This is a genomic window from Alsobacter soli (genome assembly GCF_003004785.1).
GTDB lineage: Bacteria > Pseudomonadota > Alphaproteobacteria > Rhizobiales > Beijerinckiaceae > Alsobacter > Alsobacter soli.
In genome coordinates this window covers 1-57006 of the sequence record NZ_PVZS01000009.1, presented here as the reverse complement: position 1 = coordinate 57006, position 57006 = coordinate 1, and the positions used below count along the sequence as shown (strand labels likewise).

General features: G+C 69.2%; 49 protein-coding genes and 2 other RNA genes (1 of these 51 only partly in view). 13 read left to right on the top strand and 38 right to left on the bottom strand.

The features are described from left to right. The 3 genes in view from SLNSH_RS09825 to SLNSH_RS09815 are tightly spaced (at most 19 nt apart) and all read right to left on the bottom strand, a layout consistent with a single transcriptional unit that may run on beyond the window. Positions 1-259, bottom strand: partial view of a dihydrofolate reductase gene (locus SLNSH_RS09825; protein WP_106336808.1) — the 5' portion only. It extends 257 nt beyond the left edge of the window; 259 of the gene's 516 nt are visible here — the first part of the coding sequence; its start codon is at positions 257-259; its stop codon lies beyond the left edge, outside the window. Positions 260-264: 5 nt separating this feature from the next. Continuing rightward, positions 265-750 (bottom strand): GNAT family N-acetyltransferase, encoded by a 486-nt coding sequence (locus SLNSH_RS09820; protein ID WP_106336568.1) that lies wholly within the window; start codon positions 748-750, stop codon positions 265-267. Between the two features lie 19 nt (positions 751-769). Next, positions 770-1564: a thymidylate synthase gene (locus tag SLNSH_RS09815; RefSeq protein ID WP_106336566.1), complete on the bottom strand. Its 795-nt coding sequence runs from the start codon at positions 1562-1564 to the stop codon at positions 770-772. A gap of 118 nt (positions 1565-1682) precedes the next feature. On the opposite strand from SLNSH_RS09815, the gene ssrA reads away from it, so the two are divergent. The 4 genes from ssrA (at position 1683) to SLNSH_RS09795 (ending at position 3076) form a co-directional block, all read left to right on the top strand. Next, positions 1683-2049, top strand: a transfer-messenger RNA (tmRNA) gene (gene ssrA, locus SLNSH_RS09810). Between the two features lie 26 nt (positions 2050-2075). Then, positions 2076-2615, top strand: coding sequence for an SspB family protein (locus SLNSH_RS09805; protein WP_106336564.1), 540 nt, complete (start codon positions 2076-2078; stop codon positions 2613-2615). Between the two features lie 12 nt (positions 2616-2627). Further along, complete coding sequence (locus SLNSH_RS09800) at positions 2628-2837, top strand: DUF4169 family protein (RefSeq protein WP_106336563.1); 210 nt, start codon at positions 2628-2630, stop codon at positions 2835-2837. Further along, a complete protein-coding gene (locus SLNSH_RS09795) occupies positions 2834-3076 on the top strand; it encodes a ribbon-helix-helix domain-containing protein (protein WP_106336561.1) in 243 nt (80 codons plus the stop codon). Before SLNSH_RS09800 ends, SLNSH_RS09795 begins: the two co-directional genes overlap by 4 nt. Here SLNSH_RS09795 and SLNSH_RS09790 read toward each other — a convergent pair. Continuing rightward, positions 3063-6746: an AsmA family protein gene (locus tag SLNSH_RS09790; RefSeq protein WP_106336559.1), complete on the bottom strand. Its 3684-nt coding sequence runs from the start codon at positions 6744-6746 to the stop codon at positions 3063-3065. The two genes, SLNSH_RS09795 and SLNSH_RS09790, sit on opposite strands and share 14 nt — an antisense overlap. Before the next feature lie 111 nt (positions 6747-6857). Next, positions 6858-8288: an FAD-binding oxidoreductase gene (locus SLNSH_RS09785; protein WP_106336806.1), complete on the bottom strand. Its 1431-nt coding sequence runs from the start codon at positions 8286-8288 to the stop codon at positions 6858-6860. A 143-nt stretch (positions 8289-8431) separates the two neighbouring features. Here SLNSH_RS09785 and SLNSH_RS09780 point away from each other — a divergent pair, with 143 nt between their 5' ends. Beyond that, the gene (locus tag SLNSH_RS09780; protein ID WP_106336557.1) at positions 8432-8962 is read left to right on the top strand and encodes a thioesterase family protein; all 531 of its coding nucleotides are present in this window, start codon (positions 8432-8434) and stop codon (positions 8960-8962) included. A gap of 3 nt (positions 8963-8965) precedes the next feature. Here the strand turns inward: SLNSH_RS09780 and SLNSH_RS09775 are convergent, their stop codons facing one another. After that, positions 8966-9598, bottom strand: coding sequence for a LysE family translocator (locus SLNSH_RS09775; RefSeq protein ID WP_158266732.1), 633 nt, complete (start codon positions 9596-9598; stop codon positions 8966-8968). 214 nt (positions 9599-9812) lie between these two features. On the opposite strand from SLNSH_RS09775, the gene SLNSH_RS09770 reads away from it, so the two are divergent. Further along, positions 9813-12182 (top strand): ATP-dependent helicase, encoded by a 2370-nt coding sequence (locus tag SLNSH_RS09770; protein WP_106336553.1) that lies wholly within the window; start codon positions 9813-9815, stop codon positions 12180-12182. A 4-nt stretch (positions 12183-12186) separates the two neighbouring features. Here the strand turns inward: SLNSH_RS09770 and SLNSH_RS09765 are convergent, their stop codons facing one another. Beyond that, a complete protein-coding gene (locus SLNSH_RS09765; protein ID WP_106336552.1) occupies positions 12187-13332 on the bottom strand; it encodes a YihY/virulence factor BrkB family protein in 1146 nt (381 codons plus the stop codon). A gap of 116 nt (positions 13333-13448) precedes the next feature. On the opposite strand from SLNSH_RS09765, the gene SLNSH_RS09760 reads away from it, so the two are divergent. Beyond that, positions 13449-14369, top strand: coding sequence for a 50S ribosomal protein L11 methyltransferase (locus tag SLNSH_RS09760; protein WP_106336550.1), 921 nt, complete (start codon positions 13449-13451; stop codon positions 14367-14369). Positions 14370-14438: 69 nt separating this feature from the next. Here SLNSH_RS09760 and SLNSH_RS09755 read toward each other — a convergent pair whose 3' ends face one another. Continuing rightward, on the bottom strand, positions 14439-14669 hold the full coding sequence (locus tag SLNSH_RS09755; protein ID WP_106336548.1) for a hypothetical protein: 231 nt from the start codon (positions 14667-14669) through the stop codon (positions 14439-14441). A 253-nt stretch (positions 14670-14922) separates the two neighbouring features. Here SLNSH_RS09755 and SLNSH_RS09750 point away from each other — a divergent pair, with 253 nt between their 5' ends. Next, complete coding sequence (locus SLNSH_RS09750) at positions 14923-16749, top strand: aminopeptidase P family protein (protein WP_106336546.1); 1827 nt, start codon at positions 14923-14925, stop codon at positions 16747-16749. Between the two features lie 51 nt (positions 16750-16800). Here SLNSH_RS09750 and SLNSH_RS09745 read toward each other — a convergent pair whose 3' ends face one another. From SLNSH_RS09745 to mraZ, 22 genes are all read right to left on the bottom strand, one after another. Continuing rightward, positions 16801-17103 (bottom strand): AzlD family protein, encoded by a 303-nt coding sequence (locus SLNSH_RS09745; protein ID WP_106336544.1) that lies wholly within the window; start codon positions 17101-17103, stop codon positions 16801-16803. Then, complete coding sequence (locus SLNSH_RS09740) at positions 17100-17801, bottom strand: AzlC family ABC transporter permease (RefSeq protein ID WP_106336543.1); 702 nt, start codon at positions 17799-17801, stop codon at positions 17100-17102. The genes SLNSH_RS09745 and SLNSH_RS09740 overlap by 4 nt, the downstream gene beginning before the upstream one ends. Before the next feature lie 109 nt (positions 17802-17910). Then, complete coding sequence (gene ligA, locus SLNSH_RS09735; protein WP_245422207.1) at positions 17911-20025, bottom strand: NAD-dependent DNA ligase LigA; 2115 nt, start codon at positions 20023-20025, stop codon at positions 17911-17913. An 8-nt stretch (positions 20026-20033) separates the two neighbouring features. Beyond that, a complete protein-coding gene (gene recN / locus SLNSH_RS09730) occupies positions 20034-21698 on the bottom strand; it encodes a DNA repair protein RecN (RefSeq protein ID WP_106336541.1) in 1665 nt (554 codons plus the stop codon). Positions 21699-21927: 229 nt separating this feature from the next. Beyond that, entirely contained in the window at positions 21928-22818 is an 891-nt protein-coding gene (locus SLNSH_RS09725) for an outer membrane protein assembly factor BamD (RefSeq protein WP_106336539.1), read from the bottom strand. A gap of 169 nt (positions 22819-22987) precedes the next feature. After that, positions 22988-23929 (bottom strand): UDP-3-O-acyl-N-acetylglucosamine deacetylase, encoded by a 942-nt coding sequence (gene lpxC / locus SLNSH_RS09720; protein ID WP_106336803.1) that lies wholly within the window; start codon positions 23927-23929, stop codon positions 22988-22990. A gap of 303 nt (positions 23930-24232) precedes the next feature. Beyond that, positions 24233-25981 carry a cell division protein FtsZ gene (gene ftsZ / locus SLNSH_RS09715; protein WP_106336537.1) on the bottom strand — a complete coding sequence of 583 codons (1749 nt, stop codon included), beginning with the start codon at positions 25979-25981 and terminating at the stop codon, positions 24233-24235. 92 nt (positions 25982-26073) lie between these two features. Continuing rightward, positions 26074-27396 (bottom strand): cell division protein FtsA, encoded by a 1323-nt coding sequence (gene ftsA, locus SLNSH_RS09710; RefSeq protein WP_245422205.1) that lies wholly within the window; start codon positions 27394-27396, stop codon positions 26074-26076. Next, positions 27393-28235, bottom strand: a complete 843-nt coding sequence (locus tag SLNSH_RS09705; RefSeq protein WP_158266731.1) for a cell division protein FtsQ/DivIB — start codon at positions 28233-28235, stop codon at positions 27393-27395. The genes ftsA and SLNSH_RS09705 overlap by 4 nt, the downstream gene beginning before the upstream one ends. 107 nt (positions 28236-28342) lie before the next feature. Beyond that, a complete protein-coding gene (locus SLNSH_RS09700) occupies positions 28343-29266 on the bottom strand; it encodes a D-alanine--D-alanine ligase (protein ID WP_106336534.1) in 924 nt (307 codons plus the stop codon). A gap of 179 nt (positions 29267-29445) precedes the next feature. Next, positions 29446-30363: a UDP-N-acetylmuramate dehydrogenase gene (murB, locus tag SLNSH_RS09695; protein WP_106336532.1), complete on the bottom strand. Its 918-nt coding sequence runs from the start codon at positions 30361-30363 to the stop codon at positions 29446-29448. Next, positions 30360-31772: a UDP-N-acetylmuramate--L-alanine ligase gene (gene murC, locus SLNSH_RS09690; protein WP_106336530.1), complete on the bottom strand. Its 1413-nt coding sequence runs from the start codon at positions 31770-31772 to the stop codon at positions 30360-30362. The genes murB and murC overlap by 4 nt, the downstream gene beginning before the upstream one ends. A 13-nt stretch (positions 31773-31785) precedes the next feature. Further along, positions 31786-32889, bottom strand: coding sequence for an undecaprenyldiphospho-muramoylpentapeptide beta-N-acetylglucosaminyltransferase (gene murG, locus SLNSH_RS09685; RefSeq protein WP_106336528.1), 1104 nt, complete (start codon positions 32887-32889; stop codon positions 31786-31788). Then, positions 32889-34043, bottom strand: coding sequence for a putative lipid II flippase FtsW (gene ftsW, locus SLNSH_RS09680; RefSeq protein WP_106336526.1), 1155 nt, complete (start codon positions 34041-34043; stop codon positions 32889-32891). The genes murG and ftsW overlap by 1 nt, the downstream gene beginning before the upstream one ends. Before the next feature lie 3 nt (positions 34044-34046). Continuing rightward, positions 34047-35447, bottom strand: coding sequence for a UDP-N-acetylmuramoyl-L-alanine--D-glutamate ligase (gene murD, locus SLNSH_RS09675; RefSeq protein WP_106336525.1), 1401 nt, complete (start codon positions 35445-35447; stop codon positions 34047-34049). A gap of 2 nt (positions 35448-35449) precedes the next feature. Then, positions 35450-36553 (bottom strand): phospho-N-acetylmuramoyl-pentapeptide-transferase, encoded by a 1104-nt coding sequence (gene mraY, locus SLNSH_RS09670; protein WP_106336523.1) that lies wholly within the window; start codon positions 36551-36553, stop codon positions 35450-35452. Between the two features lie 13 nt (positions 36554-36566). Next, positions 36567-37985 carry a UDP-N-acetylmuramoylalanyl-D-glutamyl-2,6-diaminopimelate--D-alanyl-D-alanine ligase gene (locus SLNSH_RS09665; protein ID WP_425352989.1) on the bottom strand — a complete coding sequence of 473 codons (1419 nt, stop codon included), beginning with the start codon at positions 37983-37985 and terminating at the stop codon, positions 36567-36569. Positions 37986-38006: 21 nt separating this feature from the next. Next, positions 38007-39446 carry a UDP-N-acetylmuramoyl-L-alanyl-D-glutamate--2,6-diaminopimelate ligase gene (locus SLNSH_RS09660; RefSeq protein ID WP_106336521.1) on the bottom strand — a complete coding sequence of 480 codons (1440 nt, stop codon included), beginning with the start codon at positions 39444-39446 and terminating at the stop codon, positions 38007-38009. After that, a complete protein-coding gene (locus tag SLNSH_RS09655) occupies positions 39446-41221 on the bottom strand; it encodes a peptidoglycan D,D-transpeptidase FtsI family protein (RefSeq protein ID WP_106336519.1) in 1776 nt (591 codons plus the stop codon). The genes SLNSH_RS09660 and SLNSH_RS09655 overlap by 1 nt, the downstream gene beginning before the upstream one ends. Positions 41222-41228: 7 nt before the next feature. Further along, positions 41229-41642 carry a cell division protein FtsL gene (gene ftsL, locus SLNSH_RS09650; protein ID WP_196240233.1) on the bottom strand — a complete coding sequence of 138 codons (414 nt, stop codon included), beginning with the start codon at positions 41640-41642 and terminating at the stop codon, positions 41229-41231. A gap of 1 nt (position 41643) precedes the next feature. After that, entirely contained in the window at positions 41644-42660 is a 1017-nt protein-coding gene (gene rsmH, locus SLNSH_RS25330) for a 16S rRNA (cytosine(1402)-N(4))-methyltransferase RsmH (RefSeq protein ID WP_245422203.1), read from the bottom strand. Beyond that, complete coding sequence (gene mraZ / locus SLNSH_RS25325; RefSeq protein ID WP_245422201.1) at positions 42657-43136, bottom strand: division/cell wall cluster transcriptional repressor MraZ; 480 nt, start codon at positions 43134-43136, stop codon at positions 42657-42659. Before mraZ ends, rsmH begins: the two co-directional genes overlap by 4 nt. Positions 43137-43541: 405 nt before the next feature. On the opposite strand from mraZ, the gene SLNSH_RS09640 reads away from it, so the two are divergent. Next, positions 43542-45542, top strand: a complete 2001-nt coding sequence (locus SLNSH_RS09640; RefSeq protein WP_146140237.1) for a methyl-accepting chemotaxis protein — start codon at positions 43542-43544, stop codon at positions 45540-45542. A gap of 37 nt (positions 45543-45579) precedes the next feature. Here the strand turns inward: SLNSH_RS09640 and rnpB are convergent. The 3 genes from rnpB to SLNSH_RS09625 all read right to left on the bottom strand — a co-directional run bounded on the left by rnpB (position 45580) and on the right by SLNSH_RS09625 (position 47804). Next, an RNA gene (rnpB, locus tag SLNSH_RS09635) (RNase P RNA component class A) lies at positions 45580-45969 on the bottom strand. Between the two features lie 60 nt (positions 45970-46029). Further along, a complete protein-coding gene (locus SLNSH_RS09630) occupies positions 46030-46755 on the bottom strand; it encodes a lytic transglycosylase domain-containing protein (protein WP_245422199.1) in 726 nt (241 codons plus the stop codon). A 236-nt stretch (positions 46756-46991) separates the two neighbouring features. Continuing rightward, positions 46992-47804 carry a lytic transglycosylase domain-containing protein gene (locus SLNSH_RS09625; protein WP_106336513.1) on the bottom strand — a complete coding sequence of 271 codons (813 nt, stop codon included), beginning with the start codon at positions 47802-47804 and terminating at the stop codon, positions 46992-46994. A 346-nt stretch (positions 47805-48150) separates the two neighbouring features. Here SLNSH_RS09625 and SLNSH_RS09620 point away from each other — a divergent pair, with 346 nt between their 5' ends. From SLNSH_RS09620 to SLNSH_RS09605, 4 genes are all read left to right on the top strand, one after another. Further along, the gene (locus SLNSH_RS09620) at positions 48151-48441 is read left to right on the top strand and encodes a glycine zipper domain-containing protein (RefSeq protein WP_106336512.1); all 291 of its coding nucleotides are present in this window, start codon (positions 48151-48153) and stop codon (positions 48439-48441) included. 74 nt (positions 48442-48515) lie between these two features. Next, positions 48516-49220: a TerB family tellurite resistance protein gene (locus SLNSH_RS09615; RefSeq protein ID WP_106336510.1), complete on the top strand. Its 705-nt coding sequence runs from the start codon at positions 48516-48518 to the stop codon at positions 49218-49220. Positions 49221-49232: 12 nt separating this feature from the next. Beyond that, positions 49233-50012, top strand: coding sequence for an N-acetylmuramoyl-L-alanine amidase (locus SLNSH_RS09610; protein WP_106336508.1), 780 nt, complete (start codon positions 49233-49235; stop codon positions 50010-50012). An 88-nt stretch (positions 50013-50100) separates the two neighbouring features. Then, positions 50101-50532: a DUF2852 domain-containing protein gene (locus tag SLNSH_RS09605; protein WP_158266730.1), complete on the top strand. Its 432-nt coding sequence runs from the start codon at positions 50101-50103 to the stop codon at positions 50530-50532. A 99-nt stretch (positions 50533-50631) separates the two neighbouring features. Here SLNSH_RS09605 and metF read toward each other — a convergent pair whose 3' ends face one another. From metF to ettA, 5 genes are all read right to left on the bottom strand, one after another. Next, positions 50632-51588, bottom strand: a complete 957-nt coding sequence (gene metF / locus SLNSH_RS09600) for a methylenetetrahydrofolate reductase [NAD(P)H] (protein WP_106336505.1) — start codon at positions 51586-51588, stop codon at positions 50632-50634. After that, a complete protein-coding gene (locus SLNSH_RS09595) occupies positions 51588-52613 on the bottom strand; it encodes an ArsR/SmtB family transcription factor (protein ID WP_106336503.1) in 1026 nt (341 codons plus the stop codon). Before SLNSH_RS09595 ends, metF begins: the two co-directional genes overlap by 1 nt. Before the next feature lie 90 nt (positions 52614-52703). Next, positions 52704-53414: a B3/B4 domain-containing protein gene (locus SLNSH_RS09590; RefSeq protein WP_106336502.1), complete on the bottom strand. Its 711-nt coding sequence runs from the start codon at positions 53412-53414 to the stop codon at positions 52704-52706. A 49-nt stretch (positions 53415-53463) separates the two neighbouring features. Beyond that, complete coding sequence (locus SLNSH_RS09585) at positions 53464-54942, bottom strand: AMP nucleosidase (RefSeq protein WP_106336796.1); 1479 nt, start codon at positions 54940-54942, stop codon at positions 53464-53466. 128 nt (positions 54943-55070) lie between these two features. Then, entirely contained in the window at positions 55071-56726 is a 1656-nt protein-coding gene (gene ettA, locus SLNSH_RS09580) for an energy-dependent translational throttle protein EttA (RefSeq protein WP_106336500.1), read from the bottom strand. Between the last annotated feature and the right edge of the window lie 280 nt (positions 56727-57006).

Here is a 57006-nt window from a genome sequence, read left to right as displayed (position 1 = left end):
CCAGCGCATCCTCCACGGCGTGCGCCACATGGACGCCCGCAACCTGAAACGACGGATCTCGCGTGAGCACGATCGTCTCCCGCCCGGGCAGCGGCTTGCCGATCGACAGGAAGGTCTTGCGGCCCATGATGATGGGCCGACCGATCGTGAGGGCCCGGAAGTGCCTCAGGTCGGACTTCAGCCGCCACACGAGCCCGTTGTCGCGACCGATGACGCCGTTGTCGGCGACCGCGACCACGCTGACGAGCGGCAGCGCCACGGCGCTCACCGGGCCTGGTCAGCCAGGCGCCACAGCGCCTCGCCGGTCACGCGGCATTTGATCCAGTCGTCGAGCGTTTCCGCGCCCTGGGCCTTGTAGAAGTCGATGGAGGGTTGGTTCCAGTCGAGCACGGACCACTCCAGCCGGGCCAGGTTCTCCGCCACGCAGCGCTTGGCGAGGTTCGCCAGCAGGGCCTTGCCCAGGCCATGGCCGCGCGCCTCCGGACGAACGAACAGGTCCTCCAGATAGATCCCGTGCCGGCCGCGGAACGTGGAGAAATTGTAGAACCAGAGCGCGAAGCCGACCGCCTGCCCATGCCATTCGGCGATGTCGCAGAACACGCGTGGCTCCTCGCCGAAAAGCGCCTGCTCGATGAGCTCCGGCGTGGCGTCAATCTCGTGCGCGAGCCGCTCGTATTCCCCGAGTTCGCGGATGAGCTGCATCACGAGCGGCGCGTCGCCGCGGCGGGCGGGGCGGATGTGCAGGGTCATGAAAGGTCCTGGAGAACGCCTAGACCGCCACCGGAGCCCGGATGGCGGGATGTGGATCGTAGCCCTCGATCGCAATATCGTCGTACGCGAAGTCGAAGAGGCTCTTCACGGCGGGATTGAGCTTGAGCCGCGGCAGCGGCCGCGGATCCCGCGAAAGCTGCAGCTTGGCCTGCTCTAGATGGTTCACGTACAGGTGCGCGTCCCCGAACGAGTGGATGAACTCTCCCGGCTGCAGCCCGGTGACGTGCGCCACCATGGCGGTGAGCAGGGCGTAGCTCGCGATGTTGAAGGGCACCCCCAGGAAGATGTCGGCAGAGCGCTGGTACAGCTGGCAGGAGAGCCGCCCCTCGGCCACATAGAACTGGAACAGGCAGTGGCATGGCGCCAGCGCCATCCGGTCGAGGTCGGCCGGGTTCCAGGCGGACACGATCAGCCTGCGCGAATCGGGGTTGCGGCGGATCTCGTCCAGCACCCACCGGATCTGGTCCACCGTGCCGCCGCCGGGCTTCTCCCAGCTGCGCCACTGCTTGCCATAGACGGGCCCGAGATCGCCCTTCTCGTCCGCCCACTCGTCCCAGATGCTGACGCCGTTCGCCTGGAGATAGGCGACGTTCGTGTCGCCGGCCAGGAACCACAGCAGCTCGTGGACGATGGACTTCAGGTGAAGCTTCTTGGTCGTGACGAGGGGAAAACCCTCGGCCAGGTCGAAGCGCATCTGGTGGCCGAACACGCTGATCGTGCCCGTCCCCGTGCGGTCCGACTTGCGGACGCCCTCGTCGAGCACGCGGCGGAGAAGGTCGTGATAGGCCTGCATGGGGGATCCTCTCTCGCGCGGACCTTAGAGCAGAAAACCGGGCAGGCCACCTCGCGAGCGGGCGCGGTCCACTGAAATCGGCGCCGATGCGGCCAGCGCTGCGCAAATCGATCCCCTCCCCCTTCCGTTCGGGGGCGCCACGCCCTATATTCGGTGCGTCGCTCGAAAGGGCGACTATGGCGATAAACGGTCATCGGAATAAGCCTTACGGACCCGGGGGCGGTACCCGGCGCCTCCACCAGAACCCAGAACCGGCTCTTATGGGGCTGGGCTCCGGCGGGGGCGAAATAGGATCGACGTGGGTGTAAAGGGTGCTCTTTCGCTCGGCATGGTACCGCCGTTATCGGGCTAAACTTATAGTTGCCAACGACAACTATGCTCCGGTTGCGGTGGCCGCGTAAGCGGTCTCTGACACCGAAACCAAGTCCTTGCGGGTAGCACCGTAGGGCGGGGCCCGGAGGCGCCTGGCAACAGAAGCCTCCACTTCTTCCCTCCTCGCTCCGGTTCAGGAATGCCGCAGGACCTCATTCGCTACGATCTCCTTGTGCAGGACGCGCTCAAGGGCGTGGTTCGCAAGGTTCTTGCCGACGCCGCGGCCCACGGGCTTCCTGGCGACCATCATTTCTACATCTCGTTCCGCACCGGTGACCCAGGCGTGCGCATCTCCAGCCGGCTTCGCGAGAAGTATCCGGAGGAGATGACCATCGTCCTCCAGCACCAGTTCTGGGATCTCTCCCTGACCGATCACTCCTTCGAGGTGGGTCTTTCCTTTTCGGGCATTCCCGAGCGGCTGCTCGTGCCCTTCGACGCCCTGACGGGCTTCTTCGACCCATCGGTGCAGTTCGGTCTCAAGTTCGAGTTGTCAGGAGCCGAAACGGCTGACAACGACGAAGCCGACGAAGAGGAAACGGAGGGCGAGAGCCCTGCTGCTCCCGCCGCCCTCCCGGCCCGCAAAAACGGGGAAGCCGCAGAAGCGAAGGCGGAAGAGGCTGGGGATGACAAGGGGAGCGCCCAGGTCGTCAGCCTCGACGCTTTTCGCAAGAAAACCTGATCCTCGGTCCCAATGACGGCCGACATCATCAACCTTCGCCGCGCCCGCAAGGCGAAGGGCCGTGCCGCGGCGGAGGCGCAGGCCTCAGAAAACCGCGTCCGCTTCGGCCGCACCAAGGCCGAGCGCCAGCGCCTCGAGGCCGAGGACGAACTGGCCGCCCGCCGGCTCGAGGGACACCGCCTTGGCCCCGTCTCCAAGCCGATCGGGGACGGCGAGGCGTGAGCGGCGGTCGGATTGTCAAGCGCTCCGTCCTGCTGGCCGGCCATCGGACAAGCGTGTCCATCGAGGAGCCGTTCTGGGACGCCCTGAAGGACATGGCTCGGGCGCGCGGGCTCAGCCTCAATTCATTGATCGCTCAGATCGACGCCGAGCGGCAGGATGCGAATCTCTCGTCCGCTATTCGGGTGGCCGTGCTGGCGCACTATCAAGACCGAGACCTGGCGGCCCTTAGGGCTGGCTAGGTCCAGCCGGCGCGTTTGGCTGTTGAGGGTTGGCCAGACTGGGCGACGATAGCCCGAGGATACGGGCCGCGTCGCTCGCTCCCGTATCGACGGGAGCGACGCCGGAAGCCTGGTCGCCCTCACGCCTGGCCTTCTCGGCCGCCCGCTCCTCCTCCAGCCGCTTGGCTTCCGCGGCCCTCCGGGCCTCCTCCACCTTCCGGGCGTCCTCCGCGGCCTTGGCCTCCTCGGCGGCCCTGGCAGCCTCAGCGTCCCGCTTTTCCCGTTCGATGCGCTCCCGGTCGGCCTTGAGGCGACGCATGAAGAACTGGCGCTCGCGCAAGTCAGACTCCGCGGCCTCGACCTTCTCCAACTCCCGGGCCACCGCGTGGGTGGTCAGCGTGTTCGCCAAAAGGGAAACGTCGATGTCGCGTGCGCCGGCCGCGCCCCGAGCCTTACGCCAAGTCACCGTCGCCTGCGGCGCCGGACCGGCCCACCCGGCCGGGGCCGGGGCGGACAAAGCCCCGCGTCCTTCAAACCTGCCGCTGCGGAGATCGTAAGTCGACGAAGCCTGGATGCTGGTTGGCCCCTCGATGGCCACCGGCCCAAACCGGACGACCCCATTGGAGAGCGTCACAGGAGCCGAGAGGGACGGAACCTGCAGCCCCGATCGATCCAGAGCCCCCGCAAGGGCCTCCGAAACCTTCTGCACGTCCGCGATCGAGCCTTCGGCGTCCAACGAAGCGGCAGCCCCCGGCAAGGCGCTCGGGTCGAGCCGGGGGATGACCAGCGAACGCACCCGGACATTGCCGCCCCCTGACAGATTGGCCACGAGGCTCGATACGCTTTCGCCTGCCGCCGCCCCGTCCAACTCGCCATCGATGGTTCCCGCCAGGTCGGATTGGGGCCACAGCGCCGGCGCGGAGACGCCCACTGCGGTCAGCTTGCCTGATAGGTTGGCGAGCCCACCCTGGCGCCGAATCTGGAACCCGCCCCCCAGTCGCCCGCCCATGAACGAGGCCTCCCCTCGCGAAATCTCGAGCGCCTCGGGCGTCCAGTTCAGGGTGAAGCTCGGGTTGTCGGCGGTCCATCCTTGTCCGAGATCCAGCCCCTTGGCCCTGATCGCCAGCGTGATCGGATAGGGAGGTGTCAGCACCGGGGCGAAGCGGCTTGATGACCAGAGCGAGGACGCGATGGGCGGCTGGGTCGGCCCGAGCGCAAGGCCCGCCAGGGCGGGCGCGACGACATGCTCCAGGTCGAGAGCGCCTTCGAGGGATGCTTTTTGCAGGTCGACGACCAGCCGGCCGCTGAACGGCTCGGCGCCGAAGCCGCCTTTCAGGTTTGAGAATGTCCAGCGCTCCTCGCCGGCGCTCAGGTCGGCGCTTGCCTGCAGCGGGACCCTGCTGAGGCCGTCCGGGCCTGGGAGGGCCAGGAGTTGCAGCAAGGGCGAGACATCGGCCGCGCTCACGCTGAAAGACCCGACCACGTCTGGATCCGCGGCGGATTGGCCGATGCTGCCCTGTCCGGATACGCTGGCGCCTGCGGCTGCGCCGGAGATCCGGAGGGTCGCCCCGTTGCCAAATCGGCCATCGACATCGACCGCGAGCCGTCCCGGGCCAAAGCCCGACAAAGGCAGCGCCTCGAACCCAAGCTGGCGCAGGAACGGCGCGCTTTCGAGCGAGTCCAGCTTCAGCGCCATCGCGACGTGGTCGCCTGTGGCCCCGCCGCCGAGCGTCGCCGAGGCTGAGACGCGCGACGCGGCGGCCGAACCCTGGACGCTGATCTCGGTCGGCCCAGCGTTGCCGGCGGCCCGGGTGGCGGAGAGCTTCAGTTTGAGCGGGCTGAGCGATGCGGCGCGGGCCGACAACATGCCGGGGAAACGCCCGGGAGCGATCTTCTTCAGCAGTTCCGCCAAGGGCTCGACCCGCCGCGCGTCGACCGTGGCGTCGAGCCGGCCGCCCTTCTCGCCCACCCGTCCGGACGCAGACAGCGAGGCGCCGCCCACATCGGCGATGTCGAGAGAGTCGATCACAAGCCCTTCGGCGGTTACGGACAGCTTCACACCGAGGCGGCCCGCGCCGACGGTGGGCCCCTTGTCCCTCCCCACCCGCACGTTGCGGGCGTTCAGGGTGATCGAGACATCCACGCCCTGCGCCGCCGCAGCCAGGGTGGAGACGTCGGGCGCCTGCTCGACGGCCAATCCGTCCGACGTGAGCTGCGCCTCGAACTTGCCCCGCTCGGCCAGTTCCGGCGGCGTGTAACGAACAGTGCCCTGGAGGGTGGACTTCTCCACCCGCAGCTTCAGGGACCGGGCGGCCATCACTGCGGACGAAAAGGAGACGTCCGCCTCCGCCGCCACGTCCTTGGCGTCGCCCAACCGGCCCGAACGTCCCGACCGCTCGGCCTCCGCCCATCCCATCAGCCGGGATGCGTCCTTTGCGGCCACGCGCACGTGTCCGTCAAAGCGTCCTCCCTGCGTGAAGGCGGCGCGGCCGCTCAGCTGGATCTCCCCTGCCCCCGGCAACGCCGCTTGGAATCGGTCGATGCCGAGCCCGGCGCCTTCCGCCGTGAGGTCGGCCTCCGCGTTGCTGGCGACGTCGCCTCCGAGCAGGACCGATCCGACCTTGAACGTCGCGGAGATGGGCAGCGGCGGCGAGAACCCCGCGTCCTCCATGCTGAACGCGTTGACCCAGGCCCCTAGCGCCTCGGAGGGCGACGGCGCCGGCCGACCCTGGAGCGTGAACGGCTTGTCCAGATCGATCTGCTTGCTCTCCAGCGCGAGGGACAGCCGCGGCTGCCCACCGAGCGCCAACGCGCCTGAACCGGCGAACTTGGCGGGGATGTCCTCGCCCCCGGCCTCAAGCTCGACCTGCGTGAGTTCCCCGCCCCGGCTCTGCAGCCGGGCGTTGGCAACGAAGGTCCAGGGCCGCAGGGAGAAGCCGTCCCGGTCCGGCCAGCGAACACGCCCGCCGGCCGTCAGCCGGCCGTCGAACAGCAGCGCGCCGGCATTGTCGGCCAGGATGCGCCCATCCGCCTCCGCACGCTGGTGGCCGTTGACCGCTTGGGCCATCAGCTTGAGGCGAACGCCCTGCGATTCCGGCGCGCCGGTCGCGACGCGCACGTCAAGCGGCGCGCCGCCGATGAGCGCGCGGCCATTGGCGCGCCAGGGACCGACAAGGGACTGGGCGTCAGCCTCGCCATCGATGTCCTCGATGGCCGCCAAGCGGTCGGAGGAGCGGTCGCGCAGCCTGACGGCCCCGTCCCGAACCACGAGGCGCTCGATGGCGACATTCCGGGCGCTCTGAAGCGAAGCCGCATAGGCCTGCAGGCCCTCGATCGAACCGTCCGCGGCGAGCGCGGCGTCAGCAACAGGCTTGTCCAGGAAGGCCTCGACGATCCGCACGTCGCCCCGGAGAAGCGGCATGACGGCGAGTTCCGCAGTGATGCGATCCGCATGCACCGTGGGGCCTTGCCCTCCCCGGTTCAAGGCGAGCGAGCGCACGTCGATGCGGGGCGAGGGCAAAAGGCGGACCTCGATAGGCCCTTCGATCGAGACCGGGACCCCGAGGGCCTGCATCAGGCGCTCCTCGATGCGTCCGCGTTGCGCCGCCCAGTCCACAAAGAACGGCCCGACCAGCGCCGCCGCGAGGGCGACGATCACCAGGATCGCCAAGCCGGTCAGAAAGTCACGCAAGGAAAGGGGTCTCGGCTCGCGGTTTCAGGCTTCACCTTATCCGACTCTGTGGCGCGAGGGTGACCAGCCCCGGAGCGGCCATGCAGAACGGTGCAGGGCGTGTCCGATTGATCACGATGGGATGATCTTGCCCGGGTTCATGATGTTCATGGGATCGAGCGCCAGCTTGACCGCCCGCATGGCGTCCAGCGTGGCCGCCGGATGCTCGAGCGGCAGGTACTTCATCTTCGCCTGCCCCACGCCGTGCTCGCCCGTGCAGGTTCCCTCCATGGCGAGGGCGCGTTCGACGATCCGCTCCACGAAGGCCTTCACCTTGGCGACTTCCGCCGGATCGTCGCCGTCGAAAAGCGGCAGCACATGGAAGTTGCCGTCGCCGACATGGCCCACGATGGGGGCGAGAAGGCCGGTCTCGGCGATGTCGCGCTGCGTTTCCTCCACGCACTCGGCGAGCCGCGAGATGGGCACGCACACGTCGGTCGACAGGCTCTTGGCGCCCGGGCGCAGCGCATGCGCCGCCCAATAGGCGTCGTGGCGCGCCTGCCACAGGCGGGTGCGATCTTCCGGCTTTGTCTCCCACTCGAACGCGCCGGCGCCGTACTCGGCCGCGATCTCCCCGAAGCGCTCCGCCTGCTCGCGCACGCCCTGGTCCGTGCCGTGGAACTCCACGAACAGCATCGGCTGCTCCGGAAGGCCGAGCTTGGAATAGAGGTTGATGGCGCGGATCTGCGCGGCGTCGGCGAGCTCGATGCGGGCCACCGGAATGCCCGACTGGATCGTCGCGATGGTGACGTCGCAGGCGGCTGCGATGCTCGGGAAGGAGCAAACGCCTGCCGAAATCGCCTCCGGGATGCCATGCAGCTTGAGGGTGAGCTCCGTGATGATCCCGAGCGTGCCTTCCGCCCCCACGAAGAGCCGCGTCAGGTCGTAGCCGGCCGACGACTTCTTCGCCCGGCGCGCAGTCTTGACCACCTCGCCGTTGGCCAGCACGGCGGTGAGCGACAGGACGTTGTCCTTCATGGTGCCGTACCGGACGGCGTTGGTTCCCGAGGCGCGCGTCGAGGCCATGCCCCCAAGCGAGGCGTCCGCGCCGGGATCGATGGGGAAGAACAGCCCCATGTCCCGCAGGTGCTCGTTCAGCATCTTGCGCGTGACGCCCGGCTCGATCACGCAGTCGAGGTCCTCCGCGTGCACCGCGATGATGCGCTTCATCAGGCTCGTGTCGATGCTGACGCCCCCAAAGGGCGCGTTCACGTGGCCTTCCAGCGACGTCCCGGTCCCGAACGGGACCATGGGGACGCGGTGCGCCGCGCACAGCTTCACGATCTTGACGACTTCGGCCGTGGTCTCGGGAAAGACCACCAGGTCCGGCGGCTGATTGGGCGTCCAGGTCAGCGTGTGGCCATGCTGCTCACGCACCGCCTGGCTGGTGACGACACGGTTTCCGAACTGCCGAAGCAGGCCGCCGGTCACGGCCTCGATTGCTTCCGGGGTCGGACGGGCGGGCCCCTGGGCCGCGTTGAGAGCATCCGTCCCCGCCTGCATGGTCATTGCGTCTTGCCTTTCCTGGCCTGTTTGGAGGATCATCCTACCCGGCTTGCCGGGCCCGGCAACCTGCCGCATGCGGTCGCATGCCGGCACGGACTGTGTTTTTGGACAGCTATTTTCGAACCGGCGGCGATTGTTTCATGGCCAGGACGCCCGAGAACACGGCCTTCTTCTTCGCCCCCTTCGTCTCCTCGACGATGCGGATCGAGCCTGCTTGGATCGACTACAACGGCCACCTCAACATGGCGTACTACAACGTGCTGTTTGACCGCGCGGTCGACGAGGCTTTCGCAGTCATCGGACTCGGCGAAGACTACGTCCGTGAGCGCAGGGCGTCCTTCTTCACCGCCGAGTGCCACGTCCTCTACAAACGTGAGCTCAAGCTCGAAGACCCGGTGCGGGTCACCCTCCAACTCATCGACTTCGACGAGAAGCGCCTGCACGTCTACATGGAGTTGCGGCACGCCACCGAGTTCTGGCTGTCGGCCTCTTCCGAGAACCTGATGCTGCACGTGGATCTGGCGGACCGGAAGGTGACCCCCTTCCCGCCCGATATCCTGGCCAGCATCGCCATCATGAAGGCGGCCCACTCCGGCCTGCCGCGGCCCGAGGCCCTCGGCCGCGTCATGGGCGTTCCGGCCAGGGCCAGGGCGTCCCAGGGCGTGCACTAAGCCTCAGGCGCGGGACGCGATGCTCCGTCCGGCGTCGGTCAGCGACTTCAGCCCGAACAGGATGAAGGTGACGCCCACCACCCGCGTGACCACGCGCCCGTGTTTCAGGAAGAAGCGCCGCACCAGCGGCAGCCCTGCCCAGAACAGGATCACCACGTAGCCGAGCAGGAACCCGAGCACGGCCGCGCCCATCAACCCCGGGGCCGTCGACCAGCCGATCTCGGACGCATACCCAACCGTGAGCGCGGTGAAGACGGCCAGGGACACCGGATATGCCTTGGGGTTCGTAACGCCGAACAGCAGCCCCGCCCGGATCGGACGCAAGCTGCCGATGGGCGCGCCGCCCCCGTCGCCGCGCGACAGCACAGCCTTCCCGCCGAGATAGACCAGGTAGAGCCCGCAGCCGACGCCCAGCGCCTCGAACAGCGCCGGCCCGATCTGGTTCACGCCCACGATGGCGGCGAGCGCCAGCCCGCCCCACAGCAGGTCGCCAGCCAGATGGCCGAACAGGAAGCGCGCGCCGGCCTGTCGCCCATGCTGGGCGGCCAGGGCGAACACGGCCAGAAAGGCCGGCCCAGGCGTGACCGCGTAGATGAAGCCGGCGATGACGGTCGCCCAAAAGAGCGAATGGGACATGAGGCGCATCCGAGTCGAAGACAGGCCGAACCGTGGACCCGAGCGCACGCGGGACGCAAGGCGCTTCCTGTGCAAAGCATCGACTTCGCCCCCCTTTCGCTCCAATTTGGGATAAGAACGAATCGGAACCAAAGCGCGCATATGCGGCTGGGAGCGGCGAAGGCGTTTCGCCCCGCTCCGGATACGCAGTCGCCGCCCGACGAAAGATCTTTTCGTGAGCAATCCTCTCAGCCTCGACGACGAGTACCAGCCGCGCCCGGGCGGCCTCGCCTCGCGCGCCCGCGCGGCCGTGTCCGGCGGCGCCCAGGCGAGCTACCTGCAGAACCTCAACCCAGAGCAGCGGCGAGCGATCGAGACCACCGAGGGTCCCGTGCTGGTGCTCGCCGGCGCCGGCACCGGCAAGACGCGCGTGCTGACCACGCGCATCGCCCACATCATCGCCTCCGGCCTCGCCTTCCCGTCCCAGATCCTGGCCGTGACCTTCACCAACAAGGCCGCGCGCGAAATGAAGGAGCGCATCGGCCACCTGCTCGGCGGCGTGGCCGAGGGCATGCCCTGGCTCGGCACGTTCCACAGCATCGGAACCAAGATCCTGCGCCGCCACGCCGAGCTGGTCGGCCTGCGCTCGGATTTCACCATCCTGGACACGGACGACCAGATCCGGCTGATGCGGCAGGTCATCCAGGCCGAGAACATCGACGAGAAGCGGTGGCCCGCGCGCGCCCTGGCCGCCTTCATCGACGGCTGGAAAAACCGCGGCCTCACGCCCGACAAGGTGCCCTCCGGCGAGTCCGCCGCCTTCGCCAACGGCCGGGGCGGCAAGCTCTACGCCGCATATCAGGAGCGGCTGAAGCAGCTCAACGCCGCCGATTTCGGCGACCTGCTGCTGGAGAACCTGCGCCTCTTCCGCGAGCACCCTGACGTGCTGCAGTCCTACCAGGACCGCTTCCGCTACATCCTGGTGGACGAGTACCAGGACACCAACGTCGCGCAGTACCTCTGGCTTCGCTTGCTGGCGCAGGGCCGCCGCAACGTGTCCTGCGTCGGCGACGACGACCAGTCCATCTACGGCTGGCGCGGCGCCGAGGTCGACAATATCCTCCGCTTCGAGCACGACTTCCCGGGCGCCGTGGTGGTCCGCCTGGAGCGCAACTATCGCTCCACGGGCCATATCCTGGCCGCCGCCTCCCACCTCGTGGCGCACAATGAGGGCCGCCTGGGCAAGACCCTCCACACCGAGGACGAGCCCGGCGACAAGGTGACCCTGACGGGCGCCTGGGACTCCGAGGAGGAGGCCCGCCTCATCGGGGAGGAGATCGAGGCCCTGCAGACCAAAGGCCACTCCCTGGCCCAGATGGCCGTGCTGGTGCGCATCTCCGCCCAGATGCGCGAGATCGAGGACCGGTTCGTCACCCTCGGCCTGCCCTACCGGGTGATCGGCGGTCCGCGCTTCTACGAGCGCCTCGAGATCCGCGACGCTCTCGCCTACCTGCGCTGCGTGGCCAACCCCACGGATGACCTTGCCTTCGAGCGCATCGTCAACACGCCGAAGCGCGGCCTTGGCGACGCCACGCTCGAGCAGATGCACGCCTTCGCCCGCAAGGCGCGCGTCCCGCTCATGCAAGCCGCCCGCATGCTGGTCGAAACCGACGAGCTCAAGCCCAAGCCGCGCACGGCCCTGCGCGACCTTACCACGGCCTTCGCCCGCTGGGCGGCCGAGGTCGAGCGCATGAAGCACAACGAGCTTGCCGAGCTTGTGCTGGAGGAGTCCGGCTACACGGAGATGTGGCAGAAGGACCGGACGGCCGAGGCCGCCGGCCGCCTGGAGAACCTGAAGGAGCTGGTCCGCTCCATGGAGGAGTTCCCCGACCTGGGCGCCTTCCTGGAGCACGTCTCGCTTGTGATGGAAGCTTCGGACAACGACAGCGCCGAGAAGGTGTCGATCATGACCCTCCATGGCGCCAAGGGCCTGGAGTTCGATACGGTGTTTCTTCCCGGCTGGGAGGAAGGCTTGTTCCCCAACCAGCGCGCCCTCGACGAAAGCGGCAAGGCTGGGCTCGAGGAGGAGCGCCGGCTGGCCTATGTGGGCATCACCCGCGCGCGCCGCCGCTGCAAGATCTACTTCGCCTCGAACCGCCGCATCCACGGCATGTGGCAGTCCACCATCCCGTCCCGCTTCATCGACGAGCTGCCCGAAAAGCACGTCGAGGTCACGGAGGCCCCAGCCCATTATGGCGGATATGGCGGCAGCCGCTTCGACCGCGTCCAGCCCTTCGGCTCCAGCTACGATACGCCCGGCTGGCAGCGCGCCCAGGCCCGCTCGCGCGAGAGCGGCGGCGGCTTCGGCGAAAGCCGCCAGAGCGCCTACGGCGGAGGAGGCGCAGGCCGCAAGGGCCCGCTGCTGATCGAGGGCGAACTCGTCGCCAAGTCGAGCGTGGGCAGCGCCTACGCGGCCGGGGACCGCGTGTTCCACATCAAGTTCGGCAACGGAACGGTGTCGGCCGTGGATGGCAATAAGCTGACCATCGACTTCGACAAGGCCGGCCGGAAGATGGTGCTCGACGGGTTCGTCCAGAAGGCCTGACGGCTCAGGTCTTCGCCTTTCCCACCGTGTCCGCCATGGTTGCGCCCCGCGTCCCGATGGGCGCGCCTTCCTTCTCGGTCGAGTCCCGCACCGTCTGGTGCTCGATCTCGGAATTCATTTCCGCGCCCACCAGGATGATGATCGCGGAGACCCACATCCAGATCATGAAGCCGATGACGGCCCCCAGGGACCCGTAGGTCTTGTCATAGTTCGCGAAGTGAGACGCGTAGAACGACAGGCCTGCCGATGCGATCAGCCAGACAACGGAAGCCAGCAAACTGCCCGGGGTGACCCAGCGCCATTGGGGCTCGGTCCTGCTCGGCCCGTATCGGTAGAGCACGGCCAGCGCGAACACGATGAGGCCCAGCATCACCACCCACGGCGCGATGGTGACGGCCCACCCGGCCAGCGGCCCCAGCGGCAGCACATGAAGGATGATCGGCACCGCAACGATGGCGGCAAGCGTGAGGGCGAGGAACACGAACCCGCCCAGGGTGAAGAGCAGCGATTGGGCGTTCAGCCAGAAGAACGAGCGCTTCTCCTTCTCGTTGTAGGCGACGTTGAGCGCGTCGAAGATCGCCTTCATGCCCGAGTTGGCGCTCCACAGTGACACCAGGATACCGATGGCGGTCGTGAAGCCCAGCGTGCTCGGGTCTTTTGAGGTCGCGCTCTTCAGCTGCTCCCCGATCACGTCCGCCGCTCCGTACGGCATGATGCTCTTGGCCTCGTCGAAATGCTGCTGGATGGTCTGCGGATCGGCGAAGAGGCCGTAGATGGCCACGAAGGCGGCGATTGCCGGGAAGAGCGCCAGCAGGGCGTAGTAGGTCACGCCGGCGGCCGTCGCGAGCACACGGTCGTCGTTGATCTGCTCGTAGGTGCGCCAGAGGATATCCTTCCAGCCCCTGGCCGGAATGTCCTCCGGGCTCTTCGCCCACCGGCCGCGGCCGGGTTCAGCAGCCTCCAGGAGGCTGCCGTGGCTGCGCTTGGGCTGCCCCCGCGGCGGCCCGGCTTCGCCATCCGGCCTGTCAGGATTGCGCTCGAGCAGCCCGGCGACGGCTCCCACCAGCGCCATGGTCACCATGCTCAGGGCTGCGGAGCGGAGCCGCGAGGGGCGGCGCTTGCGCGACGAACGGGCGGTGAACACGGACATGGGCGCGATCCTGGGCGGCCAAGAGCTTGGCCCGGGCCTTCCCAACGAAAGTTCACGAACGGCGGTTCCCGGCCGGTACCGCCGTGACACCGCCCACGGCCGCTGTATAAGGGCGCATGCTCGAAGGTCTGCCTCCCCACCGCCCCACGCACCTCGCCCGTCTCGTCGCCGACGAGCACACTGCGCGCCGCGTCGCCGACATCCTGGTCGAGAGTTTCGATCCGGCGGAGACGGCCGCCGCGGCGTTCGAGAACGAAAAGACGCTGCAGTGGGAGGTCGAGGTCTATTTCTCCGCGCCGCCCGACCAGGAGGGCCTGCGCGAACTGATCCAGTTGGCGGCCGGCGAGGACGCCGCGCGCCGGATCGTTTTTGAGACCATCGGGGAGAAGGACTGGGTCAAGGCCTCGCTCGAAGGCCTGAGCCTGGTGCGGGCCGGGCGCTTCACCGTGCACGGCTCCCATGACCGCGGTCGCGTCCCGCTGTCGACGATCGGGATCGAGATCGAGGCCGCCCTCGCCTTCGGCACCGGGCACCACGGCACCACGCGTGGCTGCCTGCTCATGCTGGAAGGCATCCTGAAGCAGCGTCGCCCCGTGAACGTCCTGGATGTCGGAACCGGCACCGGCGTGCTCGCCATCGCGGCGGCGCGGGCGCTGCATCAACCCGTGGCGGCGGGCGACATCGACCCTGTCGCGGTCGAGGCCGCACGCGACAACGCCCTGAACAACAAGGCCGGCGCCTATCTTCGCCCCGTGGTCGCCAAGGGGGTTGGCCACCCCGCGCTGATGCGCCGCCGCTTCTACGACCTGGTGTTCGCGAATATCCTGGCCCGCCCGCTGATGCGGCTGGCGCCCAGCATCGCCTCCGTCGCGGCGCCCGGCGCGGACATCGTGCTCTCAGGCCTGATCCCGCGTGACGTGCCGGGCGTGCTCGCGGCCTACCGCGCGCAGGGCCTGCACCTGGTGCGCCGCATGGAGTTGGAAGGCTGGGCCACGCTGCTCCTGCGCCCGGGCGGCGCGGGACCGCGCCGCCGCTGAGCCAGGTTCAAGAAAGTCGCCGCGGCGAAGCGAACCGAAGACCGCCTCGCTTTTCGCGGAGAAGGCGGTTCAGTCCTGCCGGATGAACGGCAGCAGTTCTTCCGTGGTCAGACCCACGTACTTCACGCCGACCAGCGGCCCGAAAGCCTGGTGCTTGCGCAACTCGCGCACCGCCTTGGCGCGACGCGCCTCGACGCCGGCTTCGGCAACCACGCGGAACAGTTCTGCGAAGGGATGGGATCCGCTCTTCCGGGTCGTCCGGGGGCCCACGAAGGGAAGCGGAAGGGAGATGGTGGCCATGGATGTGTCCTCACAGACGGATCGGGGAGAACCACACCTCGACGTTTCCAAGTTATTGGGATGAGTCTTTAGTCTATTTCGCACATGCGAGATACACGATCTTCCGCATGGCGTCCCATACCGGAATGCAGAGCGCGCACAATCGTTTCGCAAGGAATGCCGCAACGCACAATTTCTGACCCTTTCCGCCCGGCTTGACGGGCGCAGCGCCCTCGTGCACCGCTTGCGCTCAGGCAGACACACGGGTGCGAACATGGCGAGGGCGGTCTTCCAATCGTTCGAGGAAAGGGCGGATCCCGCCCATGGCGCGGCCCGCGCCGCCGCCCTCCGGGCTGAACTGGCCCGCCAGGGCCTCGACGGCTTCGTCATCCCGCGCACGGACGAACACCAGAACGAATACGTGGCTCCTTCTTCCGAGCGGCTCGCCTGGCTGACTGGGTTCACCGGCTCCTGGGGCCTCGCCATCGTGCTGCGGGACGCAGCCGCAATCTTCGTGGACGGCCGCTATACCGTGCAGGTTCGCGAACAGGTCGACACGGCCGTGTTCTCGCCGGAGCACTTGATCGACAACCCGCCCGAGGCCTGGCTTGAGAAGCACCTGCAGGCTGGCCAGAAGCTGGGATACGACCCGAACCTCCACACCCATGACGGCGTGAAGCGCCTCGAAAGGGCCTGCGCCGCCGCCGGCGCAAGCCTGGTCGCGGTGGACCGCAACCCCGTCGATGCGATCTGGAGCGACCGCCCCGCCACGCCGATGGCGGCCGTCGCGCTGCACCCGATGCAGTATGCAGGCGAGGCTTCCGCCTCCAAGCTCGACCGCATTCGCGCACGCTTGGGCGAACTCGGCGACGCCGCCCTCGTGATAACCGATCCCCACGCGGTGGCCTGGACCTTCAATATCCGCGGCGGCGACGTTTCCCACACCCCCCTGCCCCTCGGCTACGCGGTGGTGCCGCGGGAGGGACGCCCCAGCCTGTTCCTGGCCGGCGCCAAGCTCTCCAACGAGGTCCGCGCCGCCCTGGAGGACATGGCCGACGTGCGTGAGCCTGCCGAGCTCGGCAAGACCCTCGAGGGTCTTGGCGCCGCAAAGGCCAAGGTCCGCTTCGACCAGGCCACCGCTGCGCGCCGCCTTGTGGCCGCGCTGGAGCGCGCCGGAGGCTCACCGGACGTCGGCGCCTGCCCCGTCGCGCTCATGAAGGCCGCCAAGAACGCCGCCGAGATCGAGGGCTCCCGAGCCGCCCACCGGCGCGACGGCGCCGCCATGGCCAATTTCCTCGCCTGGTTCGCCCGCGAGGCGCCGAAGGGCGGCCTCACGGAAATCTCGGCCGTCGAGGCCCTGGAGGGCTTCCGCCGCGACACGGGCCAGCTTGCGGACGTGTCCTTCCCGTCCATCGCCGGGGCGGGGCCGAACTCCGCCATCCCGCACTACCGCGTGACCGAGAAGTCCAACCGCCCCATCGAGCCGGGGATCTTTCTCATCGACTCTGGCGCCCAGTACCGCGACGGCACCACGGACATCACCCGCACGGTCGCGGTGGGCGAGCCCACGGCCGAGATGAAGGACCGCTTCACCCGCGTGCTCAAGGGCCATATCGCCATCGACACGGCGGTTTTCCCGAAGGGAACGAGCGGCGCCCAGCTCGACGCCTTCGCGCGCCGCCCGCTCTGGGACGCGGGTCTCGACTTCGACCACGGCACCGGCCACGGCATTGGCAGCTACCTGTCCGTGCACGAGGGCCCGCAGCGCCTCTCCAAGATCGGGACCACGCCGCTCGAGCCCGGCATGATCCTGTCCAACGAACCGGGCTACTACAAGGGTGGCGCCTTCGGCATCCGGATCGAGAACCTGATCCTGGTGCAGAAGCGCGAGATCCCTGGGGCCGAGCGGGAGATGTACGGCTTCGAGACCCTGAGCTTCACCCCCATTGACCTCGCGCTGGTGGAGCCTGCCCTGCTCACCGACGCCGAGATCGCCTGGCTGAACGCCTATCACGCCAGGACGCGCGAGATCATCCGGCCTCTGGTGAGCGGCGAGACGGCCGCGTGGCTGGAGCAGGCCACACGCCCGATCGGGCGCTGAGCGACGGGAGTTCTTGCTGGCCTCATCCCGGCCGCCCGCGACGACGCGCGCCTAGAGGCCCAGCGCCCTTAGCGCTACGACGCTCGCCACGCCGACGGCCACCACCGCCAGCAACGGCAGCCGCGTGGCGGCGGCAGCCGTGACGACCGTCGCAAGCGTCTCCGCCGCCCCGGACGCAAGCATGGAAGGAGCGATCACGGCGATCAGCACCGCGGCCGGGATGGCGTCGAAGGCGGCCTTGGCGCGCCCTGCCAACTGCAGGCGCCCCACCAGGAACAGGCCAGCCACCCGCGTCGCGTAGGTGACGGCGGCCATGGCCAGGATCGCGGCCAGGGTGACGGCGTCGACCTTCACCGCGCCGCCTCCCCGTGCTGGTGGCCGCCCATGGCGTACGCCGCCGCGATGCCCGCGAGCGCGCCCGCCGCCACATGCCAGGGAGGACCGGCGGAAACGTACACGGCCGCAGACGCAAGAGCGCTGGCCGCGACCGTCACGGCCGTCGCACGCCCCTTCCAGAATCCCGCCACCAGCCCGATAAACAGCGCCGTGAACGCGAAGTCGGCGCCCAATCGCTTCGGATCGCCCATGAGGGAGCCGCCGAGGGCGCCGAGCGTAGTGCTCATGACCCAGTTAAGCCAGAACAGGATCGCCGTTCCCGCGAAATAGGCGACGGTGAGCGGCCTCTCGAGCGCGCGGCGCTCCGACATGGCCCAGTTCTCGTCCGCCATGACGTAGACGCTGAGCGCCCGCTGCAGCGGCGTGAATCCGCGCATCTTTGGCGCGAGCGACGCGCCCATCAGCACGTGACGGAGATTGATCAGCAGGGTGGAAAACGCGAGCACCGTGATCGGCGCCGGCGCCCTCCAGATCTCCACCGCCGCGAACTGCGCACCTCCGGCGAAGACCAGCGCGCCCATCAACGCGACCTCCGCCGGGGACAGTCCCTTGCCGGCGCACAGCGCCCCGAACAGGAGACCGATGGGGATCGCTGCGATCATGGCCGGCGCGATGTCGCGCAAGCCCTCTCGGAATTCGCGAAAGGGAGATTGCATGCAGGGGCTCGGCGCAGGAAGGCGCGGACCTTGCCGAAGACGGGCGCCCAAGTCCACCCGCTTTCCGCCAACCCGAGCAGCTGGGGGCGCTGGCCTGGCCGCAGGGGCCCTAACGCGCCTCGCCCACCAGCTCCAGCCATGCGTCCTCGTCGATCACCTCGATCCCAAGATCCCGCGCATTCGCCAGCTTGGAGCCGGCGCCGGGGCCCGCGACGACCAGACTGGTCTTCTTCGAAACGGACCCGGAGACCTTCGCCCCAAGCCGCTCCGCCATGGCCTTGGCCTCCTCGCGGGTCATTTTCTCCAGCGATCCCGTGAACACCACCGTCTTGCCTGCCACGGGGCTTTCGGACGCGACCTCCTCGGGCGGCTCGGGCGTCACCTGCTTCAGGAGTTCGGCCACGACCTCCCGGTTGTGCGGTTCGCCAAAGAAATCCACGATGGACTCCGCCACCACGGGCCCGATGCCTTCAATGGACGTGAGCTCGTTCAGCGCGCCTGAGGCGGGCTCCGCCGCCGCGATAGCCCCGTCACGCAGGGCTTCCACGCTGCGGTAGTGGCGCGCCAGCAGCTTGGCCGTGGTCTCGCCCACGTGCCGGATGCCGAGCGCGAAGATGAAGCGATGCAACGCCACGCGCCGCCGCTCCTCGATGGCGGCGAACAGGTTGCGGACAGAGGTTTCGCCGTAGCCCTCGCGATCCTTCAGCCGCCGTAGCGACCGGGCGTCCCTCTCCTGCAGGCTGAAGATGTCCTGCGGCCGCGTGATGAGGCCCTCGCGGTAGAACATCTCGATCTGCTTGTCCCCCAGCCCCTCGATGTCGAACGCGTTGCGCGAGGCGAAGTGCTTCAGGCGCTCCACGGCCTGGGCCGGGCAGATCAGGCCGCCGGTGCAGCGGCGCACCACGTCCTCCTTGCCGGTCTTGGGGTCGATCTCCCGCACCGCGTGGCTGGCGCAGGCCGGGCAGACATGCGGGAAGTCGTACGGCTTGGCCCCATCCGGCCGCTTCTCCGGCACGAAGCCCAGAATCTGCGGGATGACGTCCCCGGCACGCTGCACGACCACGGTGTCGCCGATGCGGACGTCCTTGCGGGCGATCTCGTCCTCGTTGTGCAGGGTCGCGTTGGTCACCACGACGCCCCCCACTGTGACAGGCTTGAGCCGCGCCACAGGCGTCAAAGCGCCCGTGCGCCCCACCTGGATTTCGATGTCGAGCAGTTCCGTCGTGGCCTTCTCGGCCGGAAACTTGTGCGCCGTCGCCCAGCGCGGCGAGCGCGACACGAAGCCGAGCCGCCGCTGCAGGTCGAGGTCGTCCACCTTGTAGACGACGCCGTCGATGTCATAGGGCAGGTCCGCCCGCTGGGCCTCGATCTCGCGGTAGACGGCGATCATCTCCTCCACGCTCTCGCAGCGACGCATGAGAGGATTGGTGGGCAGGCCGAACCGAGCAAACGCCTCCACCATGCCGTGCTGTGTACGCGCCGGCATCGCGCTCACCTCGCCCCACGCATAGGCGAAGAAGCGCAGGGGCCGCGCCGCCGTGACACGGGGATCCAGCTGCCGCAGGGAGCCCGCCGCCGCGTTCCGCGGATTGGCGAAGGCCGGCTTGCCCTCGGCCTCCTGCCGGGAGTTCATGGCGGCGAAATCGGACTTGGTCATATAGACCTCGCCCCGCACCTCCAGAACCTCCGGCGCACCCTCGATGCCGTTGGGGATCTCCCCGATGGTGCGCACGTTCGCGGTGACGTCCTCGCCCTCCTCCCCGTCCCCGCGGGTGGCCGCCACCACCAGTTCGCCCCGCTCATAGCGCAGCGAGCACGACAACCCGTCGATCTTGGGCTCCGCGGTGATCGCCAGCGGCCGGTCGGTCGGCCAGTCCAGGAACCGGCGCACGCGGCCCACGAACTCGGCCACCTCCTCGTCCGAGAACACGTTCGCCAGGGACAGCATCGGCACGCGATGGCGCACCTTGGCGAATTTCTCCGAAGGCTTGGCCCCCACCTGCTCCAGCAGGCCCGTCGCGACGGCTGGGAACCGCGCCGCGATCGCCTCGGCCCGGCGGCGCAACGCGTCATACGCGGCGTCCGAGATGACGGGCGCATCCTGCTGGTGATAGCGGATATCGTGCTCCGCGATCTCCGCGGCCAGGGCAGCATATTCGGCCTTGGCCTCGCGCGCCGTCATCGCCTCGGGCGCAAGCGCCCGCAATGCCTCGCCCTTCGCCATTTCGCCCCCTAGTCCGCGGCTTCCAGAAGGCGCCGTGCGGCGGCGCGCGCCTCCTCGGTGATGGTCGCGCCCGCCAGCATCCGGGCGATCTCTTCCCGGCGCTGCGCCTGGTCGATGGGCAGCACACGTGTGGCGATCCGCTCCTCGCCCTCGATCGGGTTCTTCGCGATCAGGAAGTGCCGCTCCGCCCGCGCCGCCACCTGCGGCGCGTGGGTCACCGCCATCACCTGCACCCGGCCCGACAGCCGCGCCAGCCGCGCTCCGATCGCGTCAGCAACGGCCCCGCCGGCGCCGCTGTCGATTTCGTCGAAGACGAGCGTGGGCGCCGAGCCCTTGTCGGCCAGCACGACCTTGAGCGCGAGCATGAAGCGCGACAGTTCGCCCCCCGAGGCGACCTTCATGAGCGGACCGGGCCGCGTGCCGGGGTTCGTCTGCACCCAGAATTCGACCCTGTCGAAGCCCTCCGGCGCCCGGCCCGCCTCGTCCGTGTCGATCTGCACGATGAACCGCGCCCGCTCCAGCTTCAGCGGGGGCAGCTCAGCATTGACCGCGTCTTCCAGGGCCTTGCCGGCTTTCCGCCGCGCCTCGGACAGGGCCCGGGCGGCGCTGAGATACGCCGCCTCCGCCTCCCCGGCCTGGGCGCCGAGCGCTGCCAGGTGCTCCTCGCCATGCTCCAGGCTGTCGAGGTCGGCCCGGAAGCGCTGGCGAAGCGCCGAAAGGCCGTCCACGGGCACGTTGTACTTCCGTGCGGCCGCCCGCAGGGCGAAAAGCCGCTCCTCGGTCTTTTCAAGAACACGCGGGTCGAAGTCGGCCGCGCGTTGAGCCTCCTCGATTGCGACGCGCGCTTCCTCCAGCGCGTTCAGGGCGGCGTCCAGCGCCCGGATGCTCGGGCCGACGAGTTCCGGCGCCTGCGTGCCGCGCCGCTCCAGGCGGCGCAGCGCGCCGGACAGGCTCTCGATCGGAGAGCCTTGGCCGGCCACGGCTTCCAGGGCCTCATTGATCTCCCCGGCGACCTTCTCGGCCGCCATCATGCGCTGCCGCTCGGCCGCGAGTTCTTCCTCCTCACCCGGGAGAGGCGCCAGCTTGTCGAGCTCCGCGACCGCGTGGGTGAGAAAATCCGCCTCCTTGCGGGCCGCGTCGATCCGCGCCTGCTGGGCCGCCAAAGCGTCCCGCGCCGATTTCCACGCGCGATGGGCCTCAGCCACGGCGGCCGAGTCGCACCCGCCAAAGGCGTCGAGCAGGGCCCGGTGCGCTGCCGGATCCACCAGCGCGCGGTCATCGTGCTGGCCGTGTATCTCCACCAGCGCCGCCCCGATGTTGCGCAGCACCTGCACGCTGACGGGCTGGTCGTTCACAAAGGCGCGGGTGCGCCCGTCAGCGAACTGGATGCGACGGAGAATCAGGTCGCCTTCGTCCGGAATATCATGTTTGCGAGCCAGCGCTCGCGCCGGATGGGCCACGGGCAGATCGAACACGGCCGTGATCTGCCCCCGGTCCTCCCCGTGCCTGACGAGCCCGCCGTCGCCACGACCGCCGAGTGCGAGCGAAAACGCGTCGAGCAGGATCGACTTGCCCGCGCCCGTTTCTCCCGTGAGAACGCTGAGCCCCGGCCCGAACGGAATGTCGAGCCGATCGATGAGGACAATGTCGCGGATCGCGAGCTGAACGAGCATGGGCTATGTGTCGCGAGACACGCAGGAAAAATCAACAGGCGATGGTGTCTCACGCCGACAGCCCGACCGGCGGGACAGCCGGCGCAACGGGCGCGTGGCGGAGACGTCACGCGTCTCGGACGTCCTGCGCCGAAAGTCAGTGCCGAAGGACTTGGCTCACCGCCGGTGCGCCCGAATCAAAACAGCCGGGACAAGCCCGGCCATTCGCATTTCACGGAGCAGGCGGACTTTACGACTGGCCGATCCGGAAGGCCTTCATGGCCTTGCTCATCCAGGACCCGCCGTCTTCGCGGGGCTCCAGACCCTTGGTCTGCAGCAACGCGTATGTGTCCTTGTACCACTGACTGTCGGGGAAGTTGTGGCCCAGCACGGCGCCGGCGGTCTGCGCCTCGCTCACGATGCCCAGCGCCAGGTAGCACTCGGCGAGGCGCGCCAGCGCCTCCTCGACCTGCCGCGTAGTCTGGTACGAACTCACGACGGTGCGGAAGCGATTGATCGCGGCGGTGTAGTTGCGCTTCTGCAGGTAGAAGCGGCCCACCGTCATCTCGCGGCCGGCGAGTTGGTCCCGGGCGACCTGGATCTTGTACTTGGCGTCCGACGCGTATTCCGAGTTCGGCCAGCGCGTCACGACCTCCTGGAGCGCGAGCAGCGCCTTTTCGGTGCGCTCCTGGTCGCGGCTCACGTCGGGGATCTGGTTGTAGTACGACATGCCGACCATGTAGGCGGCGTAGGCCGCGTCAGGCGTCGACGGGTGCAGCGTGAGGTAGCGCTTGCCCGAGTTGATCGCCTCCTCGTAGTTGCGACCCGTGTAGTACGCGTAGGTCTGCAGGATGAGCGCCTTCTTGGACCACACCGAGAAGGGGTACTGCTTGTCGAGGTCGGCGAACTTCTTCGCAGCCGTGTCGTACTCGTTCTTCTTCAGGAGGCCGAGACCCTCGTTGTAGATCGTCTCCGCCGGGACCGAAGGGGTGATCTCGGGGGTGTACTTCTCCTCCTTCTCGAACGGGTTCAGGTTCGAGATCGTGTCGCAGCCGACCAGGGGCGCGAGCAGCGCGAGGGCAAGGAGCGAACGCGCGATTCGGGCGCCCTTCGGCGAAAGGAAACGGGTCTCGAAGCGCATGAAAGCTGGGCCCTCAGATGGACGCGATTCCCCGGACGGACCGGAGCTCGGAATGACGCGGGCCTGTTTAGCGCATGCTGGGCAGCACCGCTACCCGCGCAGGCCGCCTGTCACGAAAATGCCCGAACGTCGCCGTGGACGGCGACCTTCGGGCAACACAGCGCAGGTGTCAGTTGGTCTCGGCGGCGAAGGCCAGCGCCGGGCGAATCGCCGGCTCGGCATGGCCGACATCCCGGCGGCCGCCCTCGACGATCGCGTAGGCCGAGCGGTCCGCGAACAGCGCCTGGAGCACCGCCACGTTCATGCGGTGACCGCCGCAATAGGACCGGTAGCAGCCCAGGATGGGCGCGCCCGCGAGCGACAGGTCGCCGATGGCGTCAAGCGTCTTGTGGCGTACGAACTCGTCGGCGAACCGCAGCCCCTCTGGGTTGATCACGCCTTCGTCACCAAGCGCGACCGTGTTGTCGAGCGAAGCGCCAAGGGCGAAGCCCGCCTTCCAGAGGCGCTCCACGTCCTTCATGAACCCGAAGGTGCGAGCCCGCGCGATGTCGCGACGGAACGCGCCGGGCTCGAGATCCAGCACGCGCTTTTGGCGGCCGATCAGGGGCGTATCGAAATCGATCTCGACCTCGAGGCGGAACCCGCGGGCGAAGGGACGCAGTTCGGAAAAGGCGCGCCCCTGCTCCACCCGGACGGGCTTGAGAATTTTGATGTAGCGCCGATTGGCCACCTGCCGGACCAGGCCGACCATGTCGATGGCGTCCACGAACGGCGCGGAGCTGCCGTCCATGATCGGCACTTCCGGGCCGTCGATCTCGACCAGGGCGTTGTCGACGCCCAGGCCCGTAAAGGCGGCCATGAGGTGCTCGATGGTGGCGACGGCGCCGGAGTTCGCGTCGCCGATGATGGTGCAGAGCTCGGTGGCGCTGACTGCATTGTAGCGCGCCTCGATCTGGCGCTCGCGACCGCCTTCCAGGCCCGTCCGCAGGAACGAGATTCCGGTGTCGACGTCAGCGGGGTGGAGAACGATGCGAACCGGCGCTCCTGAATGGACGCCGACGCCCTTCAATTCCACGCGGTCGCGGAGAGTCGTCTGTTTTTGACCAGCCATCATACCGTTCCACACACCCGCCAGCGGCCTGATTTGCCTGCCGCCGATCGTCCGTGTTCTGTCAAACGCGCCCCTGCGAGAATTTTATGGAGGCATTGTTGTCGGACTCAGTCGAGCCCGTCTCGCGATTCGGAACATAGCGCCCGCCTAGAGTCGGGCCAAATCACGCTTTCTAACTGTTTGTAACACTCGCAAAACGTGTAACTCGTTACGTTCTCTTAGGGAATCTCTGGATGGTTACAAAAGGCTGAAGCCCGGCGCCTTGCGGCCCCGGGCTTCCTTCGCGTGATGGGTTGTGGATCGTCAGTTGGACTGGCGACGCAGGAAGGCCGGGATCTCCAGCTGGTCGTCCTCGAGCCGCTGGGTCGGACGGCCGTGCATGTCGAGGCCGCCCTGGGGCGCGCGCACCTGCGGGGCCGGGCGCTTGCCGTACTCCTGGTGGACGGAGGTCGGCTGCTGCGGCTGGGCCTGCGGCACGTATTGCGGCTGCGCGGCGCGAGGCTGGGGCGCAGCCTGCTGCGCCGGCGCCTGCGGGGCCTCGTCGCGATGCTCACGGCGCCCGAAGCCTGCCGCGGCGAGGCGCTCCATCAGGGTGACCCGCTTCTTCTCGGGCTGCGCAGCCGGAGCCGCTGCGGCCTGGACGGGCGCGCGCTCCTGCATGATGCGCTGGCCGGGCAGCGGCAGCTCGTCGACGCGCGGCATGCGCGGCGGGCGAACGACCTCCTCCGCGCGAGGCGGAATGAAGGCGGTCTGCTGGTGGACGGGCTCGGGCGCAGGCGCGCGCGGGGCCTCCGCCATCGGCTCATAGGCCGCCGCCTTGGGCTGCATCGGACGGAGCGTGACGTCGTTGTGCGTCATGGCGGGAGCCGGAGCCGGCTCGGGCTGCACATAGACGGGCGCGGGCTGCGGGGCGGGAGCGGGCGCGTGGACGATCGGAGCCGGTTCGGGCTGGGTCTCGATCCGCGGGATGGAACGGGCAGCCGCCTGGGCCATCTGCTCGTGGCGGGTGCGCACCTGCGTGCGCAGGCGCTCGGCGACCTCGGCGATGCCCTGGTCCATGGCGGGCGCGGCGCCCTTCTCGATCAGTTCGCTTTCGATGCCGGTCGCGACAACCGAGACGCGCACGATGCCTTCGAGCGAGTCGTCGCGCGTGGCGCCGAAAATCACGTTCGCGTCCTGGTCGACCTCCTCGCGGATGCGGGTAGCAGCCTCGTCGACTTCGTAGAGGGTGAGGTCGGAGCCGCCGGTGATGGAGATCAACAGGCCGCGCGCGCCCTTCATGCAGACGTCGTCGAGCAGCGGGTTGGCGATGGCGGCTTCCGCGGCGCGCAGGGCGCGCTTCTCGCCAGTGGCCTCGCCCGTGCCCATCATCGCCTTGCCCATCTCGCGCATCACCGCGCGAACGTCGGCGAAGTCGAGGTTGATGAGGCCTTCCTTGACCATGAGGTCGGTGATGCAGGCGACGCCCGAGTAGAGAACCCGGTCGGCCATCGCGAACGCGTCGGCGAAGGTCGTCTGCTCGTTGGCCACCCGGAACAGGTTCTGGTTCGGGATGACGATCAGCGTGTCGACGGCTTTCTGCAGCTCGTTGATGCCCGCCTCGGCCAGGCGCATGCGGCGCACGCCCTCGAATTGAAACGGCTTGGTCACGACGCCAACCGTCAGGATGCCCATGTCGCGCGCCGCGCGGGCCACCACCGGGGCGGAGCCCGTGCCAGTGCCGCCGCCCATGCCGGCCGTCACGAACACCATGTGCGCGCCGGACAGCTGGTCGCGGATCTCGTCGATGACTTCCTCGGCGGCCGCGCGGCCGACCTCCGGCTGCGAGCCGGCGCCAAGGCCCTCGGTGACCTGGATGCCCATCTGGATCACCCGGTCGGCCTTGGACATGGTCAGGGCCTGGGCGTCGGTGTTGCCGACGACGAATTCACAGCCCTGCAGGCCCAGCTCGATCATGTTGTTCACGGCGTTGCCGCCGGCGCCGCCGACGCCGAACACCGTGATCCGGGGCTTGAGTTCGCGAATGTCCGGAACCTTGAGATTGATGGTCATGTCCTTGGCCTCTCGTATGTCTGGGGCGCCCCGCAGCGCCTGTGTCTCGCCTGATGGGACCGCGGCCCGCCGCGCCTTGGTCCCGTTCCCTGTCAGAAACTATCCTTCAGCCACCGCCCCATTCTGGAAAAGTAGCCGTCCGTGCCAGTTGCACGGTACGCGCTCTGGCGGGGCGTGAAGTGCTCGAGCGCCGCCACCTGTGGGTAGACCAGCAATCCGACCGGAGCCGCGAAGGACGGCCCCTTCGCAGCCTCGGGCAGGCCCTGCACGCCGAGAGGGCGCCCGATGCGCACCTGCTTCGACACCAGCGTGCGCGCCAGCTCCGGCATCCCGGTCAGCATCGCGCCGCCACCCGCCAGGATCACCCGCCGCCCGGTTTCCGCCGAGAAGCCGGAAGCTTTTAGCCGATCGCGCACGAGCTCCAGCATCTCCTCGACGCGCGGGCGGATGATCCGCACCAGGTGCGACTTCGGAACGTGGTTCACCGCGTCGCGATCGTCCTCGTCCACCGAGGCCACCGCGATCGTCTCGCGCTCGTCGGAGGCGCTCGCGATGGTGGATCCGTAGAGCGTCTTGAGGCGCTCCGCGTGCGCCACGCTGGTCGAGAGCCCGCGGGCGATGTCCATGGTGATGTGGTTGCCGCCGACCGCGATCGCGTCCGTGTGCACCAGGTGGCCGCCCGCGAACACGCCGATGGACGTCGTGCCCCCGCCGAGATCGATCACGACGGCGCCCATCTCCGCCTCGTCGTCCACGAGGCAGGAGAGTCCGGCCGCGTAGGGCGTGGCCACCACGGCTTCGACGTCGAGGTGGCAGCGCTCGACCGCCAGCATCAGGTTGCGGACGGCGTTCTGGTCGGACGACACGACGTGCATGTCCACCCCGAGCTTCTCGCCCACCATCCCGTGCGGGTCGTTGATGCCCTTCGTCGCGTCCAGCGCGAAGCCGGTCGGAAGCGAATGGAGAACGGTCCGCCCCGGCCGCGCGCCGGTCGTGCTGGCCGCCTCGAGCACGCGATGGATGTCGCTGTCGCTGACCCCGGCGCCGCGCAGGCCCACATGGGCCTGGTAGCTCTCGGAGCCCAGCCGCCCGCCCGTCATGTTCACGATCGCGGCGCGGATCTCGACCTTGGCCATGCGCTCGGCCGCGTCCACGGCCAGGCGAATCGCATGCTCCGCGCTCTCCAGGTCCACGATCGCGCCGCCCTTGAGCCCGCGCGAGCGCTGGTGCCCGATCCCGATGATGCGCGCGCGGTGCGTGCGCCCGCGCAGGAGGTCGCTCTCGGCCGCGGGGTCCAGGCGCGCGACCAGGCAGGCCACCTTCGTCGTGCCGATGTCGATCACGGACAGGACCGTGCTCTTCCGCGGCGACAGCGGCTTGAGGCGAGGCGTCAGACTGGGGTGACGATGACTCACGTCGGGTTGCCCTTTGGCTTGAATTTGGCCTTGAGCTCTTCGGCGCGGGCCGTGGCGGCCTCCTCGCCCAGGCGCAGCACGACCCGGTCGGGCATCCGCAGGTCGATCGCGAGCACGTCCTTGTCGAGGATCTTCTGGTCTTTGATGAGCCCGGCCAGCCGGGTCAGCGCCCTCGCCGGGTTCTCCTCCGGCAGGCGCACGTCCACGCCGTTGTCCATCTTCAGGGTCCAGCGACGCTGGCCGACGAACATGCCGGCCCGCACATGGGCCTTCACGTCGGGCGCGCCGTCGAGCAGCTTGGTGAGGACCGACGCCTTGGCGTTGGCCCCCTCGCCCACGACCAGCGGCAGGTGATTGAACCGTGGATCGTTGAGGGTGTCGGTCACCGTGCCGTCCTGGGCGACGACATAGACCCGGCCCTCCTTCTGCCAGAGCGCGAAGGCCTCGCGCTCGACCAGCGTGATCGCCAGGCCGTTGGGATAGAGCTTGCGGACGGTGGCGTCCTTGATCAGCGGCACGTTCATCAGCCGCTCGCGGGCTGCGGCGGCGTCGAAAAACGGCAGGGAGCCGCGCGGGTCGATGCCCGCGACCTGGAGCACTTCGGTCTGGTTCAGCTCGACCAGGCCGCTGATTGCGACGTTCTGGATGCTGAAGCCCAGCGCCCGGGCGGCCACGTCCTGCGGCGCGCCGTAGAGGGCCACGAAATCGTCGTACTGCCCGCCCTTCACGGCGCCGAACAGTCCGACGGCGCCCAGGAATCCGAAAAGCAGGTAGCTGCCGATGTGGCGCGGAAGGCGCGACGAAACCCGCTCCGAAGCGCGCAGGACCGGCGGCCCCATGCGATTCGGGCGGCGCGTCGCCGCGGCGGACCGGCCCGCCGCAACGGCGGGAAGGCTCGCGCCGGCGTAGGCCGGCTGAGCCGTCAGCGGGGCCCCGAAGGGCCCGCTTACCGATCGCAGGAGGCGTCCTCCACCATCCATCGAACCAACTCACCGAAACTATGGCCCGCGTGGGCCGCCAATTCCGGCACAAGTGACGTCTCGGTCATCCCGGGCTGCGTGTTGACCTCGAGACAGACGAGTTCGCCGGTTCCGCCCGGCCGATCGTCGTATCGAAAGTCAGCGCGACTGACGCCCCGGCAGCCAAGTGCTTGATGCGCCGTTAACGCCAACTCTTGGACGAGTTGGTAAATATTCGGTTTAATTTCTGCCGGGAGCACGTGGATGGAGCCCCCCTTCGCGTACTTCGCATCGTAGTCGTAGAACACCCCGGTCGCAGGCCGGATATCGATCACGCCGAGCGGCTTGTCGCCCATCACGGCGCACGTAAGCTCCCGTCCCGCCACATAATTTTCGACAAGCATCATCTCCGAGAGGGCCCAGTCCTCCCGCGCCAGCTCCTGCGGCGGATGGGTCCGATCCTCCCTCACGATGATGACTCCCACGGAGGAGCCTTCGTTAGCAGGTTTGACCACGTAGGGCGGCTCCATGACGTGCCGCTTCGCCGCCTCGAGGCGGTGCACGGTGACGCCGCGGGGCACCGGCACGCCGGCAGCCGCCATCACCGCCTTGGCGCGGTCCTTCTGCATGGCGAGCGCGGAGGCGAGCACGCCAGAGTGGGTGTAGGGGATGCGCAGCATCTCCAGGATGCCCTGCATGATCCCGTCCTCGCCCCAGCGGCCGTGGAGCGCGTTGAAGACCACGTCCGGACGCAGGTCCGACAGCACGGCTGCGATGTTCCGGTCCACGTCGATTCGCGTGACGCGGTAGCCCTCGCCTTCCAGCGCGTTGGCGCAGGCCGCGCCCGAGTTGAGCGAAACCGTCCGCTCGGCGGAAAGCCCGCCCATCAGAACCGCGACATGCTTGGCCATGGTGTGTTTCTCCTTTGGCGAGCGCCCCTTCTCCCCCGGGAGAAGGCGTCAGCGAAGCTGACGGATGAGGGACTGGCGACCGGAAGCCCCGAGGGGGCGAGCCCTCGCGTCAGCCCCTCGTCCGACCGTGTCGCGCGACCTTCTGCTGAGGCGAGACGGATCGCGCGACGATGGACGCGTCAGGCCGGCAGCCCGACCCGCTTGATCTCCCACTCGAGCTCCACGCCCGATGTCTCACGCACGCGCCGGCGAACCTCCTCGCCCAGGCCCTCGACCTCGGCGGCGGTCGCGCCCGGATGGGCGATGAGGAAGTTCGTGTGCAGCTCCGAGACCTGCGCATGGCCCATGCGCAACCCACGGCAGCCGGCCTTGTCGACCAGCTCCCAGGCCTTGCCGCCCGGCGGGTTCTTGAAGGTGGACCCGCCCGTGCGCGTGTTCACCGGCTGCGACGCCTGGCGCGCCTGGGTGATATCGTTCATCTCGGCTAGGATCGCGGCGGGGTCCCCCGGACGTCCCTCGAACAGGGCTTCCGTGAAGATCACGTCGTCCGCCACGCCGCAGTGGCGGTACGTGAAGCCCATGTCGGCCAAGGCGTAGGTCCGGACGGTCCCGTCCCGCGACACGCCCCGGCAGGACAGGAGGACGTCCTTCGTCTCGCCCCCATAGGCGCCGCCGTTCATGCGCAGCGCGCCGCCGATGGCGCCTGGGATCCCACGCAGGAACGAGAGCCCGGCGACCCCGGCCTCCGCGGCTGTGCGCGCGACCTTCACGTCGGCGGCGCCGGCTCCGGCGCGGATGCGCAGGCCATCCGCCTGGATCTCCTGGAACGGCTTGCCGAGGCGGATCACCACGCCCGGCACGCCCCCGTCCCGCACCAGCAGGTTGGAGCCCAGCCCGACCACCAGCACTGGGATGCCGCCCGGGCAGCCGGCCAGGAAGGCCGCCAGGTCGTCCTCGTCGGCCGGAGAGTACAACGCCTGGGCAGGCCCGCCCGTGCGGAACCACGACAGGGGCGCCATGGGGGCGTTCGCCTCCAGACCGCCGCGCAGGCCCGGGACGGCGTCCCGCAGCTGGAGCGTGATGTCCGGGAAGCTCACTTCGCTTTGTCCAGGGCCGCGAGTTCGCCCGGCAGGGCGTAGGCCCAGTTGGTGATCGTGCCAGCCCCCAGGCACACGACGTAATCGCCTGGATGCGCCACGCCATAGACGAGGCTGGCCAACTCGTTGGGACCGGACAGTCGCAGGACGTTGCGATGTCCATGGGCCTTCAAGCCCTGGACCAGCGAATCGCGATCGGCGCCCGGGATCGGCTGTTCGCCGGCCGCATAGGTATCGGCCACGATCACCACGTCCGCGTCGTTGAAGCAGGTGGCAAACTGGTCGAACAGCGCGGAAAGGCGCGAGTAGCGGTGCGGCTGCACCACGGCGATCACCTGCCCAGTGGTCGACGCCCGCGCCGCGCGCAGCACGGCGGCGATCTCCACCGGGTGATGCCCGTAGTCGTCGAACACGGCGACGCCATTCCATTCGCCCGTGCGGGTGAAGCGGCGTTTCACGCCGCCGAAGGCGCCCAGCGCCTCGCGGATCCGGTCCGGCGTCATGCCGAGGTGATAGGCCACCGCGATAGCCGCCGTGGCGTTGAGCGCGTTGTGGTGCCCCGGCATCGGCATCGTGAGATTGTCGATGGCCGTCACCTCGCCCGTCTTGCGGTCGCGGACCTGCACGCGGAAGCGCGACCGCCCGCCCGTGAGGTCCACGTCCGTGAGCCGCACGTCGGCCTGCGGGTTTTCGCCGTAGGTGATGACCCGGCGGTCCTCGATCTTGCCAACCAGCTCCTGCACGGTCGGATGGTCGAGGCACATCACCGCGAAGCCGTAGAAGGGCAGGTTCTCCACGAAGGTGCGGAACGCGTCCTTGATGGCGTCGAAGGTCTTGAAGTGGTCGAGGTGCTCGGGGTCGATGTTGGTGATGATCGCCACGTCCGCCGGCAGCTTCAGGAACGTGCCGTCGGACTCGTCCGCCTCCACCACCATCCAGTCGCCGGCGCCAAGGCGCGCGTTGGTCCCGTAGGCGTTGATGATGCCGCCGTTGATGACGGTCGGGTCGAACCCGCCGGCGTCGAGCAGGGTGGCGACCAGCGAGGTCGTGGTCGTCTTGCCGTGCGTGCCCGCGATGGCGACGCATTGCTTGAGCCGCATCAGCTCGGCCAGCATCTCGGCGCGGCGCACCACCGGGAGCCGCTTCTCGCGCGCAGCCATCAACTCCGGGTTGTCTCGCTTGATGGCCGTCGAGACCACCACGACGGCGGCGTCGCCCAGCGCCTCGGCGTTGTGGCCGACCGAAACCTTGATGCCCTTGTCGCGCAGACGCTTGACGTTGGCGTTGTCCGAAGCGTCCGAGCCCTGGACCGTGTAGCCCAGGTTGTGAAGCACCTCGGCGATGCCGGACATGCCGATGCCGCCGATGCCGACGAAGTGGATGGGGCCGAGTTCGGTCGGCAGCTTCATGGGGCGGTCTCCATCATCGGGCGGAACCGGCGACCTCGATGACGAGATCGGCCAGACGCTCCGCGGCGTCGGGAATGCCCGCGCTTTTCGCCGCTTCCGCGGCCCGGGTCAAACCCGCGGTGTCGGCCAGGCTGGCCGACAACTCGGCCGCGAGCCTCTCCGGGGTGAAATCGGCCTGCCGGATCACGACCGCCGCGCCGATGGCTTCGAGGCTCACGGCGTTGGCCGCCTGGTCGCCATCCAGCGACCCCGGCAGGGGCACCAGGATCGCGGGTCGGCCGATCACGGACAGCTCCGCCACCGTGGACGCTCCGGACCGGGCCACAACCAGGTGCGCCTGCGCGATCCGGGCCGGCATATCGGTGAAGAACGGCGAGACCTCGGCTGCGACGCCCAGGCGCCCATAAATCTCGCGGACGCGGGCGAGGTCCTCTTCGCGCGCTTGCTGCACGAGCGAGAGCCGGGCCCGTTCCTCTGGCGCAAGCTTCTCCAGCGCGGGCGGGACGATGTCGCTCATCACCCGCGCGCCCTGGCTGCCGCCGAACACGACGAGGTTCAGCCTGCCGCCGGGCTGCGGCGGCGTGTAGGGCAGCTTGGCGGCTTCCAGCACCGGCAGGCGCACCGGGTTGCCGGTCTGCCGTTGCCTGGCCTTCAGCGGCCCCTCAACGCCCCGCACCTGCGGGAAGCCGGTCGCGATGATGCGGGCGCGCGGCGCCAGCAGCCGGTTGGCGCGGCCCAGGATGCCGTTCTGCTCGTGAATGATGGTCGGCACGCCCCGCAGCGCGGCGGCCAGCACGGGCGGGACGGTCGGGTATCCCCCAAAACCCACCACGGCGGCGGGCTTGAGCCGGCCGATCAGGGTCCAGGCCGCCAGGACGCCCTGCGCGAGCTTGAGGGCCGCCCCGGCCATCTGGACGGGCGAGCGCCCGCTCGGCGTGGCGGACGGGATCTCGTGCGTCTCTACGGCCGGGAAGGCGTTTCCATATTTGGTCGCCCGCTCGTCGGTGGCGAGATGCACGGCGAGCCCGCGCGCCGCCAGCGCATGGGCCAGCGCCTCCGCCGGGAACAGGTGCCCGCCGGTGCCGCCGGCCGCGAGCAGGATGGGGCCGCGCGCCATCAGGCGTAGGCCTCCTCGGTATGCTCGGGCACGATCCGGTCATAGATCTCGGCGCGAGGCCGCCGCCGCGTGACGGCCAGCAGGAAGCCCATCGCGAGCGCCAGCGAGATCAGCGAGGAGCCGCCATAGCTGATGAAGGGCAGCGTCATGCCCTTGGCGGGCATGAGGTGCACGTTCACGGCCATGTTGATCACCGACTGGAGCCCGAACAGCATGACGAGGCCTGCGGCAGCGAGCCGGCAGAACGGCTCCTCGTTGCGCCGCGACAGCACGAGGCCGCGCAGCACCACCATCGCGAAAATGGTCAGCAGGCCGATGCACACCAGGATGCCGAACTCCTCGGCCGTGACGGCGAAAATGAAGTCCGTGTGGCTGTCCGGCAGGATGCGCTTGACGGTGCCTTCCCCCGGCCCCTTGCCGAGCCAGCCGCCCTGAACGAAGGAATCGATCGCGTTGTCAACCTGGAACGTGTCACCCGACGCCGGATCCAGGAAGCGGTTGATGCGCGCCGCCACGTGCGGCAGCACATGGTAAGCGATGAACAGCCCGAACATGCTGACGCCGCCGAGCCCCGCCACCCAGAACAGGTGCAGGCCGGACAGGAACACGAGGCCGCACCACACCAGCGTGATCAGCATGGTCTGGCCGATGTCGGGCTGCAGCACCAGCGGCACGATGGTGCAGGCCAGCAGCATGAAGCCCACGACCGTGCCAGGCACGTCCTTGCGGCGCCCGCCTTCGGAGAAGGCCCAGGCGGCCAGCACCACGAAGGCCGGCTTCACGAACTCGGAGGGCTGAATGGCGCCGCCCGGGAAGTTGATCCACCGCTTGGCGCCCTTCACCTCCACGCCGAACAGCAGCGTGCAGACCACCAGCGCCATCGCGATCACGTAGATGATCAGCGCGGTGCGGCGCACGTGGCGCGGGCTCATCATGCTGATCCCGAACATCACGGCGAGCGCCGGGACCATGTACTTCACCTGGTTCGACACGAAGTGGAACGTCGGCAGCCCCAGGCGCTCCGCCACGGGCGGGCTGCCCGCCATGCACAGCACGATGCCGAGCACCATCAGCACCAGCAGGCTGAACAGGAGGAAACGGTCGACCGTCCACCACCACTGCGCGAAGGGCGAGCGTTCCAGACGTGACGGCATGGGTCAGGCCTTTCCGACAGGGGCGACGCCCGGCAGGGCGAGGACGAGGTCGCGGAAATGCGCGCCTCGTACTTCGAAGTTGGGATACTGGTCGTAGGACGCGCAGGCAGGCGACAGCAGCACGACGGGCTCCGGGGCGTCGGAAGCGACGGCGTCGGCCGCCGCCGCCGCGACCGCGTTGTCCAGCGTCTCGCAGCGGGCGTACGGGACCTTGCCGTCCAGCGTCGCCGCGAAGGCGTCGGAGGACTTCCCGATCAGGTAGGCCTTCGCCACGCGCCCGAACCAGGGGGCGAGCGGCGCGATGCCGCCCTCCTTGGGGACGCCGCCGATGATCCAGTGGATGGCCGACGGGAAGGCCGCCAGGGCCTTCTCGGCGGCGTCGGCGTTGGTGGCCTTGCTGTCGTTGACGAACAGGACCTTGCCGGCCCGCCCCACCTGCTCCATCCGGTGCGCCAGGCCAGGGAAGCTGGCGAGCCCGCGGCGGATGGCCAGTTCATCGGCTCCGATCGCCTCCAGCGCCGCGATGGCGGCGGCAGCGTTCTGGGCGTTGTGGGCGCCGCGCAGCGAGCCGATCCCGGCCAGGTCGGCGAGCACGATGCGCAGCCCGTGGGTCTTGCGCACGATCACGTGGTCCTCGGCGTAGAGCCCCTCGTCGAGCGGCCGGTCCACGGAGATCGGGACCACGGTCCGGCCGGCGGCCTTGAGCCGGTCCACGATGGCGCGGCACCAGTCATCGTCCACGCCCACCACCGCTGTCCCCGCCCCCGCGACGAGCCGCTCCTTGATGCCGGCGTAGTTCTCCATGGAGCCGTGCCGGTCGAGGTGATCCGGCGTGACGTTCAGCAGCACGCCGACCGTGGGCGCCAGCGACGGCGCGAGGTCGATCTGGAAGGACGAGCACTCCACCACATGCACCCGCCCCGGCGCCGGCGGCTCAAGGGACAGCACGGCCGTCCCGATGTTGCCGCCCATCTGCGCGTCGAGCCCGGCCTCGCGCACCAGGTGGGCGATCAGCGCCGTCGTGGTGGACTTGCCGTTGGTCCCCGTAATCGCGATGAACGGCGCGTCCGGGGCCCGCAGCGCCCGTTCGCGGCAGAACAGCTCGACGTCGCCGATCACCTCGACGCCCGCGGCCCTGGCCTTCTCCACCGTCCAGTGCGGCGTGGGGTGGGTCAGCGGCACGCCGGGGGACAGGATCAGGGCCGCGAAGCCCGACCATTCCGCCTCGGCGAGGTCCACCACCGGGATGCCGGCCTCCACGGCCTTGCCGCGCGAGGTCGGCTTGTCATCCCAGGCCGCGACCATCGCGCCGCCGGCGGCGAGGGCCTGCGCAGTGGCGAGCCCGGAGCCACCCAGGCCGAACAGGGCGACCGATTGGCCGGAGAAGCAGGTGACCGGGATCATGCTCACCTCAGCTTCAGGGTGGATAGGCCGACAAGCGCCAGCACGATGGCGATGATCCAGAAACGCACCACGACCTGCGGCTCCGACCAGCCGAGCTGCTCGAAATGATGGTGAATCGGCGCCATCCGGAACACGCGCTTGCCGGTCAGCTTGAACGACGCCACCTGGATGATGACCGAGAGCGCCTCCAGGACGAACAGCCCGCCCACGATGGCGAGCACGATCTCGTGCTTGGTGGCGACCGCCACCGTGCCCAGCATGCCGCCAAGCGCCAGCGAACCCGTGTCACCCATGAAGATCTGCGCCGGCGGCGCGTTGAACCACAGGAACCCGATGCCCGCTCCGATCATGGCTCCGCACAGCACGGCGAGTTCGCCCGTGCCCGGCACGAAGTGGATCTGGAGGTAGTTCGCGTAGATCGCGTTGCCCGACAGGTAAGCGATGAACCCGAAGGTCGCGGCGGCGATCATGACCGGCACAATGGCGAGTCCGTCGAGCCCGTCCGTGAGGTTCACGGCGTTCCCAGCCGCCACGATCACCAGCGCCCCGAAGGCGATGAAGAACACGCCCAGGTTGATCAGCAGGTCCTTGAAGAACGGCACCGCCAGCGCCCCGGCGAGCCGCACCGCGCCGTAGCCGGTCATCTTCGGGATGACGTAGGCGATCACCACGCAGGCCGCGCCCGCGATGATGAATTCGAGCGCCAGCCGCGAGCGGCCGCCGAAGCCCTTGTGGCTCTGCTTGGTGACCTTCAGGTAGTCGTCATAGAAGCCGATCGCCCCGAAGCCGAGGGTCACCGCCAGCACCACCCAGACGTACGGATTGGCGAGGTTGCCCCACAGCAGGGTCGAGACGAGGAAACCCGACAGAATCATGAGCCCGCCCATGGTGGGCGTGCCCTTCTTGGCGAGGTGACTCTGCGGGCCATCCGTGCGGATCGGCTGGCCCTTCCCCTGCTTGATGCGCAGGCTTGCGATGATCGCCGGGCCGAAGAAAAACACGAAGAACAGGGCCGTCGCGGTCGCCGCGCCGGTGCGGACCGTGATGTATCGGAAGACGTTCAGGATGCTGAGCGTCGCGGAGAATTCGGAGAGCCAGGCAAGCATTGGAACAGCGATCTCAGGCGGCGTTGGTCGCGAAGCGCGACTTCAGGGCGGCCACGATGGCGCCGGTGCGGCTCCCGTTTGACCCCTTCACGGTGACGACGTCGCCGGCGCGCAGCGCCGCCAGCACGGCGCCGGTGAGTTCGGCGGCGCTCGGCGCATAGGCGCCCCGCTTCTCCAGCGGCAGCGCCAGCCACAAATTCTTCATCAGGGGCCCGGCCGCGAACACGAGGTCCACCCTGTTCTCCATCACGGCCCCGGCGAGGCCCGCGTGAAGCGCCGGACCCTCCGGCCCCAGTTCCAGCATATCGCCCAGCACGGCGATCCGGCGTCCCCTGAGCCCAACCGGCGCTTGCCCGAGCACGCCGAGGGCGGCGCGCATGGACGCCGGGTTGGCGTTGTAGCTTTCGTCGTAAAGCGCGATCTCGCCGCCGGGCGCCGGCAGGCGGATCTGCTCCCCGCGGCCCGTGGGCGGAGTGACGTCGGCCAAGGCGATGGCCGCCAGGGCAAGGTCGGCGCCGAGCGCCTGCACGGCGCCGAGCACGCCCAGGCTGTTCAGGGCCACGTGCTTGCCGGGGCTGCCGATCCGGAACGTGGCGGCCTCCCCGAACAGCGTCGCCTCGACGATCGACTGGTCCGGGTGCAGGATGACGCGCGTCATCCGCACGTCGGCCTCGGGGTGCTCGCCGAAGCTCACGATCCGGCCTGCGGGAGAGGCCTCGGCGGCCCGGCGGAGGCGCTCGTAATGGGGGTTATCCCGGTTGATCACCGCCGTGCCGCCTTCGACGAGGCCGGAGAAGATCTCGGCCTTGGCGTCTGCGATCGCCTCCACGGAGCCGAGGTTCTCCAGGTGCACCGGCTCGACCGTGGTGATCAGCGCCACATGCGGGCGCACCATGGCCACAAGCGGGGTGATCTCTCCGGCGTGGTTCATGCCAATCTCGAACACGCCGAACCGGCTGTCCGCCGGCATGCGCGCGAGCGTCAGCGGCACGCCCCAGTGGTTGTTGTAGGACGCCGCCGAGGCGTGCGTGGCGCCCTGGGCCGACAGCACCGTGCGCAGCGCCTCCTTGGTCCCCGTCTTTCCGACTGAGCCCGTCACCGCGACGATCCGCGCCTGGCTGCGGGCGCGCGAGGCGCGCCCGAGCGCCACCATGGCCTCCAGCACGTCCGGCACGGCGAAGAGCGGGCCCTTGCCGGCGAACTCCCCGGCCCGGCTCTCGAGCACCACCGCGGCCGCGGCGCCATTCTCCAGGGCGGCGGCGACGAAGTCGTGCCCGTCCCGCGCGTCCCCCTTGATGGCGAAGAACAGGTCGCCCGGCTTCAGGGTTCGCGTGTCGATGGACACCCCGCTCACGTCGGGCGCGCCCCCAATTGCGCGAGCCTGCATCGCTTCGACCAGGGCTGCGCCGGTCCAGAGGGCCGAGGCGGGAATGGAATGGGGATGTGTCACGGCTCAAGCCTCGGCGAGCGCGGCTGCCACCGCGTCATGATCGGAGAAGGGAAGCACCCGGTCGCCTATGATCTGGCCCGTTTCATGGCCCTTGCCGGCCACCAGCAGGACATCCCCAGGCTGAAGCTCGGCGACCGCCGTGCGGATCGCCTGCGCTCGGTCGCCGATTTCGCGCGCTCCGGTGGCGGCGGCCAGGATTTCGGCCCGGATCGCGGCGGGATCCTCGCTGCGGGGATTGTCGTCGGTCACGATAACCGCGTCCGCCTTCTCGATCGCGATCGCGCCCATGATGGGCCGCTTGCCGCTGTCCCGGTCGCCTCCACAGCCGAACACGCAGACGAGCCGGCCGGCGGCGTAGGGGCGCAACGCGTCCAGGGCGCTCGCCAGCGCCTCCGGCTTGTGGGCGTAGTCCACCACGGCCAGCCCGCCGTTGCGCTCGCCGATCCGTTCCAGCCGCCCCTTGACGCCGGACAACGCCGGCAAGGCGCCCAGCACGGCGTCGAGGTCCTCGCCGGCGGCAAGCGCGAGTCCGGCGGCCACCAGCGCGTTGGACGCCTGGAAATCGCCAACCAGCGGCAGTCGCGCCTCGAACCGGCGGCCGGCGGCCTCGAGCACAAGCGCCTGGCCGAATCCGTCGCGCTCCAGCGAGAGGAGGCGCAGGCTCTCTCCCCCGCGTCCGACCGTCATGACATGCAGCCCCCGCGCCTTCGCGGCCGCGGCGACGTCCTCCGCATGGGCGCCGTCCGTGTTCACAACGGCCGTCGAGCCGCCGGGCAACAGCGTATCGAAGAGCCTGAGCTTGGCCTTCAGGTACTCCTCGACCGTCGGGTGATAATCGAGATGGTCCCGGCCAAGGTTGGTGTAGCCGGCCGCCACGAGCCGAACGCCGTCCAGCCGCCGCTGGTCGAGGCCGTGGGAGGATGCCTCCATGGCGAGATGCGTGACGCCGTCACCGGCCAGCCTGTCTAGCGTCTGATGCAGGGTGACCGGGTCCGGCGTGGTGAGGGACCCGTACACGGCGCCGTCCGGCGCCACCACCCCGATGGTCCCGAGGCTGGCCGAGCGCCGTCCGCACGCCGCGAAGATCTGACGCGTGAACTCGGCGACCGACGTTTTGCCGCTCGTGCCCGTGACAGCCACGATGGTCGCCGGCTGGCGCGGGTACATGCGGGACGCAGCAAGCGCCAACGCGCGACGCACGTCGTCCACCTGAACATAGGCCACGGCCGGATCGAGGCCCGCCGGCCGCGCCGCTTCCCCGACCACCGCGGTCGCGCCTGCCGCGACGGCCGCCGGGGCGAACGAGAGCCCGTCCGCCTTCACGCCCGGCACGGCGAAAAAGGCGAAGCCCGCCGCAGCCTTGCGGCTGTCGGCGGTTACGCCCGCGACCGGGCGCTCGCCGTCCGGCCCGGAGACCTGGGGCAGGAGGTCGGACAACTTCATCAGCGGGCTCCCCAGGCCCCGAGGCGGGCCATGAGCGGGAACGGGGCGACTGGCGGATCGAACCGGGGCGGCAGGCCCAGCATGGGCGCGACGCGCTCGATCACCTTGCCGGTCACGGCGCCCGCGTTCCAGGCGGCGGTGGCGTAGCCGTAGGTCTCCGGCAATCCCTGCGGCTCGTCGTAGATCACCAGGAACAGGTATTTCGGCTTGTCCGCCGGCGCAATCGCCATGAAGGTCGTGAACAGCCGGTTCTTGCTGTAGCGCCCGCCGATCACCTTCTCGGCGGTGCCCGTCTTGCCGCCCACGAAGTAGCCCGGGATGGCGGCCTTGGTGGCGGAGCCCTTCTCGGCGTTCAGACGCATCACGAAGCGCAGCGCCTCGCTCGTCTCCGGCTTGATCACCCGCTGGCCGACCTTGGCCGCCTCCTCGGCCGAGCGCTTCAGGAAGGTGGGCGTGAACATGACCCCGCCGTTCACCAGCGCGCCCACGGCCGCCACGGCCTGCATGGGCGCAACCGCAAGGCCGTGCCCGAACGCGATCGTCATCGTGTTCAGCTCGCCCCAGCGGGCCGGCACGATCGGCTCGGCGCTCTCCGGCATCTCGGTCCGCATGCGGTCGAGCTGCCCCATCTTCTTGAGGAACTCCTTGTGCCCCTGCACGCCGATCACCATGGCCATGCGGGCCGTTCCGATGTTCGACGAGTGGATGAACACCTCCGGCACCGTCAGGATGCGGTTGGTGCCGTGGTAGTCGTGGATGCGGAAGCGGCCGTAGGCCAGCGCGCCACGGGCGTCGAAGGTCGAGTTGATGCTCACCTTGCCGCTGTCCAGCGCCATGGCGGTGGTCAGGGCCTTGAAGGTGGAGCCCATCTCGTAGACGCCCACCGTCATGCGGTTGATCCGGTTCGGATCGAGCGCGTCCACGGGGTTGTTGGGATCATAGTCGGGCAGGGACGCGAGGGCGACGACCTCGCCCGTCGTGACGTCCAGGATCATGCCGGCGCCGGCCTTGGCCTTGTACTTTTCCAGGCCTTTGGCGACCTCGTCGCGCAGCGCATGCTGGGCGCGCAGGTCGATCGAAAGCTGGACAGGCTTCAGGTCCGTCGATTGCCGGGCGAAGCCGGCGAGGCCGAGGTCGGCCATGCCCTGGCCGTCGATCCACTTCTCGATCCCGGCGATGCCCTGGTTGTCCAGGTTGGTGAAGCCGAGCACGTGCGAGAGCGCCACCCCGTTGGGATAGACCCGCTTGTGCTCGGGCATGAACCCCACGCCCGGCAACCCGAGGCGATAGACCTCCTGCTGCTGCTTCGGCGTGATCTCGCGCTTCACCCACACGAAGCCCTTCTTGGACCCCAGCTTCTCGCGCAGGTCCCGGGCGTCGACGTCCGGCAGCACGGCCGTGAGCAGCTCGACGGCCTCGTCCTTGTCGATGATGCGCTTGGGCTCGGCGAACACGGACACTGTCTTGACGTCGGTGGCCAGGATCTCGCCGTTGCGGTCGATGATGTCCGGCCGGACGCCCGCCGTTTCCTGCTGGGCGCGCTTGTAGGTGGTCGGCGGATCGGGCCGAAGCCCCAGTTGGACCAGCCGTCCCGCGATCACGGCGTAGATGATGGTGAAGCCAGCAGCGACCAGGAACACCCGGTGCCCGCTCTTGTCGAGCCGCATCCGGAACAGGTTCTGCACGCCGCCGATCATCCGCCGGCCCAGGGGCGTGCGCTGCTTCTCGGCGCCATCGTCGAGGAACGGATCGGGAGAGCCCTGCTGGTCGCTCATGCGATCCTCACTGCTGCTTCTTGCGAATGGTGGCGGTGGTTGTCGTCGTGTCGGCGCGGGCTGCGCCGGGCGTCGGCGCTGGCGTGTTGGTCGGCGCCGCGAGGCCGAGCGCCTCCAGCTTCTTGCCGATGGAATCCACCGGCGCCGGGCGCTGCGGGATGTCCGACCACTTCGCGATCTGCTGCACGGACGCGGGCTGCGTGTCCGTGTACGCCTCGGCCAGCGCCTGCAGCCGGTCGGGCTTGTTCAGGAACTGCCACTCGGCCCGCAGCACCGCGATGGCCTCGCGCTCGCGGCCGATCTGGTTGCGCAGCTTGGCGGCCTGCTCGGTGAGCCGGATGGTGTCGTACTTGATCCGGTAGGCGTAGAGCGCCGAACCGATCAGGGCCAGGATCGCGGCTAGGTGGAGAAAACGGCGCATCTCACCGGCCCTTCGTTGTGCGGCCGCCACGCGACGCGGGGGGCGTCGCAGGGGCCGTGGTGCGCTCCGCGGCGCGCAGCTTGGCCGAACGGGCGCGGGGATTGGCTCTCAGTTCGTCGTCCTGCGCCGTCAGGGGACGCTTCGTGACCAGGGTGAAGGTCGGCGCGCGCTGCGCCGCAGCTGGCGCGTGGCGCGATGGCGCAGCCTCGCGCCCGGCCCGCTCGGCCATGAACCGCTTCACGATCCGGTCCTCGAGCGAATGGAAGGTGACGACCACGAGCCGACCGCCCGGCTTCAGCACGCGTTCGGACGCTTCCAGCGCCCGCTCGAGTTCGCCGAGCTCGTCGTTCACCGCAATGCGCAGCGCCTGGAAGGTGCGTGTTGCCGGATGGATGCCGTCCGGGCTCTGCCTCACGACTCGGGCGACGATGTCGGCCAGCCTTCGGGTTGTCTCGATACGCTCTTCCTTGCGCGCAGCCACGATGGCGCGCGCAATGGCGCGGGACCGGCGCTCCTCCCCGTAGGCGTAGATGAGGTCCGCGAGCGGCCCCTCCTCCATGCCGTTCACGAGGTCGGCCGCGCTTTCACCGGCCTTTTCCATGCGCATGTCGAGCGGGCCGTCGAAGCGGAAGGAGAACCCCCGCTCCGCGTCGTCGAGCTGCATGGAGGAGACGCCGATGTCGAGCACGAGGCCATCGAGGGGCACGAAGCCGTGCGCCTGGGCGACGCCCTCCAGGTCGCCGAAGCGCGCCTGGGCCAGCACGAGGCGACCCTGCATGGCTTCGACAAGCGCCTGCCCGGCCGCGATCGCCTCCGGGTCGCGGTCCAGCGCCAGCACGCGCAGGTCCGGATGGCTCTCCAGGATCGCGCGCGTATAGCCGCCGGCCCCGAAGGTCCCGTCGAGATAAAGGCCGCCTGGCCTGGGAGACAGGGTGTCGAGAACTTCCCGCGCCAGCACGGGAACGTGACGAACCGGTCCGCCAGCGGCGCTTGAGTGTCGAGCGCCGCGATCCGTCATCGTTCCCGTGCTCCGGGCGCAGAACTCGGCCGTAAACCGCCGAGCTCCTTCTTGAGATCCCTCACCTTTCGCCTGGCCTCGTCGAGATGACGTTGGAAACGAGAGGGCTCCCAAATCTGGAATTTGTGCCCCAGCCCCACGAAGGTCACCGCATCTGTGATTCCGGCGTGAGCCTTGAGCGTTTCGGTCAGGCTGACCCGGCCCTCCGGATCGACCTTCAGCACCTCGCTGATGCCGTAGAGCGCCGTCGAGAAGTGATCCCGTTCGTCCGAGAACGGCGGGAGCTGCTCGATGAGGCTGTCGATCTCCCGAAGCAGACCGTTGCCTCCGGCGTCCAAGGCGTCCGCCTCCAGCGACGGATGCACGTAGAGCCCCTCGAAGCCGTCCCTCGCCAGGACGGCCCTGAACGACGCCGGGATCGATACGCGACCTTTCGCATCCAGTTTGTTGGTGAAGCTGGAGACGAAGCGATCCATCGAGACCCGGATCCACGCACACCGCGGGAGACGCCGCCTCGGCGTCCGCGATCCCCTCTCCGCTCCGGCCGCAAGAGGCCTTCACCGATCCGGCGGCCTCTGCCGGAAGGGTCTGGCTCCTGTGCGACAAGTACGCTTCGAACGGGATGATTTGGGATAGCATGGGACAGTATGGTCGTCAATGGACGCGCGCCGGCGCGACGACGCTGGCTCCGCATGGGGCATTACGGTGCGGTAACGTTAACGAAGGGTTGAAAGGCGGGTTGAACACACCGCCCATGCCGTCCCATGGAGCCGCTTTCGGACCGGGCCCCGTCTTTCGCGTGGATCGGCGCCAAATTGGGCATGCCTCAACCAAACGTTGGGAAATTGCTGCCAGACCTTGGCTAATCGCGAAGCTCAGGAGTGAGGCTTCTCTCCGTGGACACCATTCATCCTCTCGCCGTGCTGCGCAGGCGCACCGGGCTGCTCCTGGCTGGAGCCCTGGTCCTGAACCTTCCCCTGCTCCTGATGGTGGGCTGGTGGCACGGGACGCTGGGGTGGGCCGTCGAGCTTCCCATGGCGGCGCTCGCCCTCGCGGCGGCGGCGGTGGCGCGACGCGGCGACGAGTTGGGTCCTCGCCTCCTGATAGGACTCTCGGTGGTGGCGCTGGTGGCCGCGATGGTGGCCCGGGCTGCCGGGCCCTGGCAGGGCGACGGCCACATCTATTTCTTCTCGGGCTTCGCCGTCCTGGCCGCCTTCGCGTGCCCGATCACCGTGGCTGCGGCAGGCGCCGCTGCCGCTCTCTACTACGTCGTGGGAGCCCTTCTCGCTCCCGCATATCTCTTCCCCGCCGGGGAGGGACTTGCGATCAAGGTCCTCATCCACGCCGGCGTGGCGCTCGGCGAAGCCGCCATCCTCATCTGGCTCACCCTGACCCTGAAGTCCCTGTTCGGCCGCGCCGACGCCCTGCTCCAGGAAAGCGTGGCCGCGGCCACCGAGACCGCGACGACGCTGTCGGCCGTCGACAACTCCCCGGCGATGCTGATGATCACGGACCCCGACGGCGTCGTACGCTTCGTGAGCCGCGCGCTGGTCGCCTACCTCGAACGGCTGGCGCCGGATCTGCGCGCCGGCGATCCCGGCTTCTCTTTGGAGCGCATGGTGGGCCAGCGGGCCTCCGCGCTTCTCGACAACCCACGTTTCCGCCGCATCTCCGACGCGCGGCAGGACCGACCGACGGATTACGCGTGCGGCTCCTACCGGGTGGACGTGCGCGCCACGCCGATCCGCGTGGACGGCGCGCTGACCGGCCACATGCTGGAATGGCGGGACGTCACCGCCGAACTCGCCGCCCAGAAGGAAGTCGCCGCGCTGGCGGCCGCAACCGCCTCGGGAGACTTTTCCAGCCGCATCGCGCTCGAGGGCAAGACCGGGTTCCTGCTCGACCTGGCCAAGGCCATGAACGAGACCAGCGAAGTCGTCGACACGGCCACCCGCGAGCTGGCCGAGGCCCTCGTGGCGCTCTCCCGCGGCGACCTCACCCGGCGGATCGAGACGCATCAGCGGGGCCGGCTGGAGGAGCTCAAGGACGCCTTCAACCAGACCGTCGATCATCTCGCGGCGAGCGTCGCCACGATCCAGTCCACGGCTGTGGACGTCTCCACGGCCGCCACCCAGATCAAGAGCGGCGCGGACGATCTGGCCCGCCGCACGGAGGAGCAGGCGACCGACCTCGCCCGCACGGCCGCGACCTGCGAGACATTGACCGGCTCGGTCCGCGAGAGCGCCGACGCTTCCCGGCGCGCGGCCGCGCTGGCCAACGAGGCCATGAAGGTGGCCGACGACGGCGGCGCGATCGTGAACGACGCCGTGAGCGCCATGGCCCGCATCGAGGAGGCCTCGGCCCGCATATCGGACATCACCACCGTGATCGACGAGATCGCCTTCCAGACGAACCTGCTGGCGCTCAACGCCGCCGTGGAGGCCGCCCGGGCCGGCGAGGCAGGCAAGGGATTTGCCGTCGTGGCCGCCGAGGTGCGCACCCTGGCGCAGCGCTCCAGCAACGCCGCCAAGGACATCACTGGGCTGATTGCGTCCTCCGGCGCCCAGATCACCGAGGGCGTGCGCCTCGTCCGCTCCACCGGCGACGCGCTCGGCCGCATCGTCGCGGCCTCCCACAAGGTCTCCGCGACGGTGCAGGAGATCTCGGAAGCCGCCGCTCGCCAGAGCCGCGGCATCGAGGAGATGGGCGCCGCCGTGGCCCACGTGGACGGCTCCACGGAGCAGAACGCCGCGCTCGCCGAGCAGAGCGCCGCCGCCTCGGAGACGCTGGCGAGCCTCATCGGCGCGCTGAACCAGCTGGTCGCGACCTTCCGCACCAGCACGAGCGCGCCGCGCGCCTTCGCGTCCCGCTGGGCCGCCTGAGCGGGCCGATGCGGGGCGACGGAGCCTCCTGGAAGATGATGCCAGCCGGCCTGTAAGCCGGGTTCTGTAGGGCCGCGGCGCTTGCGCGTCGCGACGTGACGGCCATTCCTCTGGGACGGTCGTCGCCGACCGCCTCAAGCAACCAACCCGGACGACAAGGGCTCGAGACGCCCCCGCGGTGGTCGCCCACCGCCGTCGCCCCTATTCGGTTTTGCTCCCGGCGGGGCTTGCCATGCCGCTCCCGTTGCCGGTCGCGCGGTGCGCTCTTACCGCACCCTTTCACCCTGACCCCGGCCGGAGCCGAGGCGGTTTGCTTTCTGTGGCGCTATCCCTGGGGTCACCCCCGCCGGACGTTATCCGGCGCCGTGTCTCGATGGAGCCCGGACTTTCCTCCCTCCTCGCGGAGAGCGGCCGTCCGGCCGACTGGCGAGCGTGGTATGGGGGCCCGGGGCGGCGCGGTCAAGGGATGCGCGCCGCCTTCGTGCGATCAGCTCGCGCTGGCCATGATCGACTGGGCCTTGCCGCAATAGGCGCGATTGGCCGCGCTGGCGCGGCGGGCGTAATGGCCGCTCTGGTAGCGCATCACGGTCGCGCAGGTGGAGCCGCCCGACATGCGGTAGGCCTGGGCCAGGTACTTCATGCCGTAGGTCAGGTTCGTCTCGGGGTTCTTGAGCCCGGCGGCCCCGCCCGAATAGCCCAGCCCGCGGGCGGTCTGCGGCTTGATCTGCATGAGGCCCACGGCGCCGCCGTTGGACGCGCCCGGGTTGTATCGGCTCTCGATCCGCACCACCGCATCGGCCAGCGCGAATGGAACGCCGTTGGCGGCCGCGTGCTTCGCGATCAGGTCCTTGAGCCCGCCCCTCGCCTGGGACGCATAGCCGAGCGCCTTGCCCCGGACGGGCTGCTGCTCGGCAGCCGCGGAGGCGGCCTGCTCGGCGACGCTGCCGGTCTCCACCGCGGAGACCCGCGCGTGATGCCCGCCGTGGCGATGATGACGCCGAGAGTGACGGACATGGTGGGATGAATGGCGCCGGAGGGCGCCCGTCTCGACTTGCCCCAGGGCCGCCTCGGTCCTGGCGGCGTCGGCCTTGGAGGCTTCCTGCATCAGCACGGCGTGCGGGCTTGAACCCTCGTCCATCCTGGCCATCGCGCTCGTGGACGCAACCGTGGCGACAGTGGCGGCCAGGCAGGCCGCCGCGATCGTCTTTTTCATCGTGTACTCCGGTTGGGGAACAAGGACCGGCAGGCCCGCAGCCTTTCTCGCCGGCGGGCGCCGACGCGGCGCCCATGGGGTGGCCGCGGTCCCCGTCCCCTGCGGCGCAGAAGGACACTCCGGGGGCGCGCGCTCTGGCGCTCCCGTCGAGGATCGGGCCGTCGCGGACCGTCGCTCCCGCGGACGCTTCAAGCGCCCGGCATGGTGAGACCGGCGGTCCGGAGCTGAATGGAGGGTTAGTTGGCTGCGACCGTCGTCTTGACCTTGGCGCAGTAGGAGCGCGCAGCCCCCGTCATGGAGGTGGCGCGGTGACCAGCCTGGTACTTCAGGATGGTGCGGCAGGTGTCGCCGCCGGAAAGGCGGTAGGCCTGGGCGAGATAGAGCATGCCGTAACGCAAGTTCGTGTCCGCATCGAGCAGGCCGGCGGCCGCGCCCGAATACCCCATCGCTCGCGCGGTGGAGAGGCTGATCTGGGTGAGCCCGAGGTTCACGCCGTTGCGGGCCGCCGCATTGTAGCGGCTCTCCACGCGAACCACGGCGTCGGCGAGCGCCGGCGGAATGCCGTTGCGCGCCGCATGCTGGGCGATGAGCGCGCGGACCGAACCCGCTTCGGGGGCGGCCGCGACAGTCAGGACGTCGGCGGCCGAAGCCGTCTCGATCGCGCCGGCCTTGGCCTTCGCTGCGACCGCCTTGCCATGGGCCGACTTCCGCGACCCGTCCTGGTTCTCGCCGATGGCGATGATGCCGGCCTTGATGCGGCGCGCCTTCAGCGCCGCCTGGTCCTCGCCCTTGGACTGGGCCGACCCGAAGAGGGCTTCCGCGAGCGACTTGGGGGCGGACTGTTCGGCCGACGCGGCTTTTTCGGGAACAACCGTTCCCGGGGTGCGTTCCTGCTCAGCGCTGCGCTGGTCCGAGGATCCGGTGGGTTCCTGGCTCGCGGTCGCCACGGAACGCTTCGCCGTCCGGCTGGCAGCCTCGACGGGAGAAAGCGCCAGGACAGCCATGGCCAAGCTCGCGCCGAACATCGGCAGCTTCGCGCTGTTGATCATGGTGGATCCTTTCGCAGAAACGTCATCCACGAGCCCCTTCGTAGAACGAGCCTCAGGGTAGGGCGGAATGCGGCCAAGATGTGGCCGAGCTCCCTGGGTTTGTTACTACCCCTACATGAGGCTAAGCTCGTGATGCGCCACGAAGAACCGGCGAAATAGAAATTCAACCTTTGTGTTTTGTGACGACTTGTTGCCGCCTCCGAAGGACTTGCGCCTCAAGTTGTCGGCAAGCATTCCGCGGTGCTGGCGAGGCCCGCCTGATTCGTCCCCAAAACGTTGCGCGCAGCTTGAGCGCGGCTATGATCCGGGGCCCGTGGAAGCGGGTCTCCCTGGATTTGAGGGCGCCATGAAAAAATTTTTGGTCATTCCGGTCATCGCCATCACCTTGGCGGGCTGCGCCACGCCTGAGGGCGATCGCGCGCTCGTCGGCGGCGCCATGGGCGCGACGGCTGGCGCGGTGATCGGCGGTCTCGCGACCGGCAAGGCGGGCGGAGCCGTGGCTGGAGGCCTCATTGGCGCCGCGGGCGGCGCGATCATCGGGGCGGCCACAACGCCCCCGCCCCCTCCCCCGCCGGAGGTTCAGTGCTATTACAGCCGCTACTACGGCCGTCGCGTCTGCCGCGAGGTGGTGTACTAAGGGCCCCGGGTCGGACAGCCTCTCGAACGCCGGCCTCGGGGCCGGCGTTTTCGTTGAAGAAGGGATCTGGTGCGATGTGGGGCAAGCTCGGCGGCGCTGGCGTGGGCTTCGCGGTCGGGGGACCGATCGGGGCGCTGCTGGGCGCCCTTGCGGGCCACTTGGTCTTCGACAGCGGCCTTTTCGGCGAGGACAGGCAGGTCGTCTTCACCACCGGCCTCATCGCCCTCTCGGCCAAGATGGCCAAGGCGGACGGCGTCGTGACCAACGACGAGATCGCCGCCTTCCGGCAGGTCGTGTCCGTGCCGGAATCCGAGGTCGCCAACGTGACCCGCCTGTTCGATCTCGCGAAACAAACCTCCGCCGGGTTCGAGGCCTACGCCGCCCAGATCACGGAGCAGTTCCGCGAGGAGCCTGCGTTGCTGGAGGACGTGCTGGACGGCCTGTTCCACATCGCCAAGGCCGACCACGCCATCCATGAGGCGGAGCTGCGCTATCTCGCTGAGGTCGCCCGGATCTTCGGCTTCGCCGACGCCGACTGGCGGCGCATCGCCGCACGACACGTCCGGCTGCCGGACGACCCCTACCTCGTCCTTGGCGCCTCCCGCGATTGGGACGACGAGGCCCTGCGGCGCCACTACCGCAAGCTCGTGGCCGACAACCACCCCGACCGGCAGATCGCCCTCGGCCTGCCGCCCGCAGCCGTGAAGATCGCCACGGAGCGGCTGGCGGTCATCAACGCCGCGTGGGAGAAGGTCCGCGCCGAACGCGGCCTCCGCTAAAGCCGAGACCACATGCCCGCCGTCCTCACGCCCGACAGCCCCCTCGCCCTCAAGGTGATCCCCACGCCCAACCAGGGCGAGCGCAAGGGCGGCCGCAGGCCAGACATCCTGCTGATCCACTACACCGGCATGCCCGACGCCGCCTCGGCCCTGCAGCGCCTGGCGGATCCCCTCGCCGAAGTTTCCTGCCACTACGTCGTCCTGGAGGATGGCCGTATCTTCCAGATGGTTTCGGAAGCCGCCCGGGCCTGGCACGCGGGGGTGTCCAGCTGGGCCGGCGATACGGACGTCAACTCCGCTTCCATCGGCGTCGAGGTCGTGAACCCAGGCCCGGACGGAGGCTACCCGGATTTCCCGGAGCCGCAGATCGACGCCGTCACGAAGCTCGGCCTGGACATCGTGTCCCGCTGGCGCATGCCCGCCGACCGGGTGCTCGCCCATTCGGACGTGGCGCCCGGGCGCAAGATCGATCCTGGCGAGAAATTCCCGTGGGAGCGCCTGCACCGGGCGGGGCTCGGCCACTGGACGCCGCCTGCCCCGCTCGGCGACGGCCGCTCCTTTGGGCCCGGCGACGAGGGCCAGCCCATTCAGGCCCTGCAGGCCATGTTCGCCATGTATGGCTACGGCCTCGAGATCAGCGGCGTCTACGACCCGCGCACCGAGGCCGTGGTGGCGGCTTTCCAGCGCCATTTCCGCCCCGCCCTCGTGGACGGGATCGCGGACGCGTCCACCATCACGACCCTGCGCGACCTGATCCGCTCACGCCCCCAGCCAAGCGCTGCGTCGGCTTGAACCAGGGCCCTTGCAGGCGCCGCAATCGTTCCCCATTTGCGCCCCTCGTCGAGGCCGATGCCTCGATCCCGTTCGCGAGGAGGCGCACGTGAACCCCATCCCCGACCAGACCAACGGCGGTTTCTGCTGGCGCTGGAAGCCTGTCGACATCATCGCGCTGGTGATCGCCTTCGCGATCTACTGGCCTCTCGGCTTCGCCGTGCTGGCCTGGAAAATCTGGAACGATCGCCAGCCTGCTCCGCAGGACCTCGGCCAGGCGCTCCAGACCGGCTTCGAACGCCTTCAGCGGGCTTTCGAGGGCGTGTTCAGTTCGGTATCGGGCTCCGGCTTCGCGAGCGCCGGCCCGGCCCCGACCGGTAACGCAGCGTTCGACGCCCACATCCGCGAGGAGTGGGCCCGCATCGAGGCCGACCGGCAGAAGCTCAACGACGAGGTCGCCGCCTTCCGGGCCTTCCTCAACTCCGAGCGGACGGGCGACTACGACGTCTACGAGCGCTTCCGCCGCAGCCGAGGAGCTTGAAGGTTGCATCCCACGCCGTCATCCCCGGGGCTTGTCCCGGGGATCCACGCCTGGGGTCCACGCGCGAATGGCCGGGCCAAGCCCGGCCATGACGCTTGCTCACCCGTTCGCCGCCAGCGGCAACGACGCCGAGGCGTCCTCGCCCGCTTCCGCGCCCTCCTCCGCCGCCTGCGGCCGCATGCCCAGCAAGTGGCAGATGGCGTAGACGAGGTCCGCCCGGTTCATCGTGTAGAAGTGGAAGTCCCGCACGCCGCGGTCCAGCAGGTCGATGACTTGCTCCGCCGCCACAGCCGCCGCGATCAGCCGGCGCGTGGCGGGGTCGTTCTCCAGCCCTTCGAACCGCTCCGCCAGCCAGTTCGGCACGCTCGCCCCGCACCGCGCCGCAAAGCCGGCCGTCTGCTTGAAATTCTGCACTGGCACGACGCCCGGCACGATCGGGATATCGATGCCCCGCGCCCGCACCTTGTCCAGGAAGCGGAAATACACGTCGTTGTCGAAGAAGAACTGCGTGATGGCGCGCGTCGCCCCTGCGTCCACCTTCGCCTGCAAGACGTCGAGATCGTGGTCCAGCGAGGGGCTCTCGGGATGTTTCTCGGGATAGGCCGAGACAAAAACGTCGAATGGCGCGACGTCCCGGATGCCGCGCACCAGGTCGGCCGTGGACTGGTAGCCCTGCGGATGCGGCGCATAGGCAGCCCCCACACCCCCCGGCGGGTCGCCGCGCAGGGCCACGATATGGTTCACCCCGGCCGCGGCGTAGTCGCGCACCACGGCGTCCACCTCGTCCCGGCTCGCCCCCACGCAGGTGAGATGCGCCGCGGGCTGGAGCGCTGTTTCACGCACGAGCCGCGTTACGGTGGACTGGGTCCGCTCCCGCGTGCTGCCGCCCGCCCCGTAGGTCACGGACACGAAGTCTGGCCCGAGCGGCGCCAGCCGGTGGATCGAATCCCACAGCGCCTCCTCGGCCTCGTCGGTCTTGGGCGGGAAGAACTCGAACGAGACGCGGATAGGGCGCTTGCCGCAGCGGCGGCTGACGCGGACGGGGGAGCGCGACATTACGCGACCTCCTGGTTGGAGCGGGGCGGCAGGTCGGTGACGACCCTGCGGTCGCGACCCACCCACAACGACACGGTCAGGCGATCCGGCGCGCTCCCAGGCGCGGCGAGTTCGCGATAGCTCGCCGGCTCGAGCCCGGCCTCGGCGAGCCAGCCCTCGATCTGCTCGCGGGCGAAGCCCAGCCGGCGATGGGCGTGCGCCTCGCGCAGGAACTCGAGCCCGTGCGGCGCGAAGTCCACCACGATGAGCCGCCCGCCGGGGGACAGCGTGGCTGCGGCTTCCCGCAGCGCGCGCGGCGGGTCCTCCAAGAAGTGCAGCACCTGGTGCACGACCACGACGTCGAACGCCCCGCGCTCGACCGGCGGCGCATAGATGTCGCCCTGGCGCAGTTCGACGCCGCGGACGCCCGCCAGTTCCATGTTGGCCCGCGCCACGGCCAGCATGGCGTGGTTGCTGTCCACGCCGACAGCGCGCGCCGCCTTCGGGGCCAGCAGCGCCAGCATGCGGCCGGTTCCGGTCCCCAGGTCCAGCAGCGACCGGATCGGCTTGTCGCCGACCGCCGCCAGCACCGCCGCTTCGACCTCCGCGTCGGACACATGGAGGGACCTGATCCGGTCCCACTCCACCGCGTGCCTGTTGAAATACGCCTGCGCCGCCTCGCCTCGGGCGCCCCTCACCGCAGCGAGCCGCGCCTTGTCGGCCGCGATCACCGGATCCGTCGGGTCCAGCCGCTCCACCAGCGACCGGGCCAGGGCGCCCGCCGCGGTGCGGCCAGCGATGCGGAAGAACGCCCAGGCCCCCTCGCGATTGCGCTCGATCAGCCCGGCCTCGACCATCAGCTTGAGGTGGCGCGATATCCGCGGCTGCGACTGCGCCAGGATGTCGGTCAGGTCGGAGACGTTGAGCTCCCCGTCGGCCAGCAGGGCCAGCACGCGCAGCCGGGTGTCCTCGCCTGCGGCGCGCAGGAAGCCTACGAGGTCGTCCAGGCGGACAGGGGTGGCGGGTGGCGGACCTGAGTTCGACATAAAGATATCTTTATGTCGGCAACCCTATCTTGGCAAGCGTTTGGTCGGGTTTAGGCGGGAGACGGTCGCCTTCAGCGCAGTGTCTCGGCCTCACACCTCAGCGACCAGCCGCGACGCCTCCACGACCGCCACGCGGCAGGTCGCCCCGCAGAACCGCTCGAGCAAGGCCGCCAGGTCCGCCGCGGCGTCCTCGACGCTGCCGACGCCGTTCGACTGCAGCGTCACCACCGCCCGCCGGGTGGCCGGCGTGATGATGCTCCGGGCGTCCTGGCGCCAGTTCCACCGCCGGCACAGCACGTGCCTGATGTCGGCGAACACCACCTCGCCCGGCTTCGGCGGATCGTTCGGATCCTCGCCGGGCTCCGCCGCCATATCCAGGAACGTGTCCTCCGGCCGCGAGAACCTGAACGCCAGCGGCGGCGCGATCTTGTCGAGGTCGTCCGCCCCCACGCACAGCGCATGCGCCAGCGACACGGCGTTGTAGGCGTCCACGAAGGCGTTGATGCGCGGCAGCTCGCGCTCGGCGAGCACGTTCTTCACCAGCCGCTCCACCGAGCAGCGATAGCTGGTCCGCTTGATGCCGAACGCCTTGTAGGCCGCCCGCCACGCCGCCACGCCCGGGATGGCGGAGAGCTCCGTCCCGCCCCAGGCCGCGCGGCACGTCGCCTCCCGGTCCGCGACGAGCGCCGCGAGCTCCGGCGGCCGCTCGGCCGGGATGGAGAGATTCTCCGCCACCAGCATGGCGGCCCGAAAGGCGGGAAAGCCGGCGGCGAGTTCTTCGATGGAGAGGCTGACAGGCATGGTCCCGGTTCGCTGGTGAGGAGACGTCAGGGGCAGGGTTCGCGCGAGCCTACCTGAACGGGGGCTCGTCGAAGCTGCGCAGCTTGCGCGAATGCAGCTGCTCCTTCTGCCGCTTGAGCAGGTCCAGCGCCGCGATGCCGATGTTGAGGTGCTCCCCGATGGCGCGCTCGTAGAAGGCGTTCGCCGCGCCCGGGAGCTTGATCTCCCCGTGAAGCGGCTTGTCCGAGACGCACAGCAGCGTGCCGTAGGGCACGCGCAGCCGGAAGCCCTGGGCCGCGATGGTGCCGCTCTCCATGTCGACCGCGATGGCGCGCGACAGGTTGATGCGCCGGCGCTCCTGGGTCCAGCGCAGCTCCCAGTTCCGGTCGTCGTTGGTCACCACGGTGCCGGTGCGCAACCGCCGCTTCAGCGCCTCGCCCCGGTCGCCGGTCACTTGGGCCGCGGCCTCCTGCAGGGCGACCTGCACCTCGGCGAGCGCCGGGATGGGCACGTCGGTCGGCACCAGCGAGTCCAGGATGCGGTCCTGCCTCAGGTAGCCGTGGGCCAGCACGTAGTCGCCGATCACCTGGCTCTGCCGCAAGCCCCCGCAGTGCCCCACCATCAGCCAGGCGTGCGGCCGCAGCACAGCCAGGTGGTCGGTGATGTTCTTGGCGTTGGAAGGGCCGACGCCGATATTGACCAGCGTGACGCCGAGCTTGCCCGGCGCGGTGAGGTGGTAGGCCGGCATCTGGAACCGGTGCCAAGGCGCTTCCGCCACCAGGGCGTCGACCTCGGCCTGCGGCATACCGGGCCGGATCACGCCGCCGCCGGGCAGGATGAGCGAGTCATGCGGCCCCTCGCCCGAGGCGAGCCGCTCCACGCCCCAGCGCACGAACTGATCCACGTAGCGATGGTAGTTCGTGAGCAGGATCCACGGCTGGATCCCACGCCAGTCGGAGCCCGTGTAGTGCACGAGCCGCCGCAGCGAGTAGTCCACCCGGACGGCGTCGAACAGGGAGAGCGGCCGCGGCTCGCCTTCGCGGATCTCGAACTGCCCGTCGGCGATCTCGTCGCCCACGGAAGAGAGCAGCGGCGTCGGGAAGAAGCGCGCCAGCTCGGCCGCGGTGACCCCTCCCCGCCCGAGCTCGTCGCCGCGCTCGAACACGTAGGGGTATGGGATCTCCTGGTCGCCCACGCCGACCTCGATGATGGCCCCGAACTCGGTCGCCAGCGGCCGCAGCTGCTCGAGGAGGTAGGTCCGGTAGGCCCGGGGCTGGGTGATGGTGGTGGCGTAGACGCCCGGCGCCGGGAACTTGGCGAAAGCCCGCCGGTTCGTGGCCGGCACCCCTTCGGGCTCGTAGATGAGCCGCAGCGCCGGGTAGCGGAACTTGAGGCGCTCCTCCGGGGTCGGGGGGTGTCCCGTCTCCAGGTAGCGCTCCAGGGCGTCCCGCAGCGCGCCGGTGGCCGCGTCGTAGAGCTGCTCCAAGCGGTCGACGGCGTGCTCGGGCGAACGCGCGATGTCGAAGCGGGCTGGAGCCTGGGAGGGGATTTCGGAAACGGACACGAACACCTCGCTGCGTTTCCTCAGCCAGATACGCCGCGTCCCCCGTCAAAGTCAAAGGCGCTGGCCTGTTCGACCGGAAACGGAACGGCCGCCCCGAGGGGCGGCCGCCAGGCTCAGCGCGTGAACTTCTTGTACTTGATCCGGTGCGGGATCGTGGAGTCGATGCCGAGGCGGCGCTTCTTGTCCTCCTCGTAGTCCTGGAAGTTGCCCTCGAACCACTCCACGTGGCTCTCCCCCTCGAAGGCCAGGATGTGGGTGGCGATGCGGTCCAGGAAGAAGCGATCGTGGCTGATCACCACGGCGCAGCCCGCGAAGTCTTCCAGGGCCTCCTCCAGCGCCCGCAGCGTGTCGACGTCGAGGTCGTTGGTCGGCTCGTCGAGCAGCAACACGTTGGCGCCGCTCTTCAGCATCTTGGCGAGGTGGACGCGGTTGCGCTCGCCGCCCGAGAGCATGCCCACCTTCTTCTGCTGGTCGCCGCCCTTGAAGTTGAACGCCGCGCAATAGGCGCGCGAGTTGAACTCCCGCTTGCCGAGATAGATCACGTCGTTGCCGCCGGATATCTCCTCCCAGACGGTCTTCTTGTCGTCCAGCGCGTCGCGCGACTGGTCGACATAGCCGAGCTTCACGCTCTCGCCGACCGTAATGGAGCCGCCGTCCGGCTTTTCCTGCCCGGTGATCATGCGGAACAGCGTGGTCTTGCCCGCGCCGTTCGGGCCGATGATGCCCACGATGCCGCCCGGCGGCAGCTTGAAGGTCAGGCCGTCGATCAGCAGCCGGTCGCCATAGCCCTTCGACAGGCCGTCGAAGTCGATGACGTTGTTGCCGAGCCGCTCGGCTACCGGGATGATGATCTGCGCCGTGGTGGGGGCCTTGTCGTTCTGCTTCGCGACCAGGTCCTCGTAGCGCTGGATGCGGGCCTTGCTCTTGGTCTGGCGCGCCTTCGGCGATGCCTGAATCCACTCGCGCTCGCGCTCCAGCGCGCGCTGGCGCGCCTCTTCCTCGCGGCCCTCCTGCTGCAGCCGCTTTTGCTTCTGCTCCAGCCAGGACGAGTAGTTGCCCTCGTACGGGATGCCGCGGCCGCGGTCGAGCTCGAGGATCCAGCCCGTGACGTTGTCCAGGAAGTAGCGGTCGTGGGTAACGATCAGGATCGCGCCCGGATACTCGCGCAGGTGGCCTTCCAGCCAGGCGATCGACTCGGCGTCAAGATGGTTGGTGGGCTCGTCCAGCAGCAGCAGCTCGGGCTGCGACAGGAGCAGCTGGCACAGCGCCACGCGGCGGCGCTCGCCGCCCGAGAGCTTGGACACGTCGGCGTCGTCCGGCGGGCAGCGCAGGGCGTCCATGGCCTGGTCGACCTTGGAGTCGAGATCCCAGAGGCCCTTGGCCTCGATCTCGTCCTGCAGCTTCATCATCTCGTCCGCGGTCTCGTCCGAGTAGTTCATGGCGAGTTCGTTGTAGCGGTCGAGGATGGCCTTCTGCGGGGCCACGCCTTCCATCACGTTCTCGCGGACGCTCTTTGAGGCGTCGAGCTGCGGCTCCTGCGGCAGGTAGCCGACGCGCGCGCCCTCCTGCACCCAGCCCTCGCCCGTGTACTCCTTGTCGATGCCGGCCATGATGCGCAGCAGCGTCGACTTGCCCGCGCCGTTGACGCCAAGCACGCCGATCTTGGCCGTCGGGTAGAAGGACAGGTGGACGTTGTCGAGGACCTTCTTTCCGCCCGGATAGGTCTTGGAGAGGCCCTGCATATGGTAGACGTACTGGTAGGAAGCCATGGGGCCCTTCCGTTCTGCGCCGCGTGGGATGGGGATTTGCCGGCTATGTAGCGATTGCGGGCCGAACCGGCAAGGGAAACGGAGGCGCTCACGCGCCTCGCGAAAAGTCCGGAGGAGCCGTATCCCGCCCTTCTCCCCGTCCTTGCGAGGAGCGCAGCGACGAAGCAATCCAGGGGCCATGCGCGGGTGTCTCTCCGTTGGTGACGAGGATGGCGCCCATTCCCCCTGGATTGCTTCGTCGCCCTGCGGGCTCCTCGCAATGACGGGGGAGATTCTCTCC

Bases quoted from the DNA above. Each gene is read 5' to 3' on its own strand.
- SLNSH_RS09820 (WP_106336568.1), bottom strand. From the start codon at position 750: ATGACCCTGCACATCCGCCCCGCCCGCCGCGGCGACGCGCCGCTCGTG.
- SLNSH_RS09815 (WP_106336566.1), bottom strand. From the start codon at position 1,564: ATGCAGGCCTATCACGACCTTCTCCGCCGCGTGCTCGACGAGGGCGTC.
- SLNSH_RS09805 (WP_106336564.1), top strand. From the start codon at position 2,076: ATGCCGCAGGACCTCATTCGCTACGATCTCCTTGTGCAGGACGCGCTC.
- SLNSH_RS09800 (WP_106336563.1), top strand. From the start codon at position 2,628: ATGACGGCCGACATCATCAACCTTCGCCGCGCCCGCAAGGCGAAGGGC.
- SLNSH_RS09785 (WP_106336806.1), bottom strand. From the start codon at position 8,288: ATGCAGGCGGGGACGGATGCTCTCAACGCGGCCCAGGGGCCCGCCCGT.
- SLNSH_RS09780 (WP_106336557.1), top strand. From the start codon at position 8,432: ATGGCCAGGACGCCCGAGAACACGGCCTTCTTCTTCGCCCCCTTCGTC.
- SLNSH_RS09775 (WP_158266732.1), bottom strand. From the start codon at position 9,598: ATGTCCCATTCGCTCTTTTGGGCGACCGTCATCGCCGGCTTCATCTAC.
- SLNSH_RS09765 (WP_106336552.1), bottom strand. From the start codon at position 13,332: ATGTCCGTGTTCACCGCCCGTTCGTCGCGCAAGCGCCGCCCCTCGCGG.
- SLNSH_RS09760 (WP_106336550.1), top strand. From the start codon at position 13,449: ATGCTCGAAGGTCTGCCTCCCCACCGCCCCACGCACCTCGCCCGTCTC.
- SLNSH_RS09755 (WP_106336548.1), bottom strand. From the start codon at position 14,669: ATGGCCACCATCTCCCTTCCGCTTCCCTTCGTGGGCCCCCGGACGACC.
- SLNSH_RS09750 (WP_106336546.1), top strand. From the start codon at position 14,923: ATGGCGAGGGCGGTCTTCCAATCGTTCGAGGAAAGGGCGGATCCCGCC.
- SLNSH_RS09740 (WP_106336543.1), bottom strand. From the start codon at position 17,801: ATGCAATCTCCCTTTCGCGAATTCCGAGAGGGCTTGCGCGACATCGCG.
- ligA (WP_245422207.1), bottom strand. From the start codon at position 20,025: ATGGCGAAGGGCGAGGCATTGCGGGCGCTTGCGCCCGAGGCGATGACG.
- recN (WP_106336541.1), bottom strand. From the start codon at position 21,698: ATGCTCGTTCAGCTCGCGATCCGCGACATTGTCCTCATCGATCGGCTC.
- SLNSH_RS09725 (WP_106336539.1), bottom strand. From the start codon at position 22,818: ATGCGCTTCGAGACCCGTTTCCTTTCGCCGAAGGGCGCCCGAATCGCG.
- lpxC (WP_106336803.1), bottom strand. From the start codon at position 23,929: ATGGCTGGTCAAAAACAGACGACTCTCCGCGACCGCGTGGAATTGAAG.
- ftsZ (WP_106336537.1), bottom strand. From the start codon at position 25,981: ATGACCATCAATCTCAAGGTTCCGGACATTCGCGAACTCAAGCCCCGG.
- SLNSH_RS09705 (WP_158266731.1), bottom strand. From the start codon at position 28,235: ATGGGGCCGCCGGTCCTGCGCGCTTCGGAGCGGGTTTCGTCGCGCCTT.
- SLNSH_RS09700 (WP_106336534.1), bottom strand. From the start codon at position 29,266: ATGGCCAAGCATGTCGCGGTTCTGATGGGCGGGCTTTCCGCCGAGCGG.
- murC (WP_106336530.1), bottom strand. From the start codon at position 31,772: ATGAAGCTGCCGACCGAACTCGGCCCCATCCACTTCGTCGGCATCGGC.
- murG (WP_106336528.1), bottom strand. From the start codon at position 32,889: ATGGCGCGCGGCCCCATCCTGCTCGCGGCCGGCGGCACCGGCGGGCAC.
- ftsW (WP_106336526.1), bottom strand. From the start codon at position 34,043: ATGCCGTCACGTCTGGAACGCTCGCCCTTCGCGCAGTGGTGGTGGACG.
- murD (WP_106336525.1), bottom strand. From the start codon at position 35,447: ATGATCCCGGTCACCTGCTTCTCCGGCCAATCGGTCGCCCTGTTCGGC.
- mraY (WP_106336523.1), bottom strand. From the start codon at position 36,553: ATGCTTGCCTGGCTCTCCGAATTCTCCGCGACGCTCAGCATCCTGAAC.
- SLNSH_RS09660 (WP_106336521.1), bottom strand. From the start codon at position 39,446: ATGAAGTTGTCCGACCTCCTGCCCCAGGTCTCCGGGCCGGACGGCGAG.
- SLNSH_RS09655 (WP_106336519.1), bottom strand. From the start codon at position 41,221: ATGAGCGACCAGCAGGGCTCTCCCGATCCGTTCCTCGACGATGGCGCC.
- ftsL (WP_196240233.1), bottom strand. From the start codon at position 41,642: ATGCGCCGTTTTCTCCACCTAGCCGCGATCCTGGCCCTGATCGGTTCG.
- rsmH (WP_245422203.1), bottom strand. From the start codon at position 42,660: ATGACGGATCGCGGCGCTCGACACTCAAGCGCCGCTGGCGGACCGGTT.
- mraZ (WP_245422201.1), bottom strand. From the start codon at position 43,136: ATGGATCGCTTCGTCTCCAGCTTCACCAACAAACTGGATGCGAAAGGT.
- SLNSH_RS09630 (WP_245422199.1), bottom strand. From the start codon at position 46,755: ATGAAAAAGACGATCGCGGCGGCCTGCCTGGCCGCCACTGTCGCCACG.
- SLNSH_RS09625 (WP_106336513.1), bottom strand. From the start codon at position 47,804: ATGATCAACAGCGCGAAGCTGCCGATGTTCGGCGCGAGCTTGGCCATG.
- SLNSH_RS09620 (WP_106336512.1), top strand. From the start codon at position 48,151: ATGAAAAAATTTTTGGTCATTCCGGTCATCGCCATCACCTTGGCGGGC.
- SLNSH_RS09615 (WP_106336510.1), top strand. From the start codon at position 48,516: ATGTGGGGCAAGCTCGGCGGCGCTGGCGTGGGCTTCGCGGTCGGGGGA.
- SLNSH_RS09610 (WP_106336508.1), top strand. From the start codon at position 49,233: ATGCCCGCCGTCCTCACGCCCGACAGCCCCCTCGCCCTCAAGGTGATC.
- metF (WP_106336505.1), bottom strand. From the start codon at position 51,588: ATGTCGCGCTCCCCCGTCCGCGTCAGCCGCCGCTGCGGCAAGCGCCCT.
- SLNSH_RS09595 (WP_106336503.1), bottom strand. From the start codon at position 52,613: ATGTCGAACTCAGGTCCGCCACCCGCCACCCCTGTCCGCCTGGACGAC.
- SLNSH_RS09590 (WP_106336502.1), bottom strand. From the start codon at position 53,414: ATGCCTGTCAGCCTCTCCATCGAAGAACTCGCCGCCGGCTTTCCCGCC.
- ettA (WP_106336500.1), bottom strand. From the start codon at position 56,726: ATGGCTTCCTACCAGTACGTCTACCATATGCAGGGCCTCTCCAAGACC.